At 60.1% G+C, this 50,458-nt stretch carries 25 protein-coding genes, 1 tRNA gene and 2 pseudogenes; 12 read left to right on the plus strand and 16 right to left on the minus strand.

Annotated elements, in window-relative coordinates; all coding sequences use genetic code 11:
* The 3 genes from BZK31_RS12625 to BZK31_RS12635 all read right to left on the minus strand — a co-directional run.
* The coding region (locus BZK31_RS12625; RefSeq protein WP_083183186.1) for a hemagglutinin repeat-containing protein at window positions 1–17,235 on the minus strand (17,235 nt) is incomplete at its 3' end.
* Window positions 17,236–17,275: 40 nt separating this feature from the next.
* On the minus strand, window positions 17,276–18,973 hold the full coding sequence (locus BZK31_RS12630; protein WP_083183188.1) for a ShlB/FhaC/HecB family hemolysin secretion/activation protein: 1,698 nt from the start codon (window positions 18,971–18,973) through the stop codon (window positions 17,276–17,278).
* 152 nt (window positions 18,974–19,125) lie between these two features.
* A complete protein-coding gene (locus BZK31_RS12635) occupies window positions 19,126–19,752 on the minus strand; it encodes a glutathione S-transferase (protein WP_083183189.1) in 627 nt (208 codons plus the stop codon).
* Between the two features lie 144 nt (window positions 19,753–19,896).
* Here BZK31_RS12635 and mapR point away from each other — a divergent pair, with 144 nt between their 5' ends.
* Window positions 19,897–21,306, plus strand: coding sequence for a GntR family transcriptional regulator MpaR (gene mapR / locus BZK31_RS12640; RefSeq protein ID WP_167377942.1), 1,410 nt, complete (start codon window positions 19,897–19,899; stop codon window positions 21,304–21,306).
* A gap of 254 nt (window positions 21,307–21,560) precedes the next feature.
* Here the strand turns inward: mapR and BZK31_RS12645 are convergent, their stop codons facing one another.
* From BZK31_RS12645 to BZK31_RS12660, 4 genes are read right to left on the minus strand one after another with little or no spacing between them, the layout of a single operon-like run.
* Window positions 21,561–24,620 (minus strand): efflux RND transporter permease subunit, encoded by a 3,060-nt coding sequence (locus tag BZK31_RS12645; RefSeq protein ID WP_083183192.1) that lies wholly within the window; start codon window positions 24,618–24,620, stop codon window positions 21,561–21,563.
* Window positions 24,617–25,750 carry an efflux RND transporter periplasmic adaptor subunit gene (locus tag BZK31_RS12650; protein WP_083183194.1) on the minus strand — a complete coding sequence of 378 codons (1,134 nt, stop codon included), beginning with the start codon at window positions 25,748–25,750 and terminating at the stop codon, window positions 24,617–24,619. Before BZK31_RS12650 ends, BZK31_RS12645 begins: the two co-directional genes overlap by 4 nt.
* A gap of 16 nt (window positions 25,751–25,766) precedes the next feature.
* Window positions 25,767–26,606 carry a MipA/OmpV family protein gene (locus BZK31_RS12655; RefSeq protein ID WP_083183196.1) on the minus strand — a complete coding sequence of 280 codons (840 nt, stop codon included), beginning with the start codon at window positions 26,604–26,606 and terminating at the stop codon, window positions 25,767–25,769.
* Entirely contained in the window at window positions 26,603–28,096 is a 1,494-nt protein-coding gene (locus tag BZK31_RS12660; RefSeq protein WP_083183197.1) for an efflux transporter outer membrane subunit, read from the minus strand. The genes BZK31_RS12655 and BZK31_RS12660 overlap by 4 nt, the downstream gene beginning before the upstream one ends.
* A 98-nt stretch (window positions 28,097–28,194) precedes the next feature.
* Here BZK31_RS12660 and BZK31_RS12665 point away from each other — a divergent pair, with 98 nt between their 5' ends.
* Window positions 28,195–28,884: a response regulator gene (locus BZK31_RS12665; RefSeq protein ID WP_083183199.1), complete on the plus strand. Its 690-nt coding sequence runs from the start codon at window positions 28,195–28,197 to the stop codon at window positions 28,882–28,884.
* Between the two features lie 5 nt (window positions 28,885–28,889).
* The gene (locus BZK31_RS12670; RefSeq protein WP_083183201.1) at window positions 28,890–30,065 is read left to right on the plus strand and encodes a sensor histidine kinase; all 1,176 of its coding nucleotides are present in this window, start codon (window positions 28,890–28,892) and stop codon (window positions 30,063–30,065) included.
* Between the two features lie 10 nt (window positions 30,066–30,075).
* Here the strand turns inward: BZK31_RS12670 and BZK31_RS12675 are convergent, their stop codons facing one another.
* Window positions 30,076–31,326 (minus strand): M20/M25/M40 family metallo-hydrolase, encoded by a 1,251-nt coding sequence (locus BZK31_RS12675; protein ID WP_083183203.1) that lies wholly within the window; start codon window positions 31,324–31,326, stop codon window positions 30,076–30,078.
* Between the two features lie 261 nt (window positions 31,327–31,587).
* Between BZK31_RS12675 and BZK31_RS12680 the strand changes: the two genes are divergently transcribed.
* Together BZK31_RS12680 and BZK31_RS12685 are read left to right on the plus strand one after the other, a co-directional pair.
* Window positions 31,588–33,267, plus strand: a complete 1,680-nt coding sequence (locus BZK31_RS12680; protein ID WP_083183205.1) for an AMP-binding protein — start codon at window positions 31,588–31,590, stop codon at window positions 33,265–33,267.
* A 187-nt stretch (window positions 33,268–33,454) separates the two neighbouring features.
* A complete protein-coding gene (locus BZK31_RS12685; protein ID WP_083183207.1) occupies window positions 33,455–34,327 on the plus strand; it encodes a glycoside hydrolase family protein in 873 nt (290 codons plus the stop codon).
* 42 nt (window positions 34,328–34,369) lie between these two features.
* On the opposite strand, the gene BZK31_RS12690 is transcribed toward BZK31_RS12685, so the two are convergent.
* The gene (locus BZK31_RS12690) at window positions 34,370–34,705 is read right to left on the minus strand and encodes a hypothetical protein (RefSeq protein WP_083183209.1); all 336 of its coding nucleotides are present in this window, start codon (window positions 34,703–34,705) and stop codon (window positions 34,370–34,372) included.
* Window positions 34,706–35,334: 629 nt separating this feature from the next.
* Between BZK31_RS12690 and BZK31_RS12695 the strand changes: the two genes are divergently transcribed.
* Window positions 35,335–35,577 (plus strand): hypothetical protein, encoded by a 243-nt coding sequence (locus BZK31_RS12695; RefSeq protein ID WP_083183227.1) that lies wholly within the window; start codon window positions 35,335–35,337, stop codon window positions 35,575–35,577.
* On the plus strand, window positions 35,574–38,318 hold the full coding sequence (locus tag BZK31_RS12700) for a glycoside hydrolase family 3 protein (RefSeq protein WP_167377944.1): 2,745 nt from the start codon (window positions 35,574–35,576) through the stop codon (window positions 38,316–38,318). Before BZK31_RS12695 ends, BZK31_RS12700 begins: the two co-directional genes overlap by 4 nt.
* 26 nt (window positions 38,319–38,344) lie before the next feature.
* On the opposite strand, the gene BZK31_RS12705 is transcribed toward BZK31_RS12700, so the two are convergent.
* The 3 genes from BZK31_RS12705 to BZK31_RS12715 form a co-directional block, all read right to left on the minus strand.
* The gene (locus BZK31_RS12705) at window positions 38,345–38,995 is read right to left on the minus strand and encodes a TetR/AcrR family transcriptional regulator (RefSeq protein ID WP_083183211.1); all 651 of its coding nucleotides are present in this window, start codon (window positions 38,993–38,995) and stop codon (window positions 38,345–38,347) included.
* 33 nt (window positions 38,996–39,028) lie between these two features.
* On the minus strand, window positions 39,029–40,390 hold the full coding sequence (locus tag BZK31_RS12710) for an MATE family efflux transporter (protein WP_083183213.1): 1,362 nt from the start codon (window positions 40,388–40,390) through the stop codon (window positions 39,029–39,031).
* 548 nt (window positions 40,391–40,938) lie between these two features.
* Window positions 40,939–41,014 (minus strand) — tRNA-Asn (locus BZK31_RS12715).
* A gap of 173 nt (window positions 41,015–41,187) precedes the next feature.
* Here BZK31_RS12715 and BZK31_RS12720 point away from each other — a divergent pair.
* The 5 genes and pseudogenes from BZK31_RS12720 to BZK31_RS30575 form a co-directional block, all read left to right on the plus strand.
* Window positions 41,188–42,813 carry an NADP-dependent glyceraldehyde-3-phosphate dehydrogenase gene (locus tag BZK31_RS12720; RefSeq protein ID WP_083183215.1) on the plus strand — a complete coding sequence of 542 codons (1,626 nt, stop codon included), beginning with the start codon at window positions 41,188–41,190 and terminating at the stop codon, window positions 42,811–42,813.
* A 157-nt stretch (window positions 42,814–42,970) separates the two neighbouring features.
* Window positions 42,971–43,483 (plus strand): sigma-70 family RNA polymerase sigma factor, encoded by a 513-nt coding sequence (locus BZK31_RS12725; RefSeq protein WP_083183217.1) that lies wholly within the window; start codon window positions 42,971–42,973, stop codon window positions 43,481–43,483.
* Complete coding sequence (locus tag BZK31_RS12730) at window positions 43,476–44,603, plus strand: FecR family protein (protein ID WP_244182674.1); 1,128 nt, start codon at window positions 43,476–43,478, stop codon at window positions 44,601–44,603. Before BZK31_RS12725 ends, BZK31_RS12730 begins: the two co-directional genes overlap by 8 nt.
* A 413-nt stretch (window positions 44,604–45,016) precedes the next feature.
* A pseudogene (locus BZK31_RS30570) lies at window positions 45,017–45,886 on the plus strand (cache domain-containing protein); the annotation flags it as partial.
* A 318-nt stretch (window positions 45,887–46,204) separates the two neighbouring features.
* A pseudogene (locus BZK31_RS30575) lies at window positions 46,205–46,747 on the plus strand (methyl-accepting chemotaxis protein); the annotation flags it as partial.
* A 150-nt stretch (window positions 46,748–46,897) separates the two neighbouring features.
* Here the strand turns inward: BZK31_RS30575 and BZK31_RS12740 are convergent.
* From BZK31_RS12740 to BZK31_RS12755, 4 genes are all read right to left on the minus strand, one after another.
* Window positions 46,898–47,731, minus strand: a complete 834-nt coding sequence (locus tag BZK31_RS12740) for an energy transducer TonB (protein ID WP_083183233.1) — start codon at window positions 47,729–47,731, stop codon at window positions 46,898–46,900.
* A gap of 5 nt (window positions 47,732–47,736) precedes the next feature.
* Window positions 47,737–48,183: a protein TolR gene (gene tolR, locus BZK31_RS12745; RefSeq protein WP_083183221.1), complete on the minus strand. Its 447-nt coding sequence runs from the start codon at window positions 48,181–48,183 to the stop codon at window positions 47,737–47,739.
* 9 nt (window positions 48,184–48,192) lie between these two features.
* Entirely contained in the window at window positions 48,193–48,891 is a 699-nt protein-coding gene (gene tolQ / locus BZK31_RS12750; RefSeq protein ID WP_083183223.1) for a protein TolQ, read from the minus strand.
* 82 nt (window positions 48,892–48,973) lie between these two features.
* Window positions 48,974–50,458: phytase (locus BZK31_RS12755; RefSeq protein ID WP_083183235.1), on the minus strand; the 1,485-nt coding region annotated here is incomplete at its 5' end.

A 50,458-nucleotide genomic window follows, 5' to 3' on the forward strand; every position in this document is an offset into this window, starting at 1 on the left:
ATACAAATCAGTCCGGTGTTCATCATCACGCGTGATCTCGTATGCCGTCGTCGGCTTCAGAAAAAAACCTGCCGTCGAGTCCTTGCCAGCCGTATCGCTGCGCACCACCACATCGCCTGCGCCGACGGTGCCCCGGACGATCTGCTCGCGGTCCTTGTTGTAGTTCCAGCCCTCGACGCTCCAGCCGTTTTTGTTGTTATCGCCTTTGCCTACTTGAGTCGAGTCCTGCGTGGTACTGCTGCCAGTACCGTACGAACCGCCCACGTTCAGGTAGTAACCGTGCTCCTTGTCCTTGCCCGCGATGTCGCTGTAGCCAAGCGTGTTGGTATCCAGCTTGAGATTACCGCTGTCGGAAGCGATCAATGCGCCGTCAAGCTGGGTGTGGTTCTCGGTGCGGATGTCGACTTTGTCTTTGGCGGTGATGCGGGTCTGTTCCTCGATCCAGTTCTTGGAGCCGTTGGTCTGACCGTACCCGACCGAGCCGCTGACACTGCCGCCAAAACCAACCACTACGGTCGCGCTGAGGTCGAATTCCTTACCTTGTGCTCTGCCTGTATCCGGCAGGGAAGTGACATTGAGGTCGCGACCTACGCGCCCAACCACGTCGTTGCCGCGCAGCGTAGCACCGGCAATGTTGGTGTCCTGACCGCTGGTGAAACCAAGGTGATTACCAGCGTACAGGTAAGCTTCCTGCTGCTGTTTGCCTTCGCGTTCCAGGTCACCTTTGCCGATGTTGACGCTAGCGTAAACACCGATGCCTCCCGGACCGATGGCGATACCGGCTTCCCCGCCACCATTTTTACGGGTGTTCTCGGTGGAGCTGTCGTTCTGGGCTGCCTTGATGTCGAGGGTGTTGCCAGCAGTCAGATTGATGTTTCGCTCTGCCTGAGCCTGAGTGCCGATCAGGTTGAGGTCATTGCTGGCGTTGAGGTTGACGTCACGGCCTGCTTGCAACACGGTTACAGTAGAGGACCCTTGGCTCTGATCACCGCGGGCAACACCGCTACTGCCGCCCACGCCGAGTTTGAACCCGCCACTGCTGCTGCCATGAATACCACTCCAGCTTTTCTGTTCGCTTGTTTCCTGGCTGTAGCTGCCTTTGGCGGCATCAAGCGTGATGTCACGGCCCTTGATGTTGATATCGCGGCCGACCTGCAATTGGCCACCGCTGATCTGAACATCATTGCTCGCGGACATGTTCAGATTGTTGCCTGCGTCCAGCGTTGAGGCGCGGTTGGTCGTTTCGACCACTTGCTGGCTGGTGCCCTGCTTGCTGTTGCCGAATTTCCCATCGCCCGTCGGGCCGGACAGGAACTGTGAGGTGCTGTCTACTGCCTTGAGCGTGCTTGATCCCTTGCTCGTGGCGTCCTCGCCCTTGCCTGCGCCGCTGATGGCATCTTTGGTGCTGCCATAGTTGTGATCGATGCTGGCACTCAGACCATTACGCGAGTTTTCGCGCTGTTGCTCGACCGTCTGAGATTCACGCGCAGCATCAATCTTGATGTTGCGCCCGGCAGTCAGATTGATGTCATTGAGCGCCTGAAGGTCAGAACCTACCTGATTGATGTCGCGCGTGGCGTTGACTATAAGATCTTCGCCTGCGCGTACCTGGCTGGCGGCTGCGCTCTGTTGCTCAAGACGGTTCTTTTCTTTGGTGCGATCAACGCCTGCAAAGAAGGTCACGCCATTGGCGTTAGAGGACACGCCGATACCCGACTGCCTATTCTTCTCCCAGTCCTGATTGGACTGGGTACTCTGGGCGGCCAGAATGTTGACGTCCTGACCCGCATTCAGACTGACGTTCGCGCCTGCGTTAACGCTGCTGCCGACAATGTTGATGTCGCGCTCGGTCTGCAGACTTACATCGCCTGCAGCATTGATCTGGCTGCCTATGCTGGTGCTGCTCTGCGCTTGGCCGCCAGCTTCTCTAGCCGACGAAATCGACAGGAATCCACCAGACGCTGAAAGACCGGTTTTCTTCTTGTACTCTTCGCTGTGGCTGGAAGCTTCGTCGTTGGCCGAGAGCAGATTGATGTCGCCGGTTTTGTCCACCAGCCCGGCTCTGAGGTCCACATCATTGCCTGCGCCGATGTTGCTGGCACGCAGAGTGATGTCCTTGCCTGAAGCCACCACCACGTCGTTGCCCGCACTCAGTTCACTGGCGACTTGAGTAGAGCTGGTCTTCAGCTCGGTTTTTCCGCTTTTGGACAAGCCAAAAGAGCCGGATTTACTTTTCTTGCTGTAAGCACCCTGCTCATCGACACCCGAAAGCACAGTGATGTCATTGGTGGCACCGAGAATCAGGTCATTGCCTGCCAGCAGACGGCTGCCAATAACACTGACGTCATGCCCACCGTTAATGCCGACACTACCATCGGCAGCTTTAGTGGCATTGATCGTGAGGTCTTGCCCTGCATTGATTACCGATGCAACGTTGGTGCTGTCATAGCCTTCCTGCTGCTTACTGCTACTGCGGCCAAACGAACCTTTGCTCTTTTTGGCATAGAAGTACGAGCTCTCATCCTGAGCGGATGCAATGGTCAAATCTTGCGCAGCATCAAGCGCAATGTTGCTGCTTGCACTGATGCGGCTGGCGATAACATCGAGATTCTGCCCGGCCTGCAAAGCCACACTGCCACCCGCCTTCAGGTCCGCAGACACTTGGCCGACATGATCTTCCTGCTCGGTCACCTTCTTGCTTTTGCCGTAGGAATGCTGCTCATCAGCTGCCGAGGACAGGGTCAGGTTTTCCGTCGCGGCCATGGCAATGTCGCGCTTGGCGTCGATGCTGCTGGCGATCACATTGATGTCGCGGCCAGCCTGGGCCGTCAGGTCACGTCCGGCGCTGACTGTGGAGCCCAGTTGCGTGATGGTGGAATTACTGGAATTCGCGCCGCGTGTCTGGCCTTTCTCGGTCTGGGCCGAGTCGATAGCGACATCGCGACCCGCAGAGATGCTCAAATCACGACCGGCCTGCAACACGCCGCCGGTGTTCTCCACGTCGCGACCCGCTTGCAGGGTCATGTCGTTGGCCGCTTCGATACGTGCAGCGCTGTCAGCGAAGTCCTTACGCCAGGTCGCATCATCGGCAGCGCTCTGATGGCTGGTCACCGTGCGTTCGTTGATGACATCGCCGCGCAGCGCGGTCAATGTCACATCACGTCCGGCGATAATGCCACCGGACTTGTTGATCAGGTCGTTACCTGCCAGCAAGTCCAGACGGTTGCCAGCTTCTATCAGGCCGGAGTTGACCAGGTCGTTTCCAGCAGCCGCCGACAAGTTGTTGGCCGCTCGCAAGGTGCCGACGTTGTCGAGGTTTTGCCCCGCGATCAGCGAGACGTCGTTACCCGCAATCAATGCCCCGGTCGGGCCAAGCCGGTTGTCGGCCTGGGCCATGTACAGCACTGGCACCAGCACTTTCTCACCATTCACTTCGTGCTCTTCGAGCCAGACAATGTCATGGGTCAATGCGGCGACTTGCTGTGAGCTCAGTGACACGCCGACCGCCAGATTCAGTTGCTGCTTGCTGGCGATGGCGTTGTTCATCAGGTACTTGAACTGGGCCTCGTTGGAGGTCTGGCCATCGATGAACGCCTGACCGGTTCTGGCCACAACGGCTTGCTGAACGAGGCGTTGTTCATACAGACCATCGCCCAGACGCTTGGCGCTGACTTCCGGGTCATAGCCCAGACCCGCCAGCAGGTAATCCGAACTCATGAACTGCTTGAGTTCGGTGAGGACCGGGTTGGTTTCGATCAGGTATTTCTGCGGTTTGGAAACGAAGTTGCTGCTGGGCAGCCCTTCAACTCGGGTCACCGTTTGCGCTGCGGCAGAAACGACTGGCGTAATGGCGCTGGCTTGAGCTGCGGTGGCGGGCTGAATGCTGGCGGTTGGGGTGGCGGTACCAACAGGGTTGGTCTGAGTGACCACCGGGTTTATAACAGCAGCAGTGACAGGACTGCCTTGAGTCGCCACAGGGCTACGAACAGGGGCAATAACCGGACCGCCTTGAGCGTTGACGACCACTTGAGTCACGGCGGCAGTCGTGCCTGACTGGGCACCTGTCGTAGCCTGATTCACAGCATTGAGCAAACTACCCTGGGTACCCTTTACAACCTGCCCAGTCTTGTAGACTTGAGTGCCCTGCACCATCCCCGCGTTCTGGACTGCCGAATTACCGGAAGAAACAGACGTGATGGCCGGCAAGCCGACAGTCGAGCCTGAGTTCTGTACAGGCAGCAACGCACCGCTGCCCTGATTGCCCGTTGCAATGCCGGTTACGCTGTCGACGCTGGTGACACCTGCGGAATCAGAGGTATGGCCCGGCAGTACAAGCCCGCCAATGGGTGGGGCGCCTGGTGTGCTGGTATCGAAAGCAGAGGCATTGGCGCTTACGCCTGCGCTTTGCCGTGTCACCGAAGCGAGCTCGCGCGTGGCGTTAGCTATCTGGCCGACAGAGCCGATCTGGATGGTGCTTGCCTGCGCATCAGAAACGGTTCGCTCGCGCTGCGCGACGGAGACCGCTGCGCTGCCCATCGTCCAGCTTTGTGGAAGGCCGACGGGTTGGGCGACAGTAGCAGCGGTGCCGCTCTGGCCGCTCAGGCGGAACAGACCGTTCTGGCCGGTGGGCAGACTGAAGCCTGGCAGGCTTAGAGGATTGACTTGTTGCTGGGCCAGGTCTGGCGGCAATTGCTGATTGACGGTAATGCGCGTGGAAAACTGACTGCCCGGAGCACTGGTATCAGTACGCGAACCACCGCTTACGTAGCTGTAGCCAGCGCGTACAACGTTGTTGCCGATGTTGTTACTGGCGTTGACGTTGACTGCACCGCCTGCCTGGATAATGGCGGCATAGCTCTGATCGCCATTGGACAACTGGGTAACCTTGCGGAACTCGGGCATCTCGGTTTCGGTGGTAGCGATAAATTCGGCCATTGCCGCTTCAAGGCCGCTGATGTTGTTGGCGTCATAACCGCTGCTGGTAAACCAGTACTGCTCAGTGAATTCGCGAGCGGCATTGGTCCAGGAACCGGCGTTGCTGGTACGAGCGCTGCGGAAGGAACGCATAGTTTCAGTATCGCTGGCCTCTACGCCGGTGTTGTTCAGGTTGTTCAGTGTCGCGGTGAAGTTGCCGCTGGTGGCAATGGTGCTGCTCTGGTTGAACAGATCGCCACCGCTGATGCTCAGATTACCGCCAGCGATAATGCCGGACGCTGCGCTTGCAGCGGTCACTTCCAGTTTTTCACGCTGAGTAATGTCCCAGGTATGAGTTGCCTTGCCGCTGCAGTCGTTGTTGTAGAATTCCCGGTTGCACGCACCCTCTACAATCATGGCGGTATAGATACCGCCGTTGCTGGTAGTCAAAATCGCACGGATGTTCTGTATCGTGCTCGCCGCCAGACTCATGCCGCCGTCGCTTTGTATCGTCGCTGAACTGTTGACGAGGCTGTCGGCCAGGGCGCCCTGCCCGTTACGGTCAATCGAGAGATTGCCCAGGCTGTAGATGTTGGCGTAACTGTTGTTCAGCGAACTGACCCGCAGGCTCATGTTGTTGCCGCTGAAGATCAGCCCGCGATCATTGACCAGCGAGCCGGTGGTCACGGTCAGCGCTTGACCGCTGCCCAGCGTGCCCTGGTTGTTGATACTCCCCGCATTGACGGTAAGGTTGGTCGCCGAGGTCAGGCGACCGATATTGCTCAACTGGCCTCCCACCGAAACCGAAGTGTCACCGCCGCCAGCGATAGTCGAAGCGGCGTTAAGGTTCACTTGCGCGGCGCTCAGTCCGAGCGTCCCGGCGCTGCTGAGCCGGCCGTTGCCACCGTAGGTACCACCGAGGTTGAGGCTTAGCGAGCCGTCACTGGCAATCAGTCCTTCGTTGCTCCAAGTGCCGCCGTTACCAACGAAGCTGCTGGAAGCAAGCAACTGGCCGCTGGCGGTCTGGCTGAAATTATTGACGTTTATGTTCAGGCGTCCGGCCTGAATGACGTTGCTGTTGCTCCAGCTGTCGGCGTTGAGGGTCAAGCCGCCACGAGTGACGATCGAACCACCGGCACCTGAAACGTTGGCCGTCGCAACATCAAACGTCCCATTCCCCGTATGCAGCAGCGACCCACCCCCATTGAAGAAGCTGCCAGCGTTGAGTATCAGGTCGCTGTTGGCGCTTTCCAGCGTGCCGTTACGGTTGTCGAACAGGTTGCCGATCTGGAAGTTCGTCGCACCGCCACCACCCAGCGCGCGCAGTTGCCCGGTCTGGTTGTCCAGACTTGCAGCGGTTACAGCCAGTGTGCTGTCGCTTTCGATGATGCCGAAGCGGTTGTTCAGTGCGCCGCTCAGGTTCAACTCGACCTGACCGCCTGCGATCTGGCCGTCGTTGTCGCCGCTGTTGTCGAAATTGCCGCCGGTGACGCGTACCAGGCCTTTGCCGTAAAGGCCGCCGTTGCGGTTGTCGAAGCTTGCGGTATTGATCAGCGCTTCGCCGGTGCGTGCGGAGACTCGTCCGCCGTAGTTGTCGAAGCTGCTCAGCGCCGTCAGGTTGAGGCGCTGAGCCTGGATCACACCGCCCTGACGATTGGCGTCATAGCCGTTTTTCAGCACACCGACCACATTCGCGGTGAACAGGCCTTGCAGACTGGACAGCACCCCGCCCTGACTGTAGAGGTTGACGGCGCTCAGATTCAGGTCACCGTTCTGCGCAATGATTCGGCCGTTCTGGTTGTCGACGGTGCTCGCGACATCAACACTAAGGGCACCGACGCTCTGTACCGTGCCGCGAACGTTGGACAGGCTCGCCGTCTGTACTCGCGCATCGGCGTTCTGGCTGTAGATCAGGCCATCGGCGTCGTTAAGGACGCTGCCGCTCGCGGCGACCGCCAGTGTGTTGTTGGACGCAACGGTGCCGCGGTTACGGTTGTCCAGTTGTCCCGATGTGTTGAGGGTCATCAGGCTCTGGCTGATCAGTTGCCCGGCCTGGTTGTTGATCGCGGCGCTGCGCCGCAACAGCAGGGTGCCGCCGCTGGCCAGCTTGCCACTGGTGTTGGTCAGGCTGCCCAGCAGGTCGAGGGTCATCGCGCCCCTGCTGCTCAGGTTGCCAGCGCTGTTGTCGAGGCTGCTGCCTTCAAAACTGAAATCCTGCTGAGCCGTCAGATTACCGGCCGCATTGCTCAGGGCACTGGCTTTGATGGCCAGCCCTGCGCCGCTATCGATCAGGCCGTTCTGGCTGTTGTTCAGCAGGCCCGCCACGCTAAGGGTCTGGCCCGTGCCGCTGGACAGGATGCCGCCGCTGTTGTCGAGACTGTCAGCGGTTACGGTCATGGCGTTCTGACTGACCAGTGCGCCGTTGCCGCCATTGAGCAGCTCGCCGGTCAGCGTTGTAACGAGGCTGCCACTGCGGCTGGATAATGTGCCGCTGTTGCGGTTATCGAGTCGGTTGCCGGAGACGTTCAGGCCCTGCCAGCCGGAAATCAAGCCGTTGTAGTTGAGCAGGTTAATGGCGCTGAGGGTCAGCACGTTGCTGCTGATCAGCTTGCCGCTGCTGTTGTCGAGGGTACGGCCACTGAAGGTGAAGCTCTTTGCGCTAGACACCTCGCCGGACTGGTTATTCAAATCGCGAATACGGCTGAAGGTCAGCGAACCATCGGCAGTGATCAGGCCACCAAAGTTATTGAGGTCGTTGCCCACCATGTCGATGGACAGCCCGGCGTCACCCATCACCCGTCCGCCATTGAGCGACAATGCGTTGAGAACCAGGGTCATGTCGCGTGCGGCCGACACTTCGCCGCCGGTGCCGGAATCCAGACTGCCTGCCGTCAGGTTCAGGGCGCCGGTGCTGTTGATCAGGCCTCTGGCGGTGTTGTTGATCGACGTTGCATTGAGGGTAAGGCTGGTGCCGCCCAATACCTGACCGTTCTGGTTGTCGAGGCTGGCCGCGCCGACCTTGAGCGCTTGGGCCGCATTGATCAACCCATTGTCACGGTTGGTGAGCAAGCCGGTGACAGTCAAGCCCAGGTCGTTGCGGCTGGTCAGCGTGGCGCCCGTGTTATCGAGGGTGTTGACGACAGCGTCGACACCAGCGGCGGCGATCAGGCCTTTGACGTTGCTCAATGCTCGGGCAATGCGCAGGGTCAGCAATTGGTTGCTGAGCAGTTTGCCGCCGTTGTTATTAAGTTGTTGAGCGTTGACGGTAAACGCCTGGGCGCTGGAAATTTCGCCGTTCTGGTTCAGGACTTCGTTGACGTTGTTCAGCACCAGTGCGCCTGGCGCGTTGATCAAGCCGTTCTGGTTGTCCAGTTGGCCGTTATTCAGGTCCAGGCTCAAGGACGTATTGCTGAACAGCTTGCCGCCCAACTGACTCAGGCGGCTGACGCTGGCGGTCAGTGCCTGGCTGCTGCCAATGCTGCCGCCGCTGTTGGTCAGTTGTTCGCTGGTCAGCTCCAGTCGATCGCTGCTGCTCACGCGACCGTTCTGGCTGTTATCGAAATTCCCGGTCTTGAGGGTCAGTAGACCTTTGCCACTGATGTTGCCGCGCTGGCTGTTGTCGAGGCTGGCGCTTTTAAGAGCGAGGGCGCCATCGGTCACCAGCTTGCCGCCCTGGTTGCCGATTGCACCGGTGCTGTCGAGGGTCAGGGTTCCAGCACTGGAAACGCTGCCTGCGGTGTTGGTCAGGCTGCCGGCCTTCAATGTCAGGATGTCCTCACCGCTGATCAGGCCCTGGCTGTTATCGAGCGCTGCCGACAGGTCGATACTCAACGCCTTAAGGGCGCTCATTGCGCCTGCGGTGTTGTCCAGGCTGCTGCCGATCAGTGTCAGGCCCGCTTGGCTCGAGAGCAGACCGGTACCACGGTTAGTGGTCTGCGCAATGTTCAGATTCAGCGCTTTTTGCGCCAGAACCTGACCTTTATCGCTGTTGTTCAGTTGCTGGCCGGTCAGGGTCATCGTGTCCTGGCTGGACAGTTCACCGCCGCGGTTGTCGATGTTGGTGACAGTGATAGCAAGGGCTTGGGTGGCGCCGATAAAACCGTTCTGACGGTTGTCCAGCGCGTCGCCGCGCAAGGTCAATGTGCCTTGGGCGAGCATCTGGCCGCTCTGTTGCTGAAGGTTGCCGATCCGCGCGTCGAGGTTTTGCTTGCTTGCCAGTTGGCCAAGACGGTTGTCTGCTGTTGCGGCGCTCAGATTCACATTGCCGTCGCCGATCAGCGTGCCTTTGGCGTTGGTCAGGGCAGTATTTACCGTCACGTCCAGCCCTGCGCGGCTGCTGATCATGCCTTCGGTGTTGTCCAGACTGTCACTGTTGATACTCAGTGCCGCGCTGGAAATATTGCCTTTGATATTGTTCAGCGCTTTGTTCACAACCAGCGTCAGGGCCTGGCTGCTGAGCAGTTTGCCGCCGCTGTTGTCGAGGCTGCTAGCGTTCACAGTGAACGCCTGTGCGCTGGAGATTTCGCCGTTCTGGTTGGCAACGCCGTTAAGATTTTTAAGCAGCAGTACGCCAGGGGCGTTGATCAGACCGCCCTGATTGTTCAACTGGCCGTTGTTCAGGTCGAGGCTCAGCGAGGTGTTGCTGAACAATTCGCCAGCCTGCTGATCAAGGCTGGTGACGCTGGCGGTCAGGGCCAGCGCGCTGGCAATGCGCCCGGCGTTCTGGTTGATGACCTTGCCTGCCGTCAATCGCAGGGTGTCGCTGCTGGTCAGGCGACCACCCTGACTGTTGTCGAACGTACCGGTGGTGACCTGCGTAGCGCCCTTGCCGGACAGTTTGCCGGCCTTGCTGTTATCCATACTTGCGCTGGTCAGCGTGAGCGCCGCATCGGTGGTGATCGAACCCGCCTGGTTGCTCAAGGCGCCGGTGGTGATGACGTTCAAGGCATCGGCACTGGAAACGCTGCCCGAGGCGTTTTGCAACGAAGCAGCGCTGACGGTCATGGCCGATTCACTGCTGAGCAGGCCGCCGCTGTTATCGAGCGCGTCAGACAAAATTATGTTCAGGTCCTGCTGGCTGGCCAGCGTACCGCCTGCGTTATCCAGACGCGTACCGTCCAGCCGCAGGGTGTTACCGAACAACAGGCCCTTGGTCAGGTTGATCACCCGCGCCACTTTCAACCCCAGCGCCGTGCCCGCCAGCACCTTGCCAGCGTTACTATTGTCGAGGGTCTGGGCGATGATCTCCACGCCGATCTGGCTGGACAGTTCACCGGCCTTGTTGTCGATGTCGGCCACATCGATTTTCAGCGCTTTTGTCGAGCCCACCAGGCCACCGGACTGGTTGTCGAGCGTGTTACCGGTCAGGGTCAGATTGCCCTGCGCAACCAGCTCGCCACCTTGCTGAGTCAGAGCGCCGATAGTGGCGACCATGTCAGCCTGGCTGGCGATACGGCCGCTACCATTGAGAACGCTGTCGGCCTGCAACTGCATCAGGCCAGCGGCATTGAGCAGGCCGTTCTGGTTATCCAGACGCGTGCCGACCAGCTCAAGACCCGCATTACTGTTGATCAGCCCCTTTTGAGCAGTGCTCAGGCCTGTCTGGCTGTTGTCGAGTGCATCGACAAACAGTTGCATACCGTTCTCGGCACGAATCGCACCGCCACGGTTGTCCACGCTGGAACTGCGCAACACCAGCAGGTTCTGCGCTGCAATACGGCCGCCACGGTTATCCAGCGTCTGGCTGGTCAGGTTCATCAAACCCTTGGCTTGCAGGCTGCCACTGGCGCGATTGTCCAGTGCGCCGGTCAGCTTGAGGTCCAGTTGACCATCGGTGACCAGCGCACCGGCTTGCCGGTTGTCCAGACTCACCGCTCGAATGTCGGCACCCTTCCCTGCGCCCAGTGTTCCTGCCTGATTATCGATGGCGTCGATAATCACCAGTTTCAGAAACCGGTCCGCCATGACTTGGCCTTTGGCATTGCTCAGGCTGAGCGCGTTGAGCGTGGTGGTACCAGCACTGGTCAGCTCACCATTCTGGTTCGAAAGCGTGCCGGTGACGTTCAGCAGCAGATCAGCATCGCTGCTCACGCTGCCACTGTTATTGCTCAGTTCGCCTGCGGCCAGATCGATACCGTTGCTAGACACCAGGCCACGCAGGTTGCTCAGCAACCGGTCGACACGCACGACCAGTGCATTGTCGCTAAGCACCGAGCCCGCGGTGTTGTCCAGCGACGTCGCGGCCAGCGTGAACCCATGGGCGCTGGAGATTTCGCCGTTCTGGTTATCGACCGAGGTGAGGTTCTTGAGCAGCAATTGACCGGGTGCTGTGATCAGACCACCCTGGTTGTTCAGCACACCCTTGCTGAGGTCGAGGCTGACGTCAGCGTTACCATACAGTCGGCCATCGTTGCTCTGATCAAGGCCTGTGACCACTGCGGTCAGGGCCATGGCGCTGGCAATTCGCCCAGCGTCACCGTTGTTGACCAGCCCGGCATTGATTTTCAAGGTGCCGGTGCTGGTCAGGCGACCGCCTTGCTGGTTGTCGAACGTGCCGGTGTCGAGTTTCACACCCTCACCGGCGATACGACCGTTCTGGCTGTTGTCCAGGCTGGCACTGGTGAGCGACAGGGTTGAGTCACTGAGCATCTGCCCGCCACGGTTCACCACAGCGCCATCGACGTTCAGGACCGACACGCCGGAACTGGTGATGCTACCCACCGTGTTGGCCAGAGAAGCGGCGTTCACATCAAGTGTGCCAGCGCTGCGCACGAGACCCTGATTGTTGTTCAGTGCGCCGCTGACCGTCAGACCCAGTTTGTTTTTGGCGTAGACGCTGCCGCTGCCGGTGTTGGTCAGTTGACCCAGAGTTAGCTGCACCTCCTGCTGACCGGAAACGGCGCCAGCGCCTTGGTTATCCAGGTTGTCGGCCGTCAACAGCAACGCGCCGTTGGCCAGCAAACGGCCCTTGCCGCTGTTATCGAACTGGCCGACGGTTGCGGTCAGGTTGCCCAGGCTGGAGAGTTCTGCGTTGCGGTTGTCCAGCGTCGCGGCACTCAGTTCAACACCGGTGGCGGAAATCAGCCCGCGAACGTTGGTCAGCAACCGGTCGATGCGCACGATCAAGGTTTTATCGCTGATCACCGAACCGGCGGTGTTATCCAGCGTGGTCGCGGCCATCGTGAAGCCATTGGCGCTGGAGATTTTGCCGCCGCGGTTACTGACTGACGTGAGGTTTTTCAGCAGCAACTGGCCGGGGGCTGATATCTGACCGCCCTGGTTAGTCAGTACGCCATTGCTCAGGTCGAGACTGACGTCACCGTTACCGTACAACCGGCCGTCGTTGGTCTGGTCCAGACCTGTTACTACAGCGGTCAGCGCCATGGCGCTGGCAATACGGCCCGCATCACTGTTGTTGACCAGTCCGGCGTTGAGTTCAAGCGTACCGGTGCTGATCAGACGCCCGTCCTGATGGTTGTCGAAGGCACCGGTATTCAGCACCAGACCTTTGCTGGCGATACGCCCGCTCTGACTGTTGTCGAGACTGGCGCTGGTGACCGTAAGGGTTGCATCACTTAGGATTTGCCCACCCTGGTTGACCACGGCAGCATCACTTTTCAGAACTGAAACGCTAGCACTGGTCACGCTACCACCGGTATTGGCCAGAGAAGCGGCCTTCAGGTTCAGCGTGCCATCACTGCGCAGCCCACCCTGATTGTTGTCAAGCGCCCCGGTCAGGGTCAGGCCCAGCGTACTTTTCGCGTAAACACTGCCAGCGCCCGTATTGCTCAGTTGGCCCAGATTCAGCTGCACGTCCTGCTGCCCGGACACCACACCGCTCTGGTTATTCAGGGTATCGGCTGTCAGCAGCAGAGCGCCGTTGGCCAGCAGGCGGCCTTCTTCGCGGTTGTCGAAATCGCCGAGGGTGGCGGTCAGGGTGCTCAGGCTGGATAGCTCGGCGTTACGGTTGTCGAGCGTTGCGGCACTCAGGTTCACGCCGTTGGCGGAGATCTTGCCGCGCAGGTTGGTCAGCCACTGATTGATGCGCACGACGAGCGCTTTGTCGCTGAGCAGCGAACCCTTGGTGTTGTCCAGCGATGTGGCTGCGAGCGTGAAGCCATTGGCGCTGGAGATTTCGCCGCTCTGGTTATTGACCGAGGTAAGATTTTTCAGCAGCAACTGGCCCGGCGCGTTGATCAGGCCGCCCTGATTGATCAGTACGCCGTTACTCAGGTCGAGGCTGACATCGCTGTTGCTGTACAACTGGCCGTCGCGGGTTTGATTCAGTCCGGTGACGACAGCGGTCAGCGCCATGGCGCTGGCGATTCGACCGGCATCGCTATTGTTGACCAGCCCCGCATTCAGCTGGAGAGCACCGGTACTGGTCAGGCGACCGTCCTGCTGGTTGTCAAAGGTGCCAGTGCTGAGCACCAGCCCCTTACTGGCGATGCGTCCGCTATGACTGTTATCGAGGCTGCCACTGATAAGCGTCAGTTGTGCATCGCTGAGGATCTGCCCGCCCCGGTTGATCACCCCGTCATTAATCCTGATCGACGCGACCCCGGCGCTGCTGATACTGCCCGTGCGGTTGGCCAGTGAGGCTGCAGCGGTGGTCAGTGAACCGTCGCTGCGCAGCACGCCCTGATCATTGTTCAACGTCCCGCTTAGGGTCAGGTCGAGACTGTTTTTAGCGTAAACGCTGCCGCCAGCGGTATTGGTCAGTTGCCCCAGATTCAGTTGTACACCCTGCTGCCCGGACACAATCCCGCTCAGGTTATTCAAGCCATCCGCAGTCAACAGCAGCGCGCCGTTGGCCAGCAGGTGGCCTTTTTCGCGGTTATCGAACTGGCCGATGTTGGCCGTCAGACTGCCAAGGCTGGACAACTCGGCATTGCGGTTGTCCAGCGTTGCGGCGCTCAAATTGACGCCATTGGCGGAAATCTGCCCGCGCAGGTTGGTCAGCAATTGATTGATGCGCACGACCAGCGCTTTGTCGCTGATTAGCGCCCCGTCAGTGTTATCCAGCGAAGTGGCCGCCAGCGTAAAGCCGTTGGCGCTGGAGATCTTGCCGCTCTGGTTGTTGACGACGTTGAGGTTTTTCAGCAGCAACTGACCGGGCGCGGTTATTTGCCCGCTCTGGTTGTTCAGCAGACCATTGTTCATGTCGAGGCTGACGTCACTGTTGCTGTACAGGCGGCCATCGTTAGTCTGGTTGAGACCGGTCACCGCAGCGGTCAAAGCCATTGCGCTGGCAATACGCCCGGCAGCGCTGTTGTCGACCGGCCCCGCCGTCAGGCGCATGGCCCCGGTACTGGACAGGCTACCGCCCTGCTGGTTAGTGAACGTGCCGGTGTTCAGCACCACACCATTGCCCGCGATACGACCGCGCTGGCTGTTGTCGAGACTTCCACTGCTGAGCGTCAGTTGTGCATCAGTGACAATCTGCCCGCCCTGATTGACGACTGCGCCGTTGAAGTTGAGCATGCCTGTTCCGGCGCTGGTCACACTGCCATTGGTGTTGGCCAGACCGGCTGCTTTAAGGTCAATGGTGCCGTCACTGCGCACCACGCCCTGATCGTTTGCCAACACGCCGCCAAGCGTCAGATTCAACGCGTCTTTGGCGTAAAGGCTGCCACCGCCGGTATTGGTCAGTTGCCCCAGGTTCAGTTGCACGCCCTGCTGCCCGGACACAATCCCGCTCAGGTTATTCAGGCTATCCGCAGTCAACAGCAAAGCGCCGTTGGCCAGCAGCCGGCCTTTTTCACGGTTATCGAACTGGCCGATGTTGGCTGTCAGGCTGCCGAGGCTGGAGATTTCAGCATTGCGGTTGTTCAGTGAGGCGGCTGTCAGTTCAAGACCGGTCGCGGATACCAGCCCGCGCAGGTTGGTCAGCAACTGATTGATACGCACGATCAGCGCTTTGTCGCTGATTACCGAACCGTCAGTGTTATCCAGTAAAGTGGCTGCCAGCGTAAAGCCGTTGGCGCTGGATATCTTGCCGCTCTGGTTGTTGATGACGTTGAGGTTTTCCAGCAGCAACTGACCGGGAGCGCTGATCAGACCTCCCTGGTTGTTCAGCACACCATTGCGCAGATCAAGGCTGACATCACTGTTGCCATACAAACGGCCATCATTGGTCTGATCAAGTCCGGTGACCACGGCGGTCAAGGCCATGGCGCTGGCGATGCGTCCCGCTTCACCGTTGTTGACCTGAGCCGCGTTGAGCTGGAGCGTGCCGGTGCTCGACAGATTTCCGCTGCGCTGGTTGTCGAAGGCGCCGGTGTTCACGACGACATCTCTGCCAGCAATCCGGCCGCTCTGACTGTTATCCAGCGAACCGCTGTTCAGCGTCAGGCTGGCATCGCTCAGAATTTGCCCACCCTGATTGACGACTGCACCACCGCTGGTGATTGAGCCCATACCGGCGCTGATGACGCTGCCGCCAGTGCTGGCCAGTGAGGCGGCATGCAACTCGAGCGTCCCATCGCTGCGCAATACGCCCTGATTGTTGTTCACGGCCCCGGTAACGTTCAGACCCAGACTGTTTTTGCCGTAAACACTGCCTCCACTGGTGTTGGTCAGTTGCCCCAGTGTCAGCTGTACATTTTGCTGTCCGGCAACCGATCCGGTGTTCTGGTTGTCCAGCGTGTCCGCAGTCAGTTGCAGAATACCGTTGGCCAGAAAGCGGCCACTGCTGCTGTTGTCGAACCGGCCAACCGTGGCCGTCAGGTTGCCCAGGCTGGAAATCTCCGCCGTGCGGTTGTCCAGCGTGGCAGCACTGAGCAATAGATCACCGGAAGAACTGATGATGCCCAGCTGATTGAGCAACTGTTCGGGGATACGCGCAGTCAGCACTGCGCCGCTGGACAGCTTGCCCTGCTGGCTGTTGTCCAGCGCATTGGCGGTAACGGTCAGGTTGCCGCTGCTGCTGATCAGGCCATTCTGTGCGTTGAGCACCTGAGAGGCATTGATATCTGCGCTGCCACCCTGGCTAAGAATCCGGCCGGACTGGCGGTTATCGACGACAGCGGCTGCGATACGCGTGCTGGCCTGCCCGTTCAGTGTGGCGCCCTGGTTGCTCAGGGTCTGGGTGATGGTGGCTTGCAGGGCACGGCTGGCAGTGATGCTTGCGCTGTTGGTGAGGCCGTTGGCCGACAGCGTGATATCACCCGACGCGTTGCGGCTGTTGTCGGCATTGACGCCGGCTTCGATAACGGCCGAGTTGCGCAGTTGACCACCTGCTGAAAGGCTCAGTGCATCACGTGCGGCGACGTTCTGCCGGGTGGTGAGATCCCCGGCAGTGGTCATCGCCAGGGAAGACCCTGCGTACACGGAGCCGTTGACCTCGGCCGTGTTCGCTTTGACGTTGACCGCACCGCTGGCCGCCGCCTGCATCACGTTCAGATGGCCATTGGCATCGATCTGGATATCGCCGCCACTGGCCGCCAGATTACCGGCGAGCCTGACGCCGACGCCCGCCTCAGTACCCACCAGTCGAATGGCACCGGCGTACATGCCGCCAAGGGCCGAGCTATCGATCGCCAGTTCCGGCTTGCTGCTGCCGTCGTCTGCCAGTGCCGTCGGGTTCAGGGTCTGTGCATCGACGTCGTTGCGACCGGTGATGACGTTGAGGCGCTTGGCGTGCAGTTCGGCATTGATCTTCGCGCTGCGGGTGATGATGTCGAACTGGTCGACGTTGTCGGCGTTCAGCCCCGCGCCGTCAATCGAGATGCTGCCGCCCTGAACGTTGAAGCGCTGCAGTTGACCGTTGGCGTCCAGAACCGGCTTGCCGGTAGTCAACGTGACCTGCGGCGTATTGATGAAACCGCAACCGTTGCAACTGATGCCATACGGGTTGGCGACGATGACTCGCGCCGTCTGTCCCGCTACTTCCGTATACCCCCTCAACTGACTGGCATGAGCGCCGACCACTTCGTTGAGAATCGTGCTGGCTGCCGTGCCACGCAGGTTGGAGTTGCCGACAATGATGCCGCCCAGTTGGGTACTCTGGGTTTGGTTCGTCGAGTTGTTGAGGATGACGCCCTGACTCTCGACGTTGTACTGCTGGAACTGGTTGTGCGAGAGGCCACTGGCATTGGGCGTGGCGATGTTGATGATCGGCACGCCATTGCCCGCCTGGCCCAGCGTGGTTCCCGGCCCGCTCACTGCAATGCCTTCGGCCTGGACCAGCAGTGGCTGCCAGAACAGCGCGTTGGCCAGAATCAGCGCAAGGCCACGCTTGGGCATTCCCCAGAAATGCTGACGCTCGGTCAACGCCGCGGAAGGCTGACGGGCGAGCAGAGCCAACTGGTGAACGTCCATGTTAGTGACCTCGAAACGGAAAAGATGAAAAAAGGCTGAGTTACAGGAAGAAATCCACGCGCAAATAGATCGGCGATTCACGCTCGATCACGTCGGGACGTTCCAGGGAGTGGGCAAAGGTCACGGACGCAGCGACATGCTGGCCACGGGTAAACAGCTCAAACGAGTTGCTGGATAACCGGCCATACTGGTCACCGTTGTACCGGTCGCCTCGGATCACGCCCTGGTCGTAGCCGGCGGCTACGCCATACTCGGCAAACACCGGACGCAGCCAGTCGAACGTGACCGGGCGGGTCAGACGCACTTCATTGCGCCAATAGCCACCGCTGTCCCCCGACAGAAACTGGTCTTTGTAACCACGCACTGAAGAGGATCCGCCCAGGCTCTGACGCTGCGGGCTGAACAGCACGTCTTCACTGCGCTGACCGGTGGCCAGGCTGGTGAAACTCAGTTTTTCACCCCACAACTGAAACGGGTGCAGGTAACTGACGGTGCCGGTGTACTTGCGATAGCGCGAATCGGCTTCGCCAGGGCCCGGATCATGGCTGCCCTGCGCATCCAGTGCGCCAATGCCCTGTTGCATGCCCAGATCGATGTTGAGAAAGGCCGAACCGATACGCCGTCCGTGGTTAATGCCGAACTGTGCTTCGGTGATGCGGTTGCTGCTGAGCGCCAGCTTGCTGTCTTCGACGTAGTTATTGGTGCGCAGGTAAGCCAGCCCGGCGTTGAGCGAGGTTTTGCTCAGCGCATCACGGTGAATGACGCGCTCGGCGCGAAACTGGTGATTCTGGCTGTCGCCATCCTGCTTGAAATCAATATTGGATGCCTGAGCCACCGAGCGATATTCACTGGTGCTGTACAGATAGCTGAAGGTCCACCAGCCCCACGGCAGGCTGTAGGACAGCGTGGCGTTGCGGGAAGCTTTTTGACGGTCACTGATCGCATCGTGACCGCCGCGAAAACTGAACTGATCGGCCAGCCCCAGAGGATTGTCCCACTCAAGTCCGGCGTTCCATTGCTGCTCGCCGGTGCTGCGCTGACCTTCATTGGTGCGGGTGAGGTTGGCGCGCCATGGCTTTTGCGCGGTGTTCTTGACCACTACGTCGCTGCCACCGACCGCCTGACCGGGCGTGAGCTCCATCTGTGCCTGATTGGACGGTAGCCGATTGAGCTGATCGACCATCTGCTCGATCTCGCGCAGATTGACCATCTCGCCTTCGCGCCCCGGAAAGGTCATGGCCAGTTCACGATCCGACAACCCGCTGTCAGTGGCGCTGCGCAATTTTTCCAGCTTGCCTTCGATGACCAGTACTTGCAGGTCGCCGTTGGACAAATCCTGCTGCGGCAGGTAGGCGCGAGTCGTGACCAGACCTTTTTCAATGTAGTGATCGGTAATGACTTTGAGCAGCTCGTTGAGCTGCGCAACACCCAGACATTGACCCAGGTAAGGCTTGATCAAGGCGTCGCGTTCGGTAGACGACAGCGAGTCGGCCCCCTTGAGTTCGATGCGGTTGATCGTGAAGCAGCGAGTGTCGGCAGGCGCACTCGGTGCAACCGGCTCAGCCTGCTTGCCGGGCAGATCCTTGAGATCTTCGAGGCGACGGCGTTGCTCCTCGAGCAGACGATCCTGACGATCACGAATGAGGTCTTGCTCGCCGGGCGTGGTGGCGGCGAAGGCGAACAGTGGAGCCAGAGCAAGCAGTGCCAGCAGGGCCGATCTTGAGGAAAAAAAGTTCACGACGCGTCCCTGCAATATCACATTGATATTAAAACGGCGCGATATTAGTTCGCCATCAAACCGGCGTCAAATATTTGTATGCTCTTTGTGTTGAACTTGCTACCTGCCCCCCTACCTCTCCACATTGTGCCTGCATCTGTCCTCCAACCCTTTCACGGCCAGTGTCGCCGAGCTACCTCACTTACCACCGGATGCACATCAATCTGCAACAGCGACTCATGAAAATCCGGACGGACATCGCGCAGGTGTTCGCGTGCCCCGCTCCATCGCGTCACGACACTGGCCAGTATCTCAACCGCAGCGGGTGCTTCGGGGTTCCAGGTATCGGGGGTGAAGAACAGATCGCTGAATGTTTGCCAATGCTCGTGCAGACGCAACCGCGCGCCCTGTTCAAGCGTCGTCTGCAACGCTTTGTCCGCGTCCGGCAGCCAGCGCTCGGGAAAGTCGATCACGCCGATGGCGGCGTAACAATTGGCCGCGATATAAACCAATGCCCGCAGTGCCTGTGATCGTTCGGATGAACGCTGTGGCAAAAGGCCCGAGTCGGGAAACTCAAGCCCCAGGTGAATCAGGATGGCAGCGCTCTCGGTGACGACGTTGCCATCCGGTAGAACCAGCGTGGGCACTTGCAGCAAAGGGTTGACGTGCTCGAGCGCTTCTTTCCCGGGCCCTTCCTCCCATGAGCAGGCGTTGGTCAGCGTGTAGGGTGCCTCGCACAGCGACAGCGCCATTTCGATGGCTGCTGCGCCGGAGCCTTCGGTGCCAAACAGGGTGTACATGTCGGGTGCTCCTCTGAAAAGGTTTCAGTCTAGTAACGTCTGACCCATGCATCAGACCGGTCGGCAGATGCCCAAGGCATCCGGCCATTGTCGCCAACGCCCTCCTTCGCGCATCATGCCGCCGCACCCTTGCTGATGCCTGTCATGAAACGCTACGAAAAATTTGCCGCCGACATCGCTGAAATGATCCGCAACGGAATCCTGCCACCCGGCGAAAAGGTCCCGTCGGTCAGGGTGGCGAGCCGTACCTATTCGGTCAGTCCGACGACGGTGTTCAAGGCCTACTACCTGCTGGAAGACAAAGGGCTGATTCAGGCCAGGCCACGCTCGGGTTACTACGTTCGTGAATATGGGCCGCAGACCATGACCGAGCCCGAGCTGGTCCGGCATGTCAGTGAAGGGACCGAAGTCAGCGTCAGCGATCTGATTTTTTCCGTGCTGGCCTCACTGAAAGACCCTGACACGGTGCCGTTCGGTTCGGCGTTTCCCAGTCCGCATCTTTACCCCTTGCCGCGTCTGGCCAAATCCATGGGGATCGCCTTACGCAGCCTGACGCCTGCCGCGATTGTCAGCGACATGACCACCGGTAACGACGAACTGCGCAGACAGATCGCATTGCGCTACATGATCAGCGGCGTGCGGCTGCCGGCGCAGGAACTGGTGATTACCAATGGGGCCATGGAAGCGCTGAACCTGTGCCTGCAATGCGTCACTGAACCTGGTGATCTGGTTGCCATCGAAGCGCCGGCCTTCTACGCCTGCCTGCAAGTGCTGGAGCGGCTAAAGCTCAAAGCCGTGGAAATTCCGGTGCACCCGCGTGACGGCGTGGATCTGGACTCGCTGCAGGACAGCCTGAGCCGCTTGCCGATCAAGGCTTGCTGGTTCATGAGCAGCTTCCAGAACCCGCTCGGCGCCAGCCTGACCCAAGACAAGAAAAACCGCCTGTACGCGTTGTTGGAGACGCACGATGTCCCGCTGATCGAAGACGACGTTTACGCAGAGCTGTATTACGGAGCCACTGCGCCGCAACCGCTCAAGAGTCTGGACCGCAGCGGCCGAGTCATGCACTGCGGCTCGTTTTCCAAGACCCTGGCCCCGGGCTACCGGATCGGCTGGGTGGCTGGTGGCCGTTACACCGAGCAGATCAACCGTCTGAAACTGATGACGACCCTATCGCCGTCAGTCCCCGCACAGGCCGCGATTGCCGACTACCTGAGCCATGGCGGTTATGACCGGCACCTGCGCAAGCTGCGCGATACGCTGGAAATTCAACAGGGCGCGATGCTTGCGGCAGCGGCCCGCTATTTTCCGGCAGGCACCCGCGTGACCAAACCGGTCGGAGGCTATTTCCTGTGGTTTGAATTCCCTGAGCGGGTTGATTCGCTGCAGCTGTTTCAAGAAGCGCTGGCGCAAGGTATCAGCCTGGCCCCGGGGCCTATTTTTTCGCCCTCGCAGCGATTTCGCCATTGTGCCCGCCTGAATCACGGCAGCCCTTGGGACGAACGTTGTGAGCAGGCGATGGCGACATTGGGGCGAATGCTCGCGTCGTTCTAAGACAGGCTTCGTAACTGATCTCTGTTTTTTTATCGTTTCTGAATCTGTACCAGATTTTGCGCAAACCCGATAATAGCCCGGCGATCCACACTGACCAATTTAGAGGTTCTCATGGGCAAGATGGCACTGGGTTTACTGGCTTTTCTGGCATTCACGATTGCAGTTGGCTTGCTCGGCACGATTCCACCATCCTGATGCCCGACACGCTGATGCCCGGCACGCACGCAAGCGACGTGCCGAAGGCATCAGAGGTTTCAGGCCTGGACCGCTCGCCTGGCAGGCGCGAACCGCTCGAACAACAGCCAATACAGCGTCGGGATCAGGCCCAGGGTAGCCAGCGTGCCCAGCGCCAGTCCGCCCATGATCGTAATGGCCATGCCCTTCCAGAGCGGACCTGCAAACAGCATCAGCGGGATCAGGCCGATGATGCAGGTCAGCTTGGTCATCACGATCGGCCGCAGGCGTTTGACCGCGGCATTGATCACCGCTTCGCGCACACCCAATCCCTGCTGGCGTTCCACATCGATGCGCTCCAGCAACAACACTGCGTTATTGACGATAATGCCCGCCAGCGACAGCAGGCCGAACGTGGCCATGAAGCCGAACGGGTAAGCGGTGATCAGCAGGGCCGCGGCCACTCCGATCAACACGAAGGGCACGCTCGCAAGCACGATCAGCAGTTTGCGGAACGAGTTGAACTGCCAGACAAACAACAGCAGCATCGCGATCAGCGCATGCGGCATGTACTGCAGCAGCGCCTGATTGGCCTCTGCCGAATCCTCGATTTCACCACCCGGTTCGATGCGATAACCCTCCGGCAGACGAATTGCCGCGATCTGTGGGGCAAGGGACTCGACAATCGACGTCGCGGTCATCGACGGGTTATGGCCAGTCACCGTAATGGCGCGCTCCAGATTGCGCCGTTCAACGGTCGACGCTTCCGGCCGGGCCTCGATGCTGGCCACTGCAGACAAGGCGATGGGCGCTGCACCTGACGACGGGTAAATCAGCGTATTGTCCAGCCCGGTGCCCACGTCATTCGTGCCATGGGATTCACGAGCCACCACTGCAACGGCCGTTTCGCCATCCTGTATCGATGAGATCGGCAAACCGCCATTTCTCACTTGCAGCGCTTGCGCGACTTCCTGGCTGCCTAGACCGGCGCGGCGCATCTTGTAAGGGTCGACAACCACATCGTAACGCAACACGCGGGTGCGCCAGTCATCCTGCACATCCAGGGTGCCGGGCAGCGCCGACAAGGCCTGCTCGATACGACCGGCCAGGCTGCGAAGCACTGTTTCGTCAGGGCCGATGACCCGATAGATGGCGATGCCGGCCTCGGTGGTGCCCATCGAAAAGCGCTTGGGTTGTGCCTGCACTTCCGGATGCCGGGACAGCAGGTAACGCCGGGTTCGGCCAATGACCGCATCGACGTCAGCCCCTTCCCGGACACTGACCGTGAAATAGGCAACGTCCGGCGCTGGCAACGGAGGATTGAGCCCCAGAACGATCCTCGGACCGCCATCGGCGACGTAGCCAATACTGTCGACGACGTCCTGATCGTCGCTCAGCCACTGACTGACCTCTCGCACCGTCTGCAACGTCGCACGTGAGCCGGTGCCCGGTTGCAGTGTCATCGGGATCTGAAACTGCAGACGGTCTGACTTGGGCAGGAAATCGTAAGGTACGTGCGTCAGCACCACAACCGCGCCTGCAAGCAAGCCGAGCATGCTGCCCAGGAAGACAAACGGGTAACCGAGCAGGCGCTCGATGATTCTACGATAGCCGCGGTAGAAGCCCGAGGTGTAGTCGCCGCAATCGGTCACGTCCTCATGAACGGTGGGCACCTTGGCAAAGTAAAAGCACAGCAGCGGCGTCACGGTAATGCTCAGCAGCCAGGAACTGATCAGCGTGGTCGCCAACACGACGGCCAGCGAGCGCAGGTATTCGTTGGTGCTGGTCTGTCCCAGGAAGAACGGCGAGAAGGCCAGCACGATGACCAGTGATGAGGTCAACAACGGAATCATCAGGGTACGCCCCGCGTCCTCACAGGCACGCCGCCGGTCCTCACCAGCGTGCAACCGGCGCTCGATGTCCTCGGCGATGACGATGCCGTTGTCCACCAACAACCCCAGCGCCAGAATGATCGCGGCTATCGACACCGTCTGCAGTTCGATTCCCAGTGCGCGCATCACAATCAGCGTCGCCAGGATTGTCAGCGGCACTATCGCCCCGACCACCAGACCGGTGCGCCAGCCCAGAAACAGCATGACCACGCCCATCACGATCACCACCGTTTCCGCCATGACGTGGTACATCTTGTCCATTTCATGACGCACCACATCGGATTGAAACGTCACGATGTGCAGGCTGAAGCCTGCAGGGAGCTGCTGCTCGAGTTCGCCCAGGCGTTTGCGCAGCGCGCTGCCGAATGCCTGCACATTGAGCCCGGGCTGCATGGACACGGCCAGCACCACCGCTGGTTGTCCCTGATAGATCGCCGCCGTTTCAGGTGGGTCGACAGGCGCTACCGAAAGTCTCGCCAACGTCTGCAACGGAACCCGTTGCCCACCCGGTAACCGGACCGGAAACTGGCGCAACCGTTCCAGCGACAGAATTTCCCCGCTCACGGTGAGCGTGGTGCTCTGTTGACCCACAATGGGCGTGCCGCCCAGGGCGATGACATTCTGCGCTTGCAACTGCTGTGTCACCTGTTGCAGCGCAAGACCAGCCGCGCCGAGCGTCTGACGATCAAAGTCAAGGTAGATACGTTCGTCCAGCAAACCGTACAACTCGACCTGATCCACACCGTTCAGGCCGTATAACCGGGTGCGCAGGCTTTTGATCGGCCCGCGCATCTCGCTCATGCTGAATCCCGGTGCCGTCACCGCGATCGACGCCACTGCCACGCGGCCAAAATCATCGTTCACGAAAGGCCCTTGGGTATCTGGCGGAAACACACGGCTCAACTCACTGACTTTGGCCCGCAGACGCTGCCACACCTCGGCCAGGTGACTGACGCTGTCATAGGCGGTGACCTGAACGATTACCCGTCCAGGTTTTATCGTCGTGACGATGTCCTTGATGTCCGCCAGTTCACGAAGCTTTTCCTCGAGCGGCTTAGCCAGCAGCTCCTCGGTGCGGTCCACCGACAGGCCGGGCAAGGCAACGCTGACCAACGCATCGCGTACTGTCACGGAAGGCTCTTCCTGCGAGGGAAAATTCAGGAACGTAAAGACACCGGCCATCAGCACGAGGCAGGCGGCGAACAGGGTCAGGCGACTGGCGCCCATGGCGCGGCGGGTAATATTCATGGGGTGGTCTCGCTCAGGCGGGTTGCAGGCTGGAACAGGCTGACGGTCTGTCCGTCCTGCAGAAAGGCGGCACCGGCGGTCACGATCTGCTCGCCCGCAGAAAGCCCTTCGTTGACGACGGCACGCCCGTCACTGATCGCGCCCAGTGAGACGTTTCTGATCACGACGGTGCCAGCGGACTGATAAACGAACACCTGAGCGGTGTTTCTGCCGGTCCCCATCCACAGCGCCTGCACAGGAATCGACAAGGGTTGCGGCGTACTCTGCGCACTCATCTGCATCAACAGCGTGATGCCACTGGCGACGGGATCGGCGGGATTCAGCACCCGGAATCTGCAAACCCTCGTCAGGCCGTCTTCGGCGCGTGGCGAAATCCCTTCAAGCACCAAGTCCAGAATGACCGACGGATCTGAAGTGCTCCAGGCCCGGGCCTTATCGCCCGGTCGAAGGCGATCGCTCTGGGCAGTCGTGACGGCAGCCATCACCTGTTGCCCAGAGCGAGACTCGACTTCCAGTACAAACTGCCCGGCACTCAACGAGTTGTAAGGATCCACGCGACGTGCCACCACTCGCCCAGCGAACGGTGCGATCAACTGACTGTGATCGAGCTCGCGACGTGCCAATGCCCATTCGGCCTGCGCCCTCTTCTTTTCGGCCTCGGCCTGGGCGTGAGACGCCTGAGCTGCCTCGACCACGCCCTGAGCGACGCTGCCGGCCGCGAACAGGCTTTTTTGACGTTGAAGGTTGAGCCCGCGCTCTGCTGCTTGAGCAGTCGCTGACGCCAAACCGGCCTGCGCCTGCTGCTCGTGCAGCGTGGCAGGTTGTCGATCAAGGGCAGCCAGCACCTGGCCTTTTTCAAATGTGTCACCAACATCTATATGCAATTGGCTCAGCACACCCGCCGATTCGAACGCCAGACTGGCGCTCTCCTGCTGTCGCACGATGCCGATGAAACGCGGGCCTTCGCCGCCTGATGCGCTGACCGTTTCGACCTTTACCGCACGAACGGCGCTGGCGACGCCGACAGGCTTGTCGCCGCAGCCGCCAATCATCAAGACCAGCAGAGCGGGCACGCAGCCTTTGGCAAAGCGCCGAATGGCGACATGCAAGGTTATCGAATGAAATCCCATGACAGGCCTCTGGCGGTCAGAAACCGTAGTTCAATGCGAGCAGGCCGCTCGCTTCGGCGTCGGTTTCGATCAGCGGGCTGCCACGCGTCTGGTCGGTGTAATGCGTGACACCGACGCTCGCCACCGTCGACCAGTGCGCGTCAAAACGGTGTTGCCAGCTCAGCGCTGCGGAATATGCATAGATGCCGCTGTCTGCCGTGAATCGCGAGAACCCGGTGCGCTGGCTCTGGACAGGACCGACACCGAAATACGTCTGGTTGTAACGACCGTCGCCGGCGTGTGCATCGATATCCAGCGTCAAGGTGTCCGACTGGCTGTGGTAAGCAATTCCTTCAAACCCCAGGCGATAGCGGTTGCCGCGCTTTTCACCCGCCATACGCAATTCCGCTTCGCCACTCAGGGTCAGCCAGGGCAGAAGCTCTTGGGAAAGCATCAGGTCGGCGACGGTTGCACCCTCCACCGTGCCCATACCCTTGAGCTCGGTGGAGCCCGGACGGCTGCCACCGTTTTTCTCGTTGCGACCAAAATCGTAGTTGAGCGCGGCACTGGCACCAAACCCCGAAGAGGTCTGATATTGCACGCCCAGACCTCTCATGCTGTCAGCGAACAGAATCCCGCTCTGCACCGTGAACATCGGCAGTGGCTGGCTTCGATAGTGATCCGACCCCATGTAACGCGGCAGAACCGCCACACCCAGCCCCAGACTCACATCGACCTTGTCACCCAGCAGCGACGGGGCCTGCGCAGAACTCACGTCCTGAGCCTGCACCTCACCGCCCCAGGCGAACGCCGCCGAGGCGATCAACACAGGAAGCAACGACAATCGTGCTACGGATGAAGTCTTCAAAACATTCATGGGGAAACTCCGGTTTCAGTGAAAGAGGATGAAGCGACGGGCTCTGCGCCACGCAGCACCCGGTAGAGGTCAATGCGGTTCTGCTGCAGCTCGTTCAGGGATGTGTGAAAGGTCGCGTCTGCCCGAGCGACGCGGATGGCAGCTGTCAGCGGCGTACTGCGGTCAGCGTTGCCAGCGTCCAGTTCGAAGGTCATGCGCCGTACCTTTTCCTGAACCAGCGCGACACGCTCGACATCGTCACGAACATGATCCAGCGCCTGCTGGCGACGGGTCAGCACGTCGGCGGTCTCGCGAAAGGCACGCTGAATGGTCTTTTCGTATTCGGCCACTGCGATCTGTTTGCGCACCTGAGCCAGGTCCAGGTTGGCGCGATTGCGTCCGCCGTCGAACAGCGGCAGGTTCAGTTGCGGGGTAAACAGCCAGGCTCCGCTTGCGTGACTGAACAGCGTGCGCAGGCTGTCGCTCTGGACACCGATGCCGGTGCTGAGCATGATGGATGGAAAGAATGCCGCACGCGCCGCACCGATATTTGCGTTACTGGCCTTCAAGTCTTCTTCGCGCTGACGAACGTCGAAGCGCTCCAGCAGACGCTCGGATGGCAGGTTGAGCAATGCGGAAGGCGTCTGTAGCGCAGCCGCCATCAGTTGCGGCGACTCCAGTGAGGGTGTCGGCAAGGGCGCCGAATAGCCGGTCAACAGCAGCAATGCCTGCGCTGCCCTGGCGTGATCACTGATCGCATCCTGCAACTGCTGCTGCGCAGTCAGTGCCTCAACGCGCTGCACGGCAACCTCATCGAGCGAGATGGCGCCACAACGTTGTTGCTCTTCGGCAAGGCTCACCAGCAACCGGCGTGAATCATGAATCGACTGCGCATCGCGCTGAAGTGCCGCAGCCAGACGCTCGTTCAGAAAGGCTTGGGCAACCTCGGCGATCACAGCGCTGCGTGCGGCCTGCTGCCCATAGACCGTGGCCAGATAATCGTGACGCGCGGCGTCGGACAAGCTGCGCACCCGGCCGAAGAAATCCAGTTCAAAGCTGGAGACGCCCAGCGAGGCCAACGTAATGTCCTGGCCGTAACGCTCATCGGCGGCCTTGCTGTCGAAATGCTGTCGGTCCCGCTCAAGCCCCGCAGCGACTGTTGGCCAGCGATCCGCAACCGTCACACCGCGCATCGCACGGGCTTCCTCGACGCGCAGTCCGGTTATACGAAAATCACGATTGAAGGCCAGTGCCGACAGCACCAGCGTGCGCAGATCACCCTGCGGTGCCAGCTCGGCGATCAGGCTTGCCTCTTCAGGCGTCAGCGTTGCGTGCGTGGCAGTTTGCTCGCTCGCCGCCAGACTGGAAGACTGTCTGTCCGGGACCGGCATGGCTGGCCGCTGGTAATCGGGCGCCAGCGAACACCCCGAAACGAGCAGCGTCAACAACACACCCAGATACCCGCGTCGGCAGCATCGGATAGGTTTGGACAGCGCAAGGGTCATCGGCATAGGATCTGTTCGCGACAATGGGGTCTGAACGCAATCCTGAACGTCGACTTTCAATAAACCGTTCGTGAATTATCAAGATTTGATCAAGAGGCGGCTCTGTGTCAGGAAAACGTATTCTGGTTGTCGAAGACGATGCCGACAGCGCCAGCATTCTGGAGGCTTACCTGCTACGCGACGGGTTCATCGTCGGCCTCGCGGAAAATGGCCAGCGTGGCATCGACATGCACCGCCAATGGAAACCCGATCTGATTCTGCTGGATGTGATGTTGCCGCTGGTCAGCGGCACCGACGTGCTGTCGACCGTCAGGCGCTGCAGCAATACCCCGGTCATCATGGTCACCGCCATGGGCGATGAACCGGAGAAACTCGGTGCGTTGCGCTACGGTGCGGATGACTACGTGGTCAAGCCCTACAACCCCAAGGAAGTGGTCGCACGCGTGCACGCGGTCTTGCGTCGTTCGCAACCCGGCGGCGGTAACGAGCGGCACTTGCGCTATAAGGATCTGCTGGTCGATCTGGAAGCAGTGACGGCCAGTATCGAAGGGCTTGAAGGCGACGACACGCTGCTGGATCTGACGCCCACCGAATTCAAGATTCTGTCCACTCTGCTGAGAACCCCGTCGAAAGCCTTCACGCGCGAGGAACTGCTCGAGATCTGCCTGCCGGAAAGCGAGGCGCTGGCGCGCGTGGTGGATGCGCATGTGCATAATCTGCGGCGCAAGCTGGAGGTGCACGGCATCGATAACGTGCTGGTCACCGTTCGCTCCGTCGGCTACCGGTTCAGGTGATCGCCATGTCGCCTCGATCCAGTTCGAAACCAAGACCGCTGTGGCACTGGGTCGGGATGCGCATGAGCATGCTGGCAATCGGTGCCGTCATCGTGATCGCATTCAGCATGTGGCTACATGTCACGGTAACCGACTGGCTCACGCTGCAAGCCGTGCCCGAGAACGTGCGCACGGAATTGCAGCAGTTGCAGGCCGAGCCGGACCTGAACATCGCACGGCTGCGTGAATTGTTCATGCAGTACTACCCGACCGAATACATGCTGCCGGGCATTGCCAATCAGGAGTGGTGGCTGCTCGCCGGGCTGGTCGGGGTAGCGATACCGGTTATCATCTTTTTCGGGTTTCTGTTTTCGCGCCCCTTGTCGAGCCAGTTTTCCTCGATTGCCAAGGGCGCGCGTCAGGTCGCCCAGGGTGATTTCAAGACCCGCCTGCCCGCCAGTGAGCACGGGCCGGATGAACTGCAATCACTGGTCAGCGACTTCAATAGCATGACCACGCAGCTCGAGCGTTATGAACTCGAAGTGAGCGAATCCAGCGCCATGATTGCCCATGAGTTGCGCACCCCTCTGAATGCCGCCATGGGCCGGGTTCAGGGCATGATCGACGAGGTATTCCCGCGTGACCTGACGCAACTGGAAATGGTCAGCCGCCAGCTCCATCAACTGAATAACCTGGTCAATGACCTGCACCTGCTGTCGCTGGCCAGCGCGGGTCAACTGGTCCTGAACAAGACGCTGTTTGCGTTGAAAACCCTGGTGACCGAGCGGCTGGACTGGTTTGCCGCCCAGCTTGAGGACGCAGGCATCGATGTCAGCCTGGAGATACCGGCGGCACTGTGCCTGACGGCGGATCGCGATCGACTCGGTCAGGTCGTCAACATCCTGGTCGATAACGCGCTGCGCTATTCGGCGCAGGGCCGCGAGCTACGCATTGCCGCCACAGTGGATGACCGCCATGTGCAACTGACCTTCGCCGACAGAGGGCCGGGCTTTGGCGCCGAAAACCTCGAGCAGGTGTTCGATCGTTTCTGGCGCGCAGAGCGCTCCCGGGCCCGCTACTCGGGTGGTAGCGGGCTTGGGTTGTCCATCGCACGAGCCGTCTGTCAGGCGCATGATGCGACCATCGGCGCACAGAACCGACCGGGCGGCGGTTCGGTGATCCGCCTGTTGATCCCGGTCTGATCCCACCCTCCTACTGAGCGCCGGCGACCTTCATGATCATCCGCGACAGCAGATAGATGCGCGGTGCCACGCTGGCCACTTCGGCGTATTCCTCGGGGGTGTGAATGTTGCCGCCGACGATGCCGAAGCCATCCAGCGTCGGTGTGCCGACACTGGCCGACAGACTGGAGTCCGCCGCCCCGCCGCTGCCTTCGATGGTCAGTGTGCGTCCCAACTCGCCGTAGATGCCCTGCGCCAGCGCCACCAGCGCGTCCGACTCGGGCGTCTGCGGCATGGGCGGCAGGCCCCGCACCAGACTGGTCTTGACTTCGGTGTCGGGAATCAGCTTGTTCGCCGACACCTTGGCCATGTCCTGCTCGATGCGGTCGAACTCTTCCGGAAGCACCGCACGCACATCGCCCTTGGCGCTGGCCTGATCGGGAATCACATTGGTCCGGTCGCCCGCCTTGAGCACGGTGAAATTGATGGTGGTCTTCTTCTCTTGGTCGCCGAGTTTGCCCAATTGCAGAATCTGATGAGCCACCTCGCTGGCGGCATTGCGTCCCAGTTCAGGCGCTACCCCTGCGTGCGAGGCTTTGCCCTTGACTTCGACCAGCGCCGTGGCAACGCCTTTGCGCCACACCACCAAACCATCGGCAGGTCGGCCAGGTTCCAGGTTGAGCGTGACATCATGCGCCCTGGCGGTTTTCTTGATCAGTTCGGTGCCGACTGAAGAACCGGTCTCTTCGCTTGCATCGAGCAGCACGGTGATCTGCGCGTAGTCCTTGAAATCAAGGTCATGCAGTACCTTGAGTGCATAGATTGCCGCAACGATGCCGCCCTTGTCGTCCATCACGCCAGGACCGTAGGCTCGGCCATCCTTGATGTGAAACGGGCGCTCGGCGGCAGTGCCTTCCTTGAACACCGTGTCCATGTGCGCCATCAGCAGAATCTTCTTCTTGCCAGTGCCTTTGAGCGTGGCCAGAACGTGGTTGCTGGCTTCCGGTGCATTGGGCACCAGCTCGATGGTTGCGCCGAGCTTTTTCAATTCCTCGATCGCAATGTCGCTGACCTGACCCAGGCCTTGGGTGTAGCCCGAACCTGAATCGATATTCACCAGCCGTTCGAGCAACTTGAGGGCGTCGTCCTTGTACTGCTCGGAACCGGTTTGAATCTTCTGATGCGGTTCGGCCACGGCCATGGGTGTCAGTAAAGGAAGTGCCGTCAGCGTGAGAGCGAGTCCGAGTCGAACGGCCAGTGGCGAGCGGGAAAATGAGCGCATGCGGAGTCAGTCCTTGAGCGTGATTGGAAACGTTTCAAGAACCTACCTCAAGCGAGCTCATCGGAACAGGCATTCATGCCCTCGGACCAGGCAACCCATGCGGTAAACGTCTGGTTAACCTGCCGTAGGAAAGTCGCTGAAGCAGCGTCTGAAGACGGGCCGCCGACAGGAACTGGACAGCCCTTCGGCATGACGTTAACGTAAGCGGCAACCAAAATCGCAGTCATCACATCTCGACAATAAAAATACTGAGGATGCGACATGCTGAGTTATTCCGCTGGATTACAACACCCGCCCCTGCTCGATCAGACCCTTGGCGCTGCACTGACCGAGGCCGTCGCGCGCTGGCCAGAGCAGGACGCCTTGATCGTGCCTTTTCAGCAGTTGCGCTACAGCTGGCGGGAACTCGGGCACGAGGTCGATACGCTGGCCCGCGCGCTGCTTGCACTGGGCATCGACAAAGGCCAGCGGATCGGCCTCTGGGCACCCAACTGTGCTCAGTGGTGCATCACCCAACTGGCCAGCGCGAAGATCGGCGCGGTGCTGGTCAATATCAATCCTGCCTATCGCACCTCGGAACTGACTTACGCGTTGCAGCGCTCAGGCTGCTCGTGGCTGGTAACAGCCGATCGTTTCAAGGATTCGGATTATCACGCGATGCTCGGGCAGATCGTTCCGCACCTGTTGACGCACGACGCAAACGGTTGGTCTTGCGACGAACTGCCCATGTTGCGCGGTGTAATCAGCCTGGCCGAGGATCCGCCGTCAGGCATGCTGCCCTGGCGTACGCTGTACCCGCTTGCCGAGTCGGTAAGCCAGAGTGACCTCGATCAGCGCGCCGCCAGCCTCGACGCCAATGACCCGATCAACATTCAGTACACCTCCGGCACCACCGGCTTTCCCAAAGGTGCCACGCTGAGCCATCGCAACATTCTCAACAATGGCTACATGGTCGGCCACAACCTGGGGCTGGGGCCTTCGGACCGTCTTGTCATCCCGGTGCCGCTTTATCACTGTTTCGGCATGGTAATGGGCAACCTGGCCTGCCTCACCCTGGGCGCGACGATGATCTACCCGGCGCCTTCGTTCGAGCCTCTGGCGACACTGCAGGCGGTTGCCAGCGAGCACGCGACGTTTCTGTATGGCGTGCCGACCATGTTCATCAAGGAACTCGACCTGCCCGAACGGCAAACGCTGGACCTGTCGAGCCTCAAGGGCGGAATCATGGCGGGCAGCATCTGCCCTATCGAAGTGATGCGCCAGGTCATCGATCAGATGCACATGAAGGGTGTCCAGATCGCCTACGGCATGACCGAAACCAGCCCGGTGTCGCTGCAAACCGCCAACGACGACCCGTTGGAGTTGCGCGTGACCAGTGTCGGCCGCACTCAGCCGCATCTGGAACACAAGGTCATCGACACTGACGGCAATACGCTCGAGCGTGGTGAAGTTGGCGAGCTCTGCACGCGGGGCTACAGCGTGATGCTCGGGTACTGGCAAGACCCCGACGCCACCGCGAGGGACATTGATGCCGATGGCTGGATGCACACCGCAGATCTGGTGCGGATGGACGCCGACGGCTACGTGACGATCGTGGGCCGCAGCAAGGACATGATCATTCGTGGCGGCGAGAACATCTACCCACGCGAGATCGAAGAGCTGTTGTTGCAGCACGCCGGTATCGCCGAGGCCTATGTCGTCGGCGTTCCCTGTCAGCGATACGGCGAGGAACTGGTGGCCTGGGTCAGGCTGCATCCCGGCCACCGTTGTGACGATCTGGCGCTGCGGGACTTCTTTCGCCCTCGCGTGGCGCATTTCAAGGTGCCAAGGCACTTCTTTTTCGTCGATGAATTTCCCATGACCGTCACCGGTAAAGTGCAGAAATTCCGAATGCGGGAGATCAGTGTGCAGCGCTTGAACGCGGGCGGCGAGTCCGGCTGAAGCACCTGCTCGTCCCGCCTTAGCGAAGACTTTCGCCGCAGGTTGCGCTAACGTTCCCTCCCGTCACCCAATCGTTGTGATGGCTGTCGCCAGCCATCCGGGAAGCATCCACAACGCCAATAACGCCTATCTCGTCACGAAAGGGACTGCCAGATCATCAGCCACCGATTCCAGGGATGTGCGAATCATGATTCTGAAAAAGGCCCCTGCAAGACTCTTCACACTGTTTGCCCTGGCGCTGCTGCTGGGCACGTTCTCCGACCTGGCCTGGACCGCTGCCAAAAGCGTCAAGCGCGGTGTCGCATACGATGTCGCCTCGTCTGCAGATCTGAGCGCTTTGGCGCCAGGCGTGAGCTGGTGGTACAACTGGAGCCCACGGCCGCACGACCGCATAGCGTCCTACGACTATGCCTCGCTGTACGACGTCGATTTCATTCCCATGGTCTGGAACGCCAACCTCGACGACGGGCAACTGAAGCTCTATTTGCTGGCGCATCCGTCGATTCGCTACCTGCTGGTCATCAACGAACCCAATCTGGTCGATCAGGCCAACCTGACACCTCAGGCGGTTGCGCAGTTCTGGCCACGCCTTGAACAGATCGCCGCGCAGACCGGGGTCAAACTGGTCGGCCCCGCGATGAACTGGGGAACCATGACCGGATACGGGGACCCGGTGGCGTGGCTTGACGCGTTTTATGCAGCCTATGCGTCAGCGAATCACGGACGGGATCCCCAGATCGATTACCTTGCGTTTCATTGGTACGACTACGGCATGGCCAGCATGCTTGATCGACTGTCCAGATATGGCAAGCCGTTCTGGGTAACCGAATTTGCCAATTGGCACACACTGGATGACGGGCTGCAAATCGACTCACTGGAAAAGCAGAAGCAGCAGATGGCCGAGATGGTCGCCGTGCTGGAACGGCGTGCAGATGTGTTCCGCTACGCCTGGTTCACCGGGCGCATGGCACCTGATCCGCACTTCTCAAGCTTGCTCGATGACGAGGGCAGGCTGACTGAACTGGGTCAGTACTACCTGTCCCTGCCCTACGGCGAATGATCCGGTAACCCGCAGCATTACGAATCATCGGCGCGATCCTGTTCAGTTGTATTGGCGGCTCCTGACGAGCAGTGTTTCACGCTCGTCCAGCGAGGCCGCGCCGATGTCTGTCAGGCCGCTGATGATGTGCTGGGTGTAGGGAAAAGAAGGGTCGACGTCCAGCACCCGCTCCGAGATCAGCAGCCCTTCGCTTGCCAGAACGTCCACGGCCTGTACGCAGTCGACGATAGAGCAAACGCGTGCAGAGGTCCTGAGCAACTCCATGTAGATCTGTCCAAAGGTGAGCTTGCGGGAGCGATCAGGGCTCAAGCGCCTGACCACCCTCAGAATGGCCACGTCGACTCGCCCGGCCTCACCGCTGTGAGCGCACGCCATCATGATGACGCACACACCGTGTGATAACGATCAACGCCGTTATAGGAAGTAAACCGATAAATAAACAGGCACATGCTTATCAGGACCTTCTTATAAAATCCAGGCCAGATAATGATTAAAACTTGCTGTAACGCCAAAAATAAAACGTTATTCCGTTTTGTGCGAGACGGTATCAAGGCACTAAAAACATTCTGAGCCTCATGCAAAAAATCCCCTCAATACATTCAAGCCCTCGCCGTAACGGATCATCAGTACGGGTGTTTTCAGCGAGGTAGCACATGGTAGCAGAGCACTAAACCTAATCACAGTTAGGTTTATTGAATTGGTGAAATATAGCTTTTAATTTGATTTATTTAGCAAAGTTACATAATTTTTAGCATAATAGTGAGAATTTATATCATGAAAATCACTTAAAGCTCATTGCATGCGATCAGGACCGACTGAAAAACGACCTCAAATCTAAGGGATGGCCAAGTGGCATCATTTAATAAAATCCCTTTCCAGAATATTTTATAAAGCAGCTGAACTTCTGTATTGATTGCCGGACTTATGTTCGCTGATCGGCAGGACGCTTCGACAGCCCCCTATATTTTTCGTAACCATCAATCGAGATGCCATTGATGATCAGATCCATGCTGCCTGTTTTAGGCGCTGTACTTCTGTGCGCGCAGAGTTTTTCCGCCCTGGCCGCGGATTCAACTTCTACCGCAACTACCGGAAGGTCCGACGCGCAAGTCCGGTTGCAGGTCGAGTCCAGGCGCGACCAGATTTCGGGCGCCGACAACATCAACACACCGGTGCAGAAAGGCACCGCCGCCCTGCTCGACGCGCCAGTGGAAACCGCTGACTCGCCGCCACAGGAGCAACGCCCATGATCCTGTCCGACCAGTACCCGCCGCTTTCCGTGAAAAGGACCCTTTCCTTGTCAGTCTTCAAACAGACTCTGGGCCTCAGCCTGCTGACCTTCAGCGTCATGCAGGCCAACCTGGCGCTTGCCGCTGTCACACCCGCGACCGGCAATGAAGTCGAAGCGCGCGTCAGCTCCATCCTCGACAACATGAGTCAGTCGGAGAAGATCAACTTCACACGCGTCAACGACGGCCACATGATCCCGCCTCTGCTCAAGTGGGGCATCAAGGGCACGGTTGCTTATGACTCGTCCATGGGCGTGCACGTCAACAACGCCACCTTCGGTGCGCAATACCCATCGCAATCGGCACTGGCCGCGACCTGGAGCATCAACCGCGCCAAGGAATTCGGCTTGGCGATTGCCTACGAAACGCGCATTTCAGGCGGCCAGCAAATGCTCTCGCCCGGCGTGAATCTTTATCGCACCCCGTACAACGGTCGTTCCGCCGAGTACCTCAGTGGTGAAGACCCGTTCCTCGGCGCCGTGCTCGCGCCAGCCGTGGTCAACGGCATTCAGGTGCAAGGCATCCAGGCCAGCGGCAAGCATTACCTGGCCAACGAACAGGAAGCCAATCGCCAGGCGGTCAACGTCATCGCTGACGAACGCACCCTGCGCGAGCTGTACCTGCCGGGCTTTGAGTCGATGGTCAAGAACGCCAACGTCGCGTCGATCATGTGCGGTTTCAACAAGGTCAACGGCGATTACGCTTGTGAAAACCATCACCTGATCACCGAAGTGCTCAAGGGCGAATGGGGTTATCAGGGCACGGTCATCAGCGATTTCAACGCCATTCATGACGCGTTCAAGGGCGCGTGGGCCGGCACTGATATCGACATGCCGTCGGGTCTGCAATTTACCGAAGCCAAACTGCTGCCTTATCTGTGGAGCGGTCAGCTGACCCAGAACGTCATCGATGACAAGGTCAAGCGCAACCTGCGGGCGATCGTCAGTTACGACTTCCAGGAGAACCTCAACACCGCCAAGACCCTGGATCACCCTGAGTACGGCATGCGTGCCGCGCTGAACACGGCGCGTGAATCCATCGTGCTGCTGCGCAATGAGAACACCGCCGCGGGCAAACCATTGTTGCCGCTGGCGCGCACTGCGAAGATTGCGGTCATTGGCAATTGGGCTCACGACGTACCGGCATCGCCGTTCGGCACCGCCAACTCGCCGCCCAACAGCTACGTGACCGAACTGAGCGGCTTGCAGCAACTGGCGTCCAGCAGCGCCAACGTGACCTACCTTTCGGAACTGAGCCTGAATCCGGCCAGTTCAGCCTGGTATCAGCCTGCCACCGGCAACAACGGCATCAATAATTCGGGGGTCAAGGCCGAGTACTTCTCCAACGCCAGCTTGTCCGGCGACCCGGCCGTGACCCGTGTCGAGCCCGGCGTGAACCTGAACTGGACCACCGGCACCAACGTCACCGACGCCGGCACCACCGCCGTTGCAGGTTTCAGCCCTTCGCCCGGTTCGTTCTCGGCACGCTTCACCTCGGTCATCAAACCGGTGGTGTCCGGCCCGCAAGTGTTCAAGGTCCGTGCGGATGGCCCTTACAAGTTGTGGGTCAATGACGAACTGATCGTGGAAAGCGACGGCGTTCCGTACTCATCGGACGTGGTCAACGCGCTGACCACGTCAGGCAAGACCGCCGCCCTGACCGCAGGCAAGTCGTACACCGTCAAGCTTGAATACAAGCGCGTGCAGGGTAACTTCATTCCGGCACTCGGCGGCGTTACCGGCGTACAGATGAGCTGGGCTTCGTTGCGTCCGCCCAAGGATCTGTCGAAGTACGATGCAGTGGTCGTCGCCACTGGTACCACGTTCGAGAACGAAGGTGAAGGCTCCGACCACGGCTTCGATCTGCCTGATCAGCAGGCTGAACTGGTCAGCTACGTGACCAAGGCCAACCCCAATACTATCGTCGTGATGCACGGCGGCGGCGTGGCCAACATGCAGCCGTGGGCCAACAAGGTCGGCGCAACCCTGCAAGCCTGGTTCCCCGGTCAGCAAGGCGGTCAGGCGCTTGCGGAGATTCTGTTCGGCAAGGTCAACCCGTCGGGCAAGTTGCCGGTCACCATCGACAAGAAGATCGAGGACAACCCGAGCTACGCTTCCTACCCGGATCCGGCTGCTTACCGTGGCGACAAGGCCCTGACCGAAATGACCTACAGCGAAGGCCTGTACATGGGTTATCGCGGTTATGACCAGAGGCACGCCAAGCCCCTGTACCCGTTCGGTTACGGTTTGTCGTACACCACTTTCGCCTACAGCGACTTGAAACTGTCGACCAACGTGCTGACACCAGGCGCCACGATCGACGTGAAGTTCACCCTGACCAACACCGGTGACAAGGCAGGCTTCGAAGTGGCACAGCTTTACGTGCAACCTGTAAAACCTGCGGTCGATCGTCCGGAGAAAGAACTCAAGGGCTTCACCAAGGTGTACCTGCAGCCAGGCGAGAGCAAGACCGTCAGCATTCCGCTGGACTCGCGTTCGCTGGCTTACTACGTGGACAAGACCGCAAGCTGGGATGTCGACGCAGGCAAGTACAAGATTCTGGTCGGTGCGGATTCGGAAAATCTGACGCTCAACCGGACCCTGACGACCCTGTTCCCGGAAAAGCTGACCACCCGCGACAGCAATCCGCTGCCGTTGCCACTGCGCAAGGCGGTGCAGGTGTCAGCGTCGCAGCGATACTGATGTAAAAAGGCTGCAACTATCCACGCTCAAGGACGAGCCTGGATATCCCGTCCCAGTCGTTGCGCGTAAACGTCGAAAACCGCCATCACGTCCACTTCTTCAGGGCACCTGAGCCACTGAATCTGCAAGCCGTCCATGACCGAAAAGATCTCTTGGGCAAGAGCTTGCACGTCTACATCCGCACGAATCTCCCCCGCTTCCTTCAACGCATTCAGATGACCGCGTGCATGCTGGTGGGTCAGATGAAAACGCTCTTTGTGCCAGGACCAGGCAGGATGCGCAGGTGAAAGGCTTTCGGTGTTCATCAGCAACGCGGCCTGGCATTCGGCCGCATCCTCGATGCTGAAACTCATGCTCAACTTGATGAACTTGATAAAACCTTCAAGCGTCGGCTCGGTGACCAGGTCCTGAAAGCGGGACACCACACGCTGATCGCGACGCTCCAGCAACGCGTTCAGCAAGGCTTCCTTGTTGGGGAAGTGATGCAGCAGTCCTACCGTCGTGATGCCAGCCAGCGTCGCCACGTCACGCATCGACGCGCTCGAATAACCATTGCGGGCGAAGATGATCGTGGCTGCATCCAGCAACGCTTTTTTGCGCAGGTCGCCCTTGGGCGCTCGGCGGCGTTTGGGTGCCGTCACCTCTGCTGCTTCATTCCCTGATTCGTCAACTGACATAAAAACCTGATCACGCCTTGATTCGATGAGTTTTCAATATTTTCCGGCGACCGACGCCTGAACCCGGCTTCTGTAAAAGCGCCTGGCAGTCAGCGATGCCGTGACGATCGAAACCGATGCGATCACCGCGTTGCCCGCAAACATGCCAGGCACTGCGCCACTGCCGCCGAACCAGTGAGCGCCTGCGTACACGAACGGCACCGTTCCGGCCGTGGCACGAAGCCAGGCGAACACAGCGACCAGCCACGAGCGATTCATGGTCATGAACACCGCGATGGCCACGAAGTCCAGGCCAATGATCACCCAGAGTCCACCACCCAGCCTGCAGTAATTCAAAAAGACCGTGCGAACCTCGCCTTCGAGCTGATACAGATCGGCGATGGTGCCACTGAACAATAGCAGCACCAGCCAGACGGCCAATCCGTAACCGACCACCAGCCTGCGGGTAAAGACAATGGCCGAACGGACCCGGTCGTCACGCTGGGCACCGATATTCTGCCCCAGTATCGGCGCCAGCGCGCCCGGCAGTGCAAAAAAGGCGCAGTAGGAAAATTGCAGCACGCGATCCATGACGCTCATGGCGGCCAGCGCCGAAGTGCCGAACGCTGCCAGCGAGGCGACCAGATAGGCCAGCCCGACCGGAGTCGCCAGATTGGCGGCCATGGCTGGCAGCGCCAGCTTGAAGGTCCGACCTGCGTGATTGCGCAGCAAGTTCAGGTTGCGGGAGAACGTCAGGCCGATTCGCCTACGCACCCAGTAGACGCCCAGGCAGGCCGACACACCGCCGGACAGCGCGAACGCCAGCCCGGCCCCTTCCAGCCCCAGACCAAGCCCGAAGATAAAGAACGGATCCGCCACCGCAAGCGTCGCGGCACCTGACAGCACTACACCCAGCGCACGGCGGTTATCGCCGACCGTCCTGAGCATTTGCGCGGCCATCTGCATCACGGCCTGTAAAACCGTCGCGGGCAACGCCAGCCAGATAAACCCGCGCGCCGCCTCGTAAACCGCGGCTTCAGCGCCAAGCCAATGGGTAATCGGCACCGCAAGCGCTAACTGCAGCGCCGCAGCAAGGCTGGACACCAGCAGAATCATCAGCATCAGACTGCCACAAAGCCGCGCCACCGACTTCGTCACCCGGTGGCCAATACGTGCCGACAACACTGCAGTGGCGGCAATGATGAAACCGCTTGCCAGCGACATGTTGATGAACATCATCACCTTGGCGATACCAACCGCCGCCAGCAACACCGGGTCGTGCAGCATGGAAACGTAGACCAGCGTGAGGATGTCGACCAGAAACACGGCGAACAGACTCAAGGCGCTGGTACTGGCGGTGACCATGACGTGACGCGAGACAGGACCTTCGGTAAATGTCGCGCTGGCTTCAGCCATTACGCTCCCCTGAACAGACTGGAGCCGAGCGCTTCTGGCGAAGGCTCAGCGAGGCGGCGATTCTAGTCGGGTTTGGAGGGCAAATAGCAGGGAAATTTTGGCGCAGGGTGCAATACCTTTCCAAGATCTGTTGATCTTGCAGAAATCATCGCAAGTCAGCCAAGGCGGGGCGGGATCGAAAGGAAGACCCGAAGCCAATCGATTCCGAGCTGCGGCTATCACAGGAAAGCCTGGCTCTATGCGAACAGTCGGCGAGGAAGGTCAGGCAAGGCAAAAACAGGCAGGGAAGCGGAGTCTGCGTGTTGTGAATGATTATTGCGCGCCTGTTTTTAACGCAGCATCATCGAGCGCAGCCACTTTTCGTACACAGCTTAGAACCGATGAATGCGAGTCACTTGGTCGGATCTACGCTCTGCTAAAGCCAGGCAATTCCTGCCAATCAGGGTCTCGCGCGCGGTGACCGCCAAACAAAAAAGGCACAAAAAAACCCGCCAGTCAGGCGGGTTTCTTGAGTGATTCCAAAGACTTTTTTTCTCTGGAACCTGATCTGGCTCCACGACCTGGACTCGAACCAGGGACCCAGTGATTAACAGTCACTTGCTCTACCAACTGAGCTATCGCGGAATGAGCGCTATGTTACTGATTCGCAAAACGAAGTCAAGCGAGCCCCGCAAATTTTTTCACTAAAAGTCCGATGAAAGAACGCTCGCTCGTCGTGAGACGGGTTCATGACCGTGCCCAAGGTGGCGTAGTGTATTTGCCCTTCCCCCGACCCAACCCTATCCGAGGTAAATCAGATGCCCCTGAATAGTCATCTTGAAACGCTATTCCCCAGTGCCGATGACATTCCCGAACAGTACCGACCCGGCCCGGCCATCGAACAGCGCGATTATCTGGTGGACGGCGTCCTGCAGACCTGGGACGGTCCATTGGCCCCCGTGCGCAGCCCGGTGTGCGTACACGGCAGCAAGGGGCTGGAACACGTCATTCTGGGCAGTACGCCGTTACTCGATGCCGCCACCGCCATGACTGCGCTGGACGCAGCAGTCAGCGCCTGGGACAGAGGCCAGGGTCGCTGGCCGACGATGCGCGTTGCAGAGCGTATCCAGCACGTCGAAGCGTTTCTCAAGCGCATGCGCGAACAGCGCACGGCGGTGGTCAATCTGCTGATGTGGGAGATCGGCAAGAACCTCAAGGATTCGGAGAAAGAATTCGACAGGACCTGTGATTACATTGTCGACACCATCAATGCACTGAAGGAACTTGACCGCCGCTCCAGCCGCTTTGAGCTGGAACAGGACACGCTGGGCCAGATTCGCCGTGTGCCATTAGGCGTCACGCTGTGCATGGGCCCCTACAACTATCCGCTGAACGAGACGTTCACCACGCTCATTCCCGCGTTGATCATGGGTAACACCGTGGTGTTCAAACCGGCCAAGTTTGGCGTGCTGCTGATCCGCCCGCTGCTCGAGGCGTTTCGTGACAGCTTCCCGGCTGGCGTCATTAACGTCATCTACGGCAGCGGTCGCGACACGGTCAGCGCACTGATGGCCAGCGGGATGATCGATGTGTTCGCCTTCATCGGCACCAACAAAGCGGCCAGCGACCTGAAAAAGCTGCACCCGCGCCCGCACCGCCTGCGTGCGGCGCTGGGTCTGGACGCCAAGAACCCCGGCATCGTCCTGCCCGACGTGGACCTGGACAACGCAGTCAGCGAAGCGGTGACCGGCTCGCTGTCCTTCAACGGTCAGCGCTGCACGGCGTTGAAGATCTTCTTTGTGCACGAAGACGTGGTCGACAGTTTCCTGGAAAAATTCCAGCAGAAGCTGGCACAACTCAAGCCGGGCATGCCTTGGGAACCCGGCGTATCGCTGACACCGCTGCCCGAGCCTGGCAAGACCGATTATCTGCAAGGTCTGGTGGCTGACGCACTGGGTAAAGGCGCGAAGATCATCAATCACGGCGGCGCGCAGGTCAGTGAATCGTTCTTCTACCCTGCCCTGCTGTACCCGGTCACGCCCCAGATGCGTGTCTATCACGAAGAACAGTTCGGCCCGGTGGTCCCGGTGGTTCCCTACCGAAACCTGAAAACCGTGATCGACTACGTGCTGGACTCCGACTTCGGCCAGCAGTTGAGCATCTTCGGCAACGACTCTGCCCAGGTCGGGCGATTGGTGGACGCGTTCGCCAATCAGGTGGGCCGGATCAACCTCAACGCCCAGTGCCAGCGCGGCCCGGACAAATACCCGTTTAACGGGCGCAAGAACTCGGCCGAGGGCACCCTGTCGGTCCATGATGCGCTGCGCGTGTTCTCGATCCGCACCCTGGTCGCAACGAAGTTTCAGGAAAGCAACAAACAACTGGTCAGCGACATCATTCGCAACCGCGAGTCGAGTTTCCTGACCACGGACTACATTTTCTGACACTTCGGACGCATGCGTGCGCTGCACTTTGCAGCGCACCTGCCCACGCGATAACGCACTGAAATCGCATTTGATAACGATTATCGAAAACAGCTAACATGCACGCTTTCGGGTAGGACATATCGCTCCGTCCCCTACGAAACGAGCACCAACCTCCGTGGATTCGTCCGCCAGCAAACTCGACCTCTATCTTGCACACCGCTCGGCCCTGGTGGATTACGCCACGCCGATCGTAGGTTGCCGTGCGCGTGCCGAAGATGTGGTTCAGGAAGCCTGGCTGCGATTCAGCGGGCGCCAGGACCAGAACCTCGAGATCAACAACCCGGTCGGCTACCTGTACCGGATTGTGCGCAACCTGTCGCTGGACCTTACGCGCAGCATGGCCACCGAAAAGCGCCAGCCCGACAGTGACGCGCTGTTGGCCGAACTGCCCGCGGTCAATGCGTCACCCGAGCAGGAAGTGGTTGGCCAGGATGAACTGCAGCAAGTCGCCGACGCACTGGCCCGCTTGCCGGAGCGCACGCGCATGGCTTTCGAGATGCATCGTCTGGGCGGCTACACCCTGCAGCAAGTGGCCAGCGCCCTGGGGATTTCGGTTGGATTGACCCATCATCTGGTGCATGAAGCCTTGAGTCACTGCGCTACGTGGCTGGACCGTGGCAATGACTAAGGCTGGCGACGAAAAAAACAATCGAAACAAGCTGAAAAAAGTCGTCGCCCCTACGTCTTTTGCTGAAGGGCGCGATCCTGTGCGACCCTTGCTCACCTTTTCCGTCGCTGGAGACTTGCCGGACATGCCGCAGGCCGAACCTCGTCAGGCCCTTCTGAACATTGCTCTGGAGTGGTTGATGCGTGCCCGACAGGCACCCGACGACGCCCGCCTGCACGACGAGATGCGCCAGTGGCAGGAGGCCGACCCGCAGAACGCCGAAGCGCTGCGCCGGGCTGAGCGGGTCTGGCAGTTAACCGGCCAGCTCACGCCGACCACGGCCCATAAATGGCCGCCGATCCCGTCCGCCCACGAGGCGCCAGTTGCGCGCCCCCAAGTCAAAACGCACCCGGCAAGACGCCGCACCCTGAGCTGGGCCTTGGGCGGCGCCCTCGCAGCCTGTCTGGTGCTGGCACTCAACCCGACCTTCACGACCTTGTTGCAGGCCGACTTTGCCACCGCCAGCAATGAACGACGCGAGGTCCAGTTGCCCGATGGCAGCCGCGCCACCCTCGATCGCGATAGCGCCATTGCCGTGGATTTTTCAGACGCACACAGGGAGGTTCGTCTGTTGCAAGGCCAGGCCTTCTTCGAGGTCAAACCCGATCACGGTAAACCGTTCAACGTCCGGGTCCAGAGTCTCGACGTCACGGTGACCGGCACTGCATTCAACGTGGACCTGAAATCCGGCGCTATCGATGTGGCGGTTCAGCACGGCTCGGTCAAAGTCAGCGAGCGTGACGCCCAGCGCCTGCTCAACCCCGGCGTCACTGCCGGCCAGCGTCTGACCGTCGATCGCTACAGCGGCCAGGCCCGACTGCTGAGCCAGCCCGCCAGCCGCATCGCGACCTGGCGCAACGACCGCCTGATCGCCGACAACGCGCGCCTGGCCGATGTGGTCGACGAGCTACAGCGCTACTTGCCCGGCAAAGTCTGGCTCAAGGATCCGCAATTGGCTGAACTGCGCGTCACCGGTGTCTATGACACGCGCAACCCGCAAGCGGCGTTGCAGGCCATGGCCCAACCCCACGGTGCGCACGTCGAAAGCTGGACACCCTGGCTGCAAGTGCTGACACGGTAAACCCCGCGCCGTTGAGCGGTCAGCCGCGCAAGCCCTGGCCGGCCGTCGGGACACCGGAATATGGCACTTTCACCCTATCAAGAAATACCGCGCGAAGCCGAAAGCTCGGCAATACAGCACCCTTCTCACGCGCAGGTATAAGAATAATGGCCACGCTCAAGACCGTTCAGGCACGCTACACCGCAACATTCGTGGGATTCATGGCGCTGGTCATCGTCCTCACCGTGTACGGCATCAATCAGTTCGTAACCCCGAAACTGACCGCCAACGACGAAAACATGTTGACCGTCAAGGCAGCCGACATCAGCAACGAGATCAGGACAGAACTGGCCCGCGTCCAGGCTCAGGCACGCGTGATCACTGAAATCGTGCCGCAATTGTCCAGTGATGACATCGACCGGTTGCTGCCCTTCATGGTCAATCAGTACGGCGAGGCCAAAGTATTTGGTGGTGGCATCTGGCCGTTGCCGGATGCGCGAACGCCCGGTCGTGCCAAACACAGCACCTTTTACCACCGCGACGCGTCCGGCAAGCTGATCGTCAATACCCACTGGAACTCGCCTGAATCGCTCAACTACTTCGAGCAGGGCTGGCACAAGGGCGGCTTGAACTCGCCGGCCGGTCAATGCGCCTGGGCCCCGGCCTATCAGGACGCGGCCAGTCCCGAACCGCGCACCAACTGCGCGATGGCCATCACCAAGGACGGCAAGCCATGGGGCGTGTCGACCATCGACGTCACGCTGGGCTTCTTCAATAAACTGGTCGAAGCCAAGGAGCGCGAAGTCAACGGCCGGATCATGATCATCGAAGCCGACGGCAAGATTCTGTCCAACGTGCCGGGCAGCAGCGACAAGATCGTGCTGCGCAATATTTCCGAACTGGCCGCCCAGTCGCCCTTCGTCAACGCCATCAAATCGGCACTGGCCGTCAAGGCTAATGGCACCTCGCGCTTGACCTACGACAACAGCGATGGCGAAGAATCGACTCTGTTCCTGATGCCGGTGGCCGGCACGCCCTGGCTGCTGGCCGTGTCGCAGAACACCGCGCTGCTCAAGACCCAGAGCGAAACCGTGCTCAAGACGCTGGCATGGCTGCAGATCCCGATGGTGCTGGTATTGCTGGTGCTGATGATCATCGCCCTCGGTGCGCTGATGAAGCGCCTTGCCGTGCTCAAGACCAACATTGACACCCTGTCGGCAGGCGACGCCGACCTCACACGGCGCATCGCCGTCAAAGGCCACGACGAAGTCGATCAGGTGGGCGAATCGGTCAACCGTTTCATTGCCTACCTGCAACGCATGATGGTCGAAGTCAGCAGTTCCACCAGCGACATCGCCATCGGCATCGAGCAACTGCGCAGTCAGGCAGGCACAACCAATGCGATTCTGGTGCGCCATGCCAATGAGACTGATCAGGCGGTGACCGCAATCACCGAGATGTCTTCGACAGCCGACGAAGTGGCCCGCAGCGCAGCACAAACCGCTAGCTTTACCCAGTCGGCCAACGAAAACGCCCAGGTCTCGAAGACCGTGGTCGCCGACGCCTCGGACAGCGTCAACGCGCTGATCAGCGAAGTCGATTCGGCGACCAGCAAAGTGCAGTCGATGGAGCAGGACGCCAAGCGCATCAACGCAGTGCTGGCCGTGATCGGTGAAATCGCCGGGCAGACCAACCTGCTGGCGCTCAACGCCGCGATCGAAGCAGCACGCGCCGGTGAACAGGGTCGCGGCTTCGCGGTGGTTGCCGATGAGGTACGCGCCCTCGCCGCTCGCACTCAGGCCAGCACGTCAGAAATCAACGAGATGCTTGGCAGCCTGCAACAGGGCGTCAGCGCTGCCGTTGCGGCCATGGAAAAAACCCGTCAGAGCTGTCAGGCCACGGCGGGTAAGACCACGGCCGTCACCGCCGGGCTGGATGACATGACCAGTTCGGTTCTGCGCATCAACGACCTCAGCACCCAGATCGCCACGGCAGCCGAAGAGCAGAGCGCGGTCTCCGAGGAAATCAGCCGCAACATCATTGCAGTCAAACACATCGTCGAAGAACTGGTCGAAGGCGGCTCCAGCAACGAACGCAGTACGGCGGCGCTGGCCGAGTCCAATACGCGACTGATTGCGCTGGTAAGGCGCTTCAAAGTGAGTTGATCCGGAATATGCTCAGAGTGTCTTCGCGATCAGGCGAAGCACTCTGGGCTCACGTTGACGCTTGACGTGCGCTTCGCGCTTTGCCGCTCCTAACCAGACAAAATACAGCCTGCCCATTGAACGCAGACTGCGGGAGCCGGCCCCTTTCCGTCACTTGATCCGATAATGAAACGTGTTCTTCACCCCGGACACCGTTACCGGTTTGCCGTCGACGATGCGTGGCTGATAGCGAAACGTCTCGGCCGCCGCCACTGAAGGGCGTATGAACAGTGGATGGCAGGCGCCCTGCACTTGCGGGTTGACGACGCGACCCTGGGGCGAAACGTCGTAGACCACGGTACAGTCGCCTTCGATGCCTTTGTCCAGCGCACGCTCGGGATAGTCTGGGGCTTCTTTGCTCAGAGGCTGATATTGGCTGTTGTCGGCAACGGCCGCCTGTTGTGACGGGCGGGCGCGGTCAGCGGACTGCCGGGCCTGTTCGGCCTGCAGGCGCTGCTGTTCGGCCACTCGCTGCTGGTCCAGCAGCTTTTGTTGCTCGACTTGCCTTTGCTGCTCGAGCACCCTCTTCTGCTGCTCGTTGCGGCGCTGATCAAGTTCGCGCTTCTGCTCTTCGACCCGCTTGCGCGCCAAGGCTGCCTGTTCGATCTGCCGCGCCTGACGCTGCATGTCCGGCTGCGGCACGGGCGCTTCGACTGGCCTGGCGATCGGTGCAGGTTCGGGGGCAGGCGCTGCTTCCTGAACAGGCTCGACAACCGGCTCCGGTGACGACGCGACAGGTGCAGGCGGCAGAATCAGCAACCGGGTGGTCAGGGTTTTCACCGGTTCCGGCAGTTTCTGCTCGGCAACCCAGCCTTGCATCAGCGCCGTCAGCACGACGCCGTGCAGGGTCAATGCAATCGCCACCGCCAGCCCATGGCTGCGTAACCGGGACCTGTTCAAGGTCTCGGGCCGGGATTCGGTCCAGTGAAAGGGCATCGGGGTCATGGCAGTCATTGCGGCGCCTCTGTCACCAGCCCCAACTGCGTGACGCCACTGTGCTGCAAGGCCGCCATGGCCGCGACCACACGCCCGTAATCGGCCTTGTCATCAGCGCGAATGAACACCTGAGTGTCCGGTCGCTCGGTCACCAGTCGTCCGATGCGTCCCTGCATGTCTTCGAGGCTGGCGGCGGTGTCGGTCTGCGCATGGGTGTCGACGGTGTCGCCCAGATTCCAGTAGTAGCCACCTTCCGCTTTGACCGACAAGGTCACGATGCGCCGTTGGGTATCGCTGGCCAGCGCCTCGCTCGCGACCTTGGGCAGCTCGATCTTGACGCCCTGCGTCAGCATCGGCGCGGTGACCATGAAAATCACCAGCAGCACCAGCATCACGTCGATATAGGGCACCACGTTCATTTCGGCTTTCGGGCCGTGTTTGCGTTGCGGTTTGACCAGCATGGCAACTCCTCAGGCCGCGGCGGCCATGGTGCGTGGCGTGGCCTGCAGAACGCGGTTCAGGCGCACCTGCAATTCGTTGCCAAAGCTGTAGTAACGGGCCGTCAGCGTGTGACCGCGCGCGGCGAAACGGTTATAGGCGATCACGGCAGGAATCGCGGCGAACAGGCCAATGGCCGTTGCGATCAGGGCTTCGGCGATGCCGGGTGCTACGGTCGACAGCGTCGCCTGTTGCACCTGCGACAGGCCGATGAAGGCGTTCATGATCCCCCAGACCGTACCGAATAGCCCGATGTAAGGGCTGACCGAGCCGACCGTGGCGAGAAATTGCAGCCCTTTTTCCAGTTGCAGCTCTTGCTCGCTGATCGCCACCTGCAATGAACGCTCGACACCGGACAACACCGCTTCGGGCTCTGCTCCGGGGCGCTGTTTGAGCTGCACGTACTCGGCGTAACCGGCGCGAAACACCTGTCCGACACCGTCGTCCTGATCCTGTGCGGCATACAACGGAGCCAGGTCGGCTTCGCTGCGGAAACGCGTTTGAAAACGGTCCAGCGTGCGTTCGTGAAGACCCAGCGCGAGGCTGCGCTGAACGATCAGGTACCAACTGAGCAGCGAAGCCAGCAGCAGAGTCAGCATCACCGCCTTGACCAGCAGACTGGCATCACTGATCAGGCTCCAGAGGGTCATGTGTTCCAGGGTTGCATGCATCGGGGCATTCCTCGTCTTGCAGTGCCGCGCGTTCGGCACATGGGATCAATCGACTGTCTATCACCGTTCGATGACAAACGACTTACGGCAGCGACAGGGTTTTCACCACATCGGTCCAGGGGACGAATTTGAAGTTCTGCGCCTGCTCGGGCATGCGCTTGCGACCGTCCTGCACCACCAGCATGCCGCGACGCCAGGCTCCGCCCAGATTGGTCGAGGTCACTTCGATGCCGTCGGTTTCAGAGGTGCCGTCAATCCCGGCCTGTGCATTGAGACCGACCCGAAACGCACCGCGCAGGGCATACGGCGGTTCGGCGTCGACCACCACGTAGCTGTCATTGCCTTGGCTGGAAATGACCAGATAGTCGTGCTGCTCGCTCTGATAAAAGGCCAGCCCCTCGACATCGGCGTGTAGCACATCGCCGACTTTGATCACGCTGGACAAGGTCGCAGGCTGATCGGCGCGGGCGTCCACTTCCCAGACGCCCACGTCTTCCTCACCAAGGAACAGGCGTTGACGCTGGTCGTCGGCCACGCAGCCTTCCGGCTGGGTCTCGACGTTGAAACGACGCACCAGCTCGCCCTGTGCCTTACCGCCTGGCGCACTGAGGCGGTATTGCAGGAAAGTGCCGTCCTTGCCGTTGGCGAACGCGAACAGCTCGCCATTGGCAGGCTTGAACAGGCAGACGCCATAGATTTCCGCCAGCGGCGTCGGGATTTCACCCGCTTCGCGCAACTCGCCCGTCGAACGGTCGATGCTGAACAGGCTCAGGCTGTTGCGATCACGGTTGCTGGCCACCGCCAGATCCACCTGCTGGCTGCCAAGCATGAAGCCGGGGCGCACATCGACATTGTTCAGACGCCCCACGGGCAAGGACTGCAGTTGTCTGCCGTTCAGGTCGTAGGCCAGCAGGCCCTGTTTCTTGTTGGTGCCGAGCACGCGGCTCAATGCCGGTTTTTCTGGGTGCACCCAGATCGCCGGATCGTCGGCCGCATCGCCCTGACGCCCGACCGGTTGCGTCTGGACTGTCGGCAACACGCCAGGCAGCGGCGCGATCACTGGTGCCGGAATGGCCTGCCAGTTCAGCGAGCCCTGATAAAGCCGCTCGCCGTCGCTGTCATTAACCAGCAATTGCAGACCGTTCTTTTCCTCTCGCACCGACACGCCTTCCGGCTTTTTCAGGGTTGCCAATGACAGTTCGGCGACCGCAGTCCAGCCATGGGTCTGTTGCTGGTAGAGGTGCAATGCCTTGCCCTTGGGGTCCAGCGCCAGCAGTCCGCCGGGTACCAGGGCCAAGGCGCCAGCAGCCTGTCTGATGTCGCCGAAAGGTTCGCGCAGCGCGACCGGCTGACGGGCAACGTCGGCCTCGGGATGCGCCGGATACGTCCACCAGCCGATGTTCTGCTCATTGACGTAGACCTGATGCGCAGCATCGTCGACCTGGCAGAATTCCGCGTCAGGCGGCAGCGGCAGATTGCGCACCAGGCGTGGCGAGTCGCTGAGCTGATCGCCCGCCCCGACCAGCCACTGCTCGCCCTTGCCCTCCTCGCCGACCAGAAACACGAA

This window comes from Pseudomonas floridensis (assembly GCF_002087235.1).
Lineage (GTDB): Bacteria > Pseudomonadota > Gammaproteobacteria > Pseudomonadales > Pseudomonadaceae > Aquipseudomonas > Aquipseudomonas floridensis.

Coding starts and splice junctions, on each gene's coding strand:
- BZK31_RS12645 (WP_083183192.1), bottom strand. CDS start 24,620: ATGAATATTACCCGCCGCGCCATGGGCGCCAGTCGCCTGACCCTGTTC.
- mapR (WP_167377942.1), top strand. CDS start 19,897: ATGAAACGCTACGAAAAATTTGCCGCCGACATCGCTGAAATGATCCGC.
- BZK31_RS12710 (WP_083183213.1), bottom strand. CDS start 40,390: ATGGCTGAAGCCAGCGCGACATTTACCGAAGGTCCTGTCTCGCGTCAC.
- BZK31_RS12675 (WP_083183203.1), bottom strand. CDS start 31,326: ATGCGCTCATTTTCCCGCTCGCCACTGGCCGTTCGACTCGGACTCGCT.
- BZK31_RS12705 (WP_083183211.1), bottom strand. CDS start 38,995: ATGTCAGTTGACGAATCAGGGAATGAAGCAGCAGAGGTGACGGCACCC.
- BZK31_RS12635 (WP_083183189.1), bottom strand. CDS start 19,752: ATGTACACCCTGTTTGGCACCGAAGGCTCCGGCGCAGCAGCCATCGAA.
- BZK31_RS12650 (WP_083183194.1), bottom strand. CDS start 25,750: ATGGGATTTCATTCGATAACCTTGCATGTCGCCATTCGGCGCTTTGCC.
- BZK31_RS12700 (WP_167377944.1), top strand. CDS start 35,574: ATGATCCTGTCCGACCAGTACCCGCCGCTTTCCGTGAAAAGGACCCTT.
- BZK31_RS12685 (WP_083183207.1), top strand. CDS start 33,455: ATGATTCTGAAAAAGGCCCCTGCAAGACTCTTCACACTGTTTGCCCTG.
- BZK31_RS12720 (WP_083183215.1), top strand. CDS start 41,188: ATGCCCCTGAATAGTCATCTTGAAACGCTATTCCCCAGTGCCGATGAC.
- BZK31_RS12730 (WP_244182674.1), top strand. CDS start 43,476: ATGACTAAGGCTGGCGACGAAAAAAACAATCGAAACAAGCTGAAAAAA.
- tolR (WP_083183221.1), bottom strand. CDS start 48,183: ATGCTGGTCAAACCGCAACGCAAACACGGCCCGAAAGCCGAAATGAAC.
- BZK31_RS12660 (WP_083183197.1), bottom strand. CDS start 28,096: ATGCCGATGACCCTTGCGCTGTCCAAACCTATCCGATGCTGCCGACGC.
- BZK31_RS12670 (WP_083183201.1), top strand. CDS start 28,890: ATGTCGCCTCGATCCAGTTCGAAACCAAGACCGCTGTGGCACTGGGTC.
- BZK31_RS12680 (WP_083183205.1), top strand. CDS start 31,588: ATGCTGAGTTATTCCGCTGGATTACAACACCCGCCCCTGCTCGATCAG.
- BZK31_RS12695 (WP_083183227.1), top strand. CDS start 35,335: ATGCTGCCTGTTTTAGGCGCTGTACTTCTGTGCGCGCAGAGTTTTTCC.
- BZK31_RS12740 (WP_083183233.1), bottom strand. CDS start 47,731: ATGACCCCGATGCCCTTTCACTGGACCGAATCCCGGCCCGAGACCTTG.
- BZK31_RS12690 (WP_083183209.1), bottom strand. CDS start 34,705: ATGATGGCGTGCGCTCACAGCGGTGAGGCCGGGCGAGTCGACGTGGCC.
- BZK31_RS12655 (WP_083183196.1), bottom strand. CDS start 26,606: ATGAATGTTTTGAAGACTTCATCCGTAGCACGATTGTCGTTGCTTCCT.
- tolQ (WP_083183223.1), bottom strand. CDS start 48,891: ATGCATGCAACCCTGGAACACATGACCCTCTGGAGCCTGATCAGTGAT.